Origin of the sequence: Pseudoalteromonas simplex (genome assembly GCF_015278155.1) — a bacterium.
GTDB classification, from domain to species: Bacteria; Pseudomonadota; Gammaproteobacteria; order Enterobacterales; family Alteromonadaceae; genus Pseudoalteromonas; species Pseudoalteromonas simplex.
Window position 1 is genome coordinate 113,663 of sequence record NZ_JADILN010000011.1, and the last position, 45,391, is coordinate 159,053.

At 39.5% G+C, this 45,391-nt stretch carries 34 protein-coding genes and 1 pseudogene; 5 read left to right on the forward strand and 30 right to left on the reverse strand.

The features are described from left to right. Positions 1–11: 11 nt before the first annotated feature. On the forward strand, positions 12–320 hold the full coding sequence (locus IRQ78_RS17340) for a hypothetical protein (RefSeq protein ID WP_054560743.1): 309 nt from the start codon (positions 12–14) through the stop codon (positions 318–320). An 888-nt stretch (positions 321–1,208) separates the two neighbouring features. Here IRQ78_RS17340 and IRQ78_RS17345 read toward each other — a convergent pair. The 7 genes from IRQ78_RS17345 to IRQ78_RS17375 all read right to left on the reverse strand — a co-directional run bounded on the left by IRQ78_RS17345 (position 1,209) and on the right by IRQ78_RS17375 (position 8,024). Next, positions 1,209–1,802 carry an acyl carrier protein phosphodiesterase gene (locus IRQ78_RS17345; protein WP_054551921.1) on the reverse strand — a complete coding sequence of 198 codons (594 nt, stop codon included), beginning with the start codon at positions 1,800–1,802 and terminating at the stop codon, positions 1,209–1,211. 703 nt (positions 1,803–2,505) lie between these two features. Beyond that, positions 2,506–3,228 (reverse strand): hypothetical protein, encoded by a 723-nt coding sequence (locus IRQ78_RS17350; protein WP_194442777.1) that lies wholly within the window; start codon positions 3,226–3,228, stop codon positions 2,506–2,508. Positions 3,229–3,323: 95 nt separating this feature from the next. Beyond that, on the reverse strand, positions 3,324–4,070 hold the full coding sequence (locus IRQ78_RS17355) for a CPBP family intramembrane glutamic endopeptidase (RefSeq protein WP_138599863.1): 747 nt from the start codon (positions 4,068–4,070) through the stop codon (positions 3,324–3,326). A gap of 960 nt (positions 4,071–5,030) precedes the next feature. After that, positions 5,031–6,113, reverse strand: coding sequence for a DUF4785 domain-containing protein (locus IRQ78_RS17360; protein WP_194442778.1), 1,083 nt, complete (start codon positions 6,111–6,113; stop codon positions 5,031–5,033). A 9-nt stretch (positions 6,114–6,122) separates the two neighbouring features. Then, positions 6,123–6,989, reverse strand: coding sequence for a hypothetical protein (locus tag IRQ78_RS17365; RefSeq protein WP_054560749.1), 867 nt, complete (start codon positions 6,987–6,989; stop codon positions 6,123–6,125). Between the two features lie 259 nt (positions 6,990–7,248). Continuing rightward, a complete protein-coding gene (locus IRQ78_RS17370; protein WP_187489986.1) occupies positions 7,249–7,659 on the reverse strand; it encodes a hypothetical protein in 411 nt (136 codons plus the stop codon). A 29-nt stretch (positions 7,660–7,688) separates the two neighbouring features. Beyond that, entirely contained in the window at positions 7,689–8,024 is a 336-nt protein-coding gene (locus IRQ78_RS17375) for a lysozyme family protein (RefSeq protein WP_194442779.1), read from the reverse strand. A 184-nt stretch (positions 8,025–8,208) separates the two neighbouring features. Between IRQ78_RS17375 and IRQ78_RS20875 the strand changes: the two are divergent. Next, positions 8,209–8,334 (forward strand): annotated as a pseudogene (locus tag IRQ78_RS20875) (lipase); the annotation flags it as partial. 447 nt (positions 8,335–8,781) lie between these two features. Here the strand turns inward: IRQ78_RS20875 and IRQ78_RS17380 are convergent. The 6 genes from IRQ78_RS17380 to IRQ78_RS17405 form a co-directional block, all read right to left on the reverse strand. Next, positions 8,782–10,539: a HEAT repeat domain-containing protein gene (locus IRQ78_RS17380; protein ID WP_194442780.1), complete on the reverse strand. Its 1,758-nt coding sequence runs from the start codon at positions 10,537–10,539 to the stop codon at positions 8,782–8,784. Between the two features lie 18 nt (positions 10,540–10,557). Next, positions 10,558–12,426 (reverse strand): hypothetical protein, encoded by a 1,869-nt coding sequence (locus IRQ78_RS17385; protein WP_194442781.1) that lies wholly within the window; start codon positions 12,424–12,426, stop codon positions 10,558–10,560. A gap of 760 nt (positions 12,427–13,186) precedes the next feature. Next, positions 13,187–14,191 (reverse strand): leucine-rich repeat domain-containing protein, encoded by a 1,005-nt coding sequence (locus tag IRQ78_RS17390; protein WP_194442782.1) that lies wholly within the window; start codon positions 14,189–14,191, stop codon positions 13,187–13,189. Between the two features lie 314 nt (positions 14,192–14,505). Beyond that, on the reverse strand, positions 14,506–15,315 hold the full coding sequence (locus IRQ78_RS17395; protein WP_194442783.1) for a hypothetical protein: 810 nt from the start codon (positions 15,313–15,315) through the stop codon (positions 14,506–14,508). Positions 15,316–15,322: 7 nt separating this feature from the next. Then, entirely contained in the window at positions 15,323–15,634 is a 312-nt protein-coding gene (locus tag IRQ78_RS17400; protein ID WP_194442784.1) for a hypothetical protein, read from the reverse strand. Continuing rightward, complete coding sequence (locus IRQ78_RS17405; protein ID WP_194442785.1) at positions 15,634–16,917, reverse strand: hypothetical protein; 1,284 nt, start codon at positions 16,915–16,917, stop codon at positions 15,634–15,636. Before IRQ78_RS17405 ends, IRQ78_RS17400 begins: the two co-directional genes overlap by 1 nt. Before the next feature lie 1,076 nt (positions 16,918–17,993). On the opposite strand from IRQ78_RS17405, the gene IRQ78_RS17410 reads away from it, so the two are divergent. Then, positions 17,994–18,566, forward strand: a complete 573-nt coding sequence (locus tag IRQ78_RS17410) for a hypothetical protein (protein WP_194442786.1) — start codon at positions 17,994–17,996, stop codon at positions 18,564–18,566. A 251-nt stretch (positions 18,567–18,817) separates the two neighbouring features. Here IRQ78_RS17410 and IRQ78_RS17415 read toward each other — a convergent pair whose 3' ends face one another. The 8 genes from IRQ78_RS17415 to IRQ78_RS17450 form a co-directional block, all read right to left on the reverse strand. Next, on the reverse strand, positions 18,818–19,264 hold the full coding sequence (locus tag IRQ78_RS17415; RefSeq protein WP_194442787.1) for an MbcA/ParS/Xre antitoxin family protein: 447 nt from the start codon (positions 19,262–19,264) through the stop codon (positions 18,818–18,820). Between the two features lie 77 nt (positions 19,265–19,341). Further along, positions 19,342–20,106, reverse strand: coding sequence for a hypothetical protein (locus IRQ78_RS17420; protein ID WP_194442788.1), 765 nt, complete (start codon positions 20,104–20,106; stop codon positions 19,342–19,344). Continuing rightward, a complete protein-coding gene (locus tag IRQ78_RS17425) occupies positions 20,103–20,936 on the reverse strand; it encodes a hypothetical protein (RefSeq protein ID WP_194442789.1) in 834 nt (277 codons plus the stop codon). The genes IRQ78_RS17420 and IRQ78_RS17425 overlap by 4 nt, the downstream gene beginning before the upstream one ends. 100 nt (positions 20,937–21,036) lie before the next feature. Beyond that, positions 21,037–22,446: a TnsD family Tn7-like transposition protein gene (locus tag IRQ78_RS17430; RefSeq protein ID WP_194442790.1), complete on the reverse strand. Its 1,410-nt coding sequence runs from the start codon at positions 22,444–22,446 to the stop codon at positions 21,037–21,039. 28 nt (positions 22,447–22,474) lie between these two features. Next, a complete protein-coding gene (locus IRQ78_RS17435) occupies positions 22,475–23,467 on the reverse strand; it encodes a TniQ family protein (protein WP_194442791.1) in 993 nt (330 codons plus the stop codon). Further along, on the reverse strand, positions 23,464–24,924 hold the full coding sequence (locus IRQ78_RS17440; RefSeq protein WP_194442792.1) for an ATP-binding protein: 1,461 nt from the start codon (positions 24,922–24,924) through the stop codon (positions 23,464–23,466). Before IRQ78_RS17440 ends, IRQ78_RS17435 begins: the two co-directional genes overlap by 4 nt. Before the next feature lie 37 nt (positions 24,925–24,961). After that, positions 24,962–27,166 carry a hypothetical protein gene (locus IRQ78_RS17445; RefSeq protein ID WP_194442793.1) on the reverse strand — a complete coding sequence of 735 codons (2,205 nt, stop codon included), beginning with the start codon at positions 27,164–27,166 and terminating at the stop codon, positions 24,962–24,964. Between the two features lie 14 nt (positions 27,167–27,180). Then, positions 27,181–27,975, reverse strand: a complete 795-nt coding sequence (locus IRQ78_RS17450) for a TnsA endonuclease N-terminal domain-containing protein (RefSeq protein WP_194442794.1) — start codon at positions 27,973–27,975, stop codon at positions 27,181–27,183. A 408-nt stretch (positions 27,976–28,383) separates the two neighbouring features. Between IRQ78_RS17450 and IRQ78_RS17455 the strand changes: the two genes are divergently transcribed. Further along, on the forward strand, positions 28,384–28,599 hold the full coding sequence (locus tag IRQ78_RS17455; protein WP_063529084.1) for a hypothetical protein: 216 nt from the start codon (positions 28,384–28,386) through the stop codon (positions 28,597–28,599). A 34-nt stretch (positions 28,600–28,633) separates the two neighbouring features. Here IRQ78_RS17455 and IRQ78_RS20855 read toward each other — a convergent pair whose 3' ends face one another. The 9 genes from IRQ78_RS20855 to IRQ78_RS17500 form a co-directional block, all read right to left on the reverse strand. Continuing rightward, the gene (locus IRQ78_RS20855) at positions 28,634–30,067 is read right to left on the reverse strand and encodes an HNH endonuclease (RefSeq protein WP_194442795.1); all 1,434 of its coding nucleotides are present in this window, start codon (positions 30,065–30,067) and stop codon (positions 28,634–28,636) included. Between the two features lie 20 nt (positions 30,068–30,087). After that, on the reverse strand, positions 30,088–33,360 hold the full coding sequence (locus IRQ78_RS17465) for a type I restriction endonuclease subunit R (protein ID WP_175080843.1): 3,273 nt from the start codon (positions 33,358–33,360) through the stop codon (positions 30,088–30,090). Then, positions 33,360–35,606 (reverse strand): AAA family ATPase, encoded by a 2,247-nt coding sequence (locus tag IRQ78_RS17470; protein ID WP_194442796.1) that lies wholly within the window; start codon positions 35,604–35,606, stop codon positions 33,360–33,362. The genes IRQ78_RS17465 and IRQ78_RS17470 overlap by 1 nt, the downstream gene beginning before the upstream one ends. Beyond that, entirely contained in the window at positions 35,603–36,913 is a 1,311-nt protein-coding gene (locus tag IRQ78_RS17475; RefSeq protein ID WP_194442797.1) for a restriction endonuclease subunit S, read from the reverse strand. Before IRQ78_RS17475 ends, IRQ78_RS17470 begins: the two co-directional genes overlap by 4 nt. Next, entirely contained in the window at positions 36,903–38,495 is a 1,593-nt protein-coding gene (locus IRQ78_RS17480; protein ID WP_194442798.1) for a class I SAM-dependent DNA methyltransferase, read from the reverse strand. The genes IRQ78_RS17475 and IRQ78_RS17480 overlap by 11 nt, the downstream gene beginning before the upstream one ends. A gap of 272 nt (positions 38,496–38,767) precedes the next feature. Beyond that, on the reverse strand, positions 38,768–41,659 hold the full coding sequence (gene gcvP, locus IRQ78_RS17485) for an aminomethyl-transferring glycine dehydrogenase (RefSeq protein ID WP_194442799.1): 2,892 nt from the start codon (positions 41,657–41,659) through the stop codon (positions 38,768–38,770). A gap of 199 nt (positions 41,660–41,858) precedes the next feature. After that, the gene (gene gcvH, locus IRQ78_RS17490) at positions 41,859–42,248 is read right to left on the reverse strand and encodes a glycine cleavage system protein GcvH (protein ID WP_194442800.1); all 390 of its coding nucleotides are present in this window, start codon (positions 42,246–42,248) and stop codon (positions 41,859–41,861) included. A gap of 51 nt (positions 42,249–42,299) precedes the next feature. Continuing rightward, entirely contained in the window at positions 42,300–43,382 is a 1,083-nt protein-coding gene (gene gcvT / locus IRQ78_RS17495; protein WP_194442801.1) for a glycine cleavage system aminomethyltransferase GcvT, read from the reverse strand. A gap of 180 nt (positions 43,383–43,562) precedes the next feature. Beyond that, a complete protein-coding gene (locus IRQ78_RS17500) occupies positions 43,563–44,162 on the reverse strand; it encodes a hypothetical protein (RefSeq protein ID WP_194442802.1) in 600 nt (199 codons plus the stop codon). 124 nt (positions 44,163–44,286) lie between these two features. Here IRQ78_RS17500 and IRQ78_RS17505 point away from each other — a divergent pair, with 124 nt between their 5' ends. Next, positions 44,287–45,132, forward strand: coding sequence for a LysR family transcriptional regulator (locus IRQ78_RS17505; protein ID WP_054560757.1), 846 nt, complete (start codon positions 44,287–44,289; stop codon positions 45,130–45,132). Positions 45,133–45,391 lie beyond the last annotated feature (259 nt).

The following is a 45,391-nucleotide window of genomic DNA, read 5'->3' on the forward strand; positions in this document are numbered from 1 at the left end:
TTGGTTTTTAAATGAAAAAGCTTTCTAAAGTACAATTAAAACAGCAAGCCCTTGTATTAAATGTTGCCGACGCCCTTGAAGAGCAAGGTCGCGCAGAACTTGAAGGCATGTTGCAATGCTGGTTTGATGTGGAATACCACTTATTCCCAGGCTCATTGCTTTTATGTTTTCAATTTGAAAACCAGCAAACACTCGATGCAGCGACCCCAGAGCTATTAAAATGGCAAAAACGCCTAAGTGGCGCAATGCTGAAAAAAGGCGTGATTTTAAAAGACATGCGCAGGCATTTAGTGTTTACCCTAAAAGGCCCAGACGATTAAATGGGATGAGTTGCGAGTTAGCAAGAGTGTAGCCGCTATTTTATACCGCGTAGTTCTCTTAATACTCACAAAGAGGATAATAGACGCTGCCCTTAAGAGGGATTATTAAAAACAAATTTGATGGTTTTATTGGGTTACTCATTCACTTCTCATTCTATTCTCTTTGTGCAAAAAAATATTGAACCACAAAGTACACCGAGGCACTTCGCGCTACACAGAGAAAAACAGCATTTAAAAATAATATTCACAAAGAGGATAAGAGACGCTGCGCTTTAGAGGAAAAAACAAAATACTCTTTTGGTCTATCTCATTTACTTCTCATTCTTTTCTCTTTGTGAAAAAAAATATTGAACCACAAAGTACACTGAGGCACTTCGCGCTACACAGAGAAAAACAGCATTTAAAAATAATATTCACAAAGAGGATAAGAGACGCTGCGCTTTAGAGGAAAAAACAAAACACTCTTTTGGTCTATCTCATTTACTTCTCATTCTTTTCTCTTTGTGAAAAAAATATTGAACCACAGAGAGCACCGAGGCACTTCGCGCTACACAGAGAAAAACAGCATTTACAAATAATACTCACAAAGAGGATAAGAGACGCTGCCCTTAAGAGGGATTATTAAAAACAAATTTGATGGTTTTGTTGGGTTACTCATTCACTTCTCATTCTATTCTCTTTGTGCAAAAAAATATTGAACCACAAAGCGCACCTAGACGATTCACGTTACATAGAGATAAACCGCAAATTACGCGGGGTAAACCCGTTGCTACCAGTTCGGCGTTGGAACACCTCGTATCTCGCAATTTTTCCGCTTTACTCTTTACCCTTGTAACTCGCTAACTTGTTGGGTTTCACTCCGTTCTACCCAACCTACCGGCCTATAGCTTAAAGCTTTTGCTTTTCCACACCCATTTGCTTCACATGCTCAACCAGCTCAGGGAAAAACGTTAAAAACACCGCGTCTAATTGTTGGTAGTGGCGAGCTATATCGTCAGCGGCTCCTGCAAAGTTATTAGCAAAGCGAATACGCTTGGCGATGTTATCAAGAGCAAGGCCGACCCCATCGAGTGTTTCATACTCTTTAAACCAATCATTGTTGGTCATACTAGTCACAACTTGCTGCATACGCGAAGGCATCATGGCTTGCCTAGCATTTAAAAGCCCATAACTGTGCTGTTTGAATTCAGCTAATGGTTGGTCATTAAACCGCTGCCAATGCTGAATTAGAAAGTGATCGAACGCTACATCAATGGCGACACTTGCAAAGCGTTTACGTGCTGGCGAAAAGTACTGCTTAGCCTCTTTTACAAGGGGATGTGAGTCAGTAAACCTATCAACCAGATAATGATTTTCAAGGCCATTTTTAACCGTATTGGGTAACTGCGCAGAATACCGACGCCCACCAAAGTCCCCCAGCAAATTACCAAAATGTGAATCAGCCGTCGGTTGTGCTAAATAAAGGTGAGCCAAGTAGTTCAACGCATTCTCTAAAAAAGTCATTTTATGCATTGTAAAAGAATACAGGTGAAAGGGTCTAGGGGCACGAGTTGCGGATTAGCAAGAGTGTAGCGGCGATTTTATATCGCGTAATCCACTGAATACTCACAAAGAGGAAAAGAGACGCTGCGCTTAAGAGGAATTATTAAAAAATTGATGGTTTTGTTGGGTTACTCATTCACTTCTCATTGTCTTCTCTTTGTGCAAAAAATATTGAACCACAGAGTAAACCGAGGCGCTTCGCGCTACACAGATAAAACTGTAAATTACGCGGGGTAAACCCGCTGCTACCTGTTCAGTGTTAAAACGCCTCCTGCACCTCGCATCTCGCTAACTTTTCAATCTGATAGCTGATGGCTCCAAAGTTGGGTTTCGCTCCGCTCTAACCAACCTACGAGCTAATGAATCAAGCACTGTAGGTCGTCATTTATGGCGACACATAATCGCTAACATTGACGGGCTAAAGCCCGACCTACATCTTGCTTCTGTGGTTTAGATAAGCATCGCGCGAAATAAATTTCACGCCTAACGACTGATATCTAATATCTTCTAACGCCTCCTACACCTCGCATCTCGCTAACTTTTCAATCTGATAGCTGACGGCTGAAAGCTGATGGCTCCAAACGTTGAGTTTCACCCCGCTCTAACCAACCTACCAGCTAATAGCCATACAAATAACTCACCTTTATGACTTTAAATTAAATGCCAACATGACAAGAGCCGATATGATCGCAGAAAGAGAAATTAACCGCATAATCAAAATAACTATATTACCTGCACCGCTTGAAGTTGTACTTCTGAATAGTAGCGGGTATTCGTGGAATTTTAAAAGGTACAGCACATCAAAAAGACCTACTCGCATACTGTCTAGCGTAACAACATCGCCACTTTTTTGATGAATTTCACAAGCGTGTAAATTGGCCGTTTTTTCGTTCACAATATGACCACTTCTACCGTGAAAAGTATAATTAAAAATGATTTCTTGGATATCGCCCTTAGCGATTTGCAAAACTTTTGAAGCTTTGCCCTCTATTGCTCGCCTATCTATTTCGAGTGAGTCTTTAGATATACTCATAATCCACTTACGACCAAATCCAAATTTGTTATAAATCACAATTCGCTTGATAACAAATACACAGAGATAACAACTCACACAAGTTAAAAAAGCAGGTATCGGCTGCATCGTTTCTTGAAGCACTAGGCTCATTACAGCAATAGCGATAGTCATAAAGAAAAATAAAAATTCAGCTCCGCCCGACAGCACAGCTAGGCCCGGTAGCGACTTTAGTTTTGTATTAGAGTCTGCTTGTAAAACTGTCTTTTCATAGAAAGTTGAATATCTAAACCAAACTCGGTCGTTCAGGTTTAAATCTAGGGAGTGCTTCGAAAGTGGCTGATTATAATCCATTATTTAAGTTTCCATTTTTAAAACACAATTTTGCCATTACTTTCCTATTAAGCCAACCTATGTACTTGATAGTATATTTACTTTACCTTCATGTACTAAACTAACTGCCCAACAAAGTTAACCATATTGTGCGCTACAATTGGAAAAACAAGGCTACCAGTACGCTCTCTTAACCACAGCAAAATAAATCCATAACTCCCAGTTAGTACGATTCTGAATGCAGACAAATGCCACTCACCATCTATATGCATAACCCCATGAACTAGACCAAATAATAAAACCAAAAGTAACCCTGCAATGTTTATTGGCGAGCCAAAAAAGTTAATGCGCGATGAAACAACAGCCAACGAAAAACAAAATAATAAAACTCCTCTAAACATTGGTTCTTCATCTAACCCAGGAATAAGAGCTTGATAGAGTAGCGTTTCAAAATCGAAATTTGGTCCGTTACCAAGGCTAAGCGTTACAATAATCTGCAACGCAACAAACAGGGTTAAAACAACGAGTGCAGGCTTAATAGAGCCTTCATTTTGTCTGAGAGTAAAACCAGCGTCCTTGATTTTAAAGTCACTTTTAAAAGCTGCTAATAAAGCCAATACCAAAGCCCAAAGAGTAATAGCGACAATTTTACCTGACCAATTCCATTTGAGATCTGTAAAGAGTAAATCTAAGGAAATGAACTCTTTACCTTTGAATAAAGCTAAGAAATAACAAAATAGAATTAACAGAGTAGCAAGCAGCCAAGTTAAGTTTATAGTTACTTTACTGAATGCTTTTAAAATTAAAACGAGTAATAGAACCACGCCTAAATTGGCGAGTATTCCAAAATACATATCTGGCATAACCGTCCTTGGTGAGCATAAAGCTCAAACTTTATTATTGTTTAATTTCTATGATAAACACAAAAACAACCTATTAAACAGATATTTGTTTGAGTTTAAATTCCCATTGAGCATATTTTTATTTTCAAAGTATATGAACCACAGAGAGCACCGAGGCACTTCACGCTACACAGAGAAAAACAGCATTTAAAAATAATATTCACAAAGAGGATAAGAGACGCTGCGCTTTAGAGGAAAAAACAAAATACTCTTTTGGTCTATCTCATTTATTTCTCATTCTTTTCTCTTTGTGAAAAACAAATTGAACCACAAAGTACACCGAGGCACTTCGCGCTACAGAGAAAAGCAGCATTTAAAAATAATATTCACAAAGAGGATAAGAGACGCTGCGCTTTAGAGGAAAAAACAAAATACTCTTTTGGTCTATCTCATTTATTTCTCATTCTTTTCTCTTTGTGAAAAACAAATTTAACCACAAAGTACACCGAGGCACTTCGCGCTACAGAGAAAAGCAGCATTTAAAAATAATACTCACAAAGAGGATAAGAGACGCTGCGCTTTAGAGGAAAAAACAAAATACTCTTTTGGTCTATCTCATTTACTTGTCATTCTTTTCTCTTTGTGAAAAAAATATTGAACCACAAAGTACACCGAGGCACTTCGCGCTACACAGAGAAAAACAGCATTTAAAAATAATATTCACAAAGAGGATAAGAGACGCTGCGCTTTAGAGGAAAAAACAAAATACTCTTTTGGTCTATCTCATTTATTTCTCATTCTTTTCTCTTTGTGAAAAACAAATTGAACCACAGGGTTCGGCGAAAAAACGCCTAAACTCGTATCTCGCAAACTTTTTCGTCTGATAGCTGACGGCTGAAAGCTGATGGCTCCTTCCCCTAGCAACTCGCTAACTTGTTGGGCTTCGCTTAGCTCCACCCAACATACGATAATAGCTACCCTTTACTCCCCCGCAAACTTCAACATTCGCGTTTGGTCGGTAAGTTCAATATCCACCAGCTCATATGGAGCTTTGGCTGCTTGAGTGACCACAAAAGGCATTGTGAAACTATCATAGCTATCAATCTGTTTTGCTACTTCAACCGTTGCCAGTTTGATGCGCTCACCTTTATTACCTTTGCCAGTTAAGGTTGCACGAATGGCATAGCGGCCTGAGTCGGTCACTTGCACCGGTACTTTAGCTTGGTATTTGTTATTGCCAAGCGCAGTGACTTTGGCTTTATCCATACTGATGGTTTGTGAGCTATGTACAAACGGCATTTTTATAGAGCGTTTTACCGTTTGGCCATTCACTTTAGTGTCTACACTGGCCTCAAGCTCATAGTAACCATTTATTGCTCCTAAGGTTTCAAGCGGGTAATTAAATACTGCTTCACCATTTTCGTAACGTACATCTAGTTTTTCGCCATCAGGGCTTGAAAGCGTTAACTTCACATCACTATCTTTAAAGCGCTTTTTACCCATACTAAGCTGCATAGCAACACGCTGTTGCTGATCTTTCACTTTAAATTGCGATTTAGCATGCAAAGCATTGCTCGAGCCTTTTTCAATCACGTGCAGCAAGTAGGTGTCGTTATCGTTAAGGGCTTGGCTTGTTCTTAGCATTGCTTTGCCATTTATCTGACCTACCTTGAGCCCAACACTGCCATCGCTAAATCCTGCATTTTCCATTTGCTCACGTGCAACCATGGCTTGCATTGGCATTTGTCTAAAGCTGTCATCTCGCACCGACAGTTTATCTAGCTGTAAGCCATGAGGCTTAAATACTTCGCCACTATCAAAGCGTGCTTTTGGTGCAATGCGAATAAAGTTATCAGCTTGGTTTACAAAAACAGGCACACCACGCTTAAGCTCTTTACCCGAAACTTTCTGCCAATATTCAACACTGTCTTTTTCAAGTGTTTGTAGTTGAGCGCTTGATGCTGGTTGAACTTGAGGGAATTGATAAACCGTTTGCTCATTAGCATTTGCGGCTGTGCTTACAAGCATTATTGCAGCTGCAATTGTGGTTAACTTATTAATCATAGCGGGCTCCTAAATTCGGTTTTTAAGCATATTTGGCAAGCCAAAACAGTTACGTCGACTTTGCTGATGACTTAAAGGCTCACCACCTTGGGTTCGTGATTTATCGGTAAACCACACCACCCCAGCTAACGACTGAGAACTGCAATTTAAAAAACCATCTGAACAGCTGTCTAACCAGTTTTGTGTTACTTCAAGGCCCACTTGATTTTGATAACCGCCACAATAGCTGTCGCTATCCCATACCGCTGATTCAACATCACTGCCTACTACGGTTTCGAATCGAGACGGTAAGCTTGGGCGGTTCGGTGTGCCATACAGCCACTGTGCGTTATACGATTCCATCCAAGATACTTGTTGTTGTTTTACTGCATCGCTGCCGTAGCCTAAAAGCCAGCCTAAACTTTGCTCAAACGAATTACCCGCAATAACTGCATCAGCCAACGGCGTGCCACCACTTGAAGGAGCCAAAGCAATGGTACGCGTGACTTTGCTAATGATATTTGGATAACGGCTATCCCATGTTGGGTTAGATAAAATCCAACGCACCACATTGCCACCGTTAGAGTGAGTGATCAGAGTTAAATCTGTGATGTTTTTATTATTGATAAATGTAGTGAGCTGCCCTGCTAAACAGCCAGATGCCGCGTCTGCCCACATGTATTGATCAAAGTCACAATTAATGACCGTGTAATTACTACTATTTGGTAAACCTTGACGAACCGTGTCGACAAAACTGCCTGTCCAATAGTCATTATACGCATCGCTTTGCTGGCCTGTACCGTGCACAAATGCGACTCCTTGCGCAGCAAAAGCACTGTGGCTGATACCCGCTGCCAACATTAAAGCTGGCACTAGTGAGAGTGTTTTTATTTTCATGTGTGTTCCTGTTGATTGTAATTTTATCTATCAGGTTGGAGGAGTGACCTCCGACCAAAAACATAGACCAAACAGGTACGAAAGCAAGATTTAATTTACATTAATTTAACCTTTGTGCATTTTTTAAGTACAAATTATTAGATTTTTTACTAGCAAAATGTGCTAGTTGAATATGTAGAATTGCAATACTAGGTAGATTTTAGGGCTAATCATTAGCTAGAAAAGCCCTAGATATTTTACTTTTATTTATAAATCTTTTTTAATCCATATCTCTAAATTTACACACAGGATCTTTTACTGATTTATTTATAAGGGTAATTTGGCAATCTAAGTAATAACTAAATAGATCTAAAGTCACTGTGAAAGAACTTTCAGAAAAGGCGGGGGTCAAATAGTCGACTCCAGCAACATCAGTCCTTACATCAACCGCATTCCCTTGTTGATCGGTAAAAATACATAACTGCTTTTGTTTATCCATTCTGTCCAATTTTAGTGTAATACAAGGTTGAACCTCAGTGTTATAGCGCAAATAAGTAACAGTCTCATTTTTTAACTGACCTTTGATTACCTGAATCGGCTGGATATTGTCAACCTTCTCTAAACTCGATTCCTGAGAACAAGCGAAACTGGTAAAAATAGAAAGGGATAGTGCCATTGTTTTAAAATTCATGGAGAAACCTGTATTGTCGATTGTTTTACCTATAAAGTACTTGCGAACTTGCTTCTCATAGCAAACTTCTGATAAGGCACTGAACTCCACTTAGAGCGATCACTGAATATAAGCTTCAAAGATTTAATATCTCCTTGCGCGAGTGGTTTTTGTAAGAACTTTCTTGTGGCTCCCGAATAGTCGCCTCGATAAGTTAAATCAACAAAAAGTTCCAATAAAGAACTTGGTAATTGACCCCAATCAACAGCTCCATATGCAGCGACAGTATCTGCTTTTTGGCATATTCGCAAAACAACTTTTTCTTTCTCTGCATATGCAATATTAAATAAAGATAGCTGTACATTTGGACTAATTTCATAGTCCAATAAATCGTTCCTAATTATAAAAAGCTCTGCCGCCCTTCCTTTAAGCCTTGAAGCTGAAGCTAATGAGTTTGCTTCTATTAAATTAATACCTGCTTTTACAAGTTGGGCTGAAATAAGGCTAGCAGATTTATCTCTCAGATCATAACCTCTCCCTAGTGTTAAACCCGAATTAGTGCTAGGAACAACTTGTTATGTGTACGGCATTCACAGCAGCCGATTATGGAATGAAAATGCCACCTACACCTACGTTCTCGGCCACTTTGGTTTGCAAACCGATACGTATGTAAAACAAGTGAGTTTGATTCAGTAGCTGCAAGTTAGCGAGATTTTAGCAGCGATTTTATATCGCGTAGGAATGGTGCTAGGTGCTAACAGCGTAGTGTTAGTTGCGCCTCCCCTATGACTTTTTTCGGCGTTAAAACGCCTCCTACAACTCGCATCTCGCAAACTTTCCCCTTTACTCTTTCTAACTCGCTAACTTTTCAATCTGATAGATCTTATGCTCATCGCGCGAAATAAATTTCACGCCTACGGATGAGCATTTCAATTTAACTATGCGCAGGCATAATCCAATCTAACTTCTGACGACTGGTATCTCTTTTTCGGCGTTAAAACGCCTCCTACAACTCGCATCTCGCTAACTTTTCAATCTGATAGCTGACGGCTGAAAGCTGATAGCTCCTTTACCCTTTTCCCCTTGTATCTCGCTAATTAGTTGGGTTTCGCTCCGCTCTAACCAACCTACCAACTGATAGCTCTACGAACCATACAGCGCTTTCATTAATTGACGCAGGTTCTTTTGATTAGTTTCCGTCTTAACCAGCGCTTTTAAACGGCTTTTAACCTCTGGTTTTGACTTCGCTTGTTGACTTAACGCCGATATAGCGGCACTGCGAATATCTTTCGGGTTACTAGCGTCAGCAAAGGCATAAATACTATCGACTTGTTCTGCGTCTAACTCATTATTACCCATTGCCTTTAATATCGCCCCTTGCGCTTTACTATCAGTTTCTTGATTTAGTTGATTACTCAAGTAATTCAAACTGGTTTTACTTGGCATTTTTGCCAGAGCCTCTGCCGCATTTAGGCGTAATCTTGCACTGTCGCCAGCTAAATAATCACCAATAAGCTGTTGATGATCATAGTCTCCACTATTACCTAGTGCGGTGATTAGGGCTGATGCTTTTTGCTCCGTTGCACTAGAGCTCAATGAATCAGCTAATTTTTGGGTTAACTGAGTTGAAAACTCACTGCCCTGCTGATTTTTTGCAATCGCTCCCATTACCATTAAAGCACTATGAGCCAGCTTAGAATTTTCTTCATCAAGACCATATGACATGGAATACTCAAAAATCGCCTCAACCTGCATGTCAGTTAACGGCTTTTCACTGTATTTTAGTGCCATTAAACTTCTAAAGCGCTGATTTGGTGAAAATAAACCAGGCTCAACAAATACCTCTGTCAGTAATTGTTTTGAATTAACTGAGTCATGCTTACCTAGGTACATAAACAATTTACTTTCCAAAGGATCTGCAATTGATTTAGTTGAAATAAGCTCTTTTAAGCTCAGCAAATACTGATCATTGTCATAAAGAAATTGCAAAAGCGTTTTTCGGTCTCCCTCTAGCCAATCCATACTTTTTAAAGCAGTGATAAACGCTTCAGTATTTTTTAATGGTTGAGGCGGCGCTTTAGGGTAAACCCAATCTGTGCTTAAATTTTCCCATTGATTAGGGTCTTCGGGTAATTGTAGTAACCTTGCATCATCGGGTATCGATTGATTTGAACGATTTAAACTTAGTGTTTGCAGTACTTCAATATTCATACTTCCATCACTACTACTGACTTGAATATGACTATTTCCGAGGGTTTTTGTTAACCAGCATTTATCGTTTTCAAAGATAAACTCATCACTAATAATGTTCGCCGTTTCTAACTGCATTAGCTTTTTCGCAGCGTTAGTACTTTGCCTAGTGTCAGTTGGTTCTAAATAACTGAGTTTATTTCGCTTTAGTTTATTATCAGCTAACACTGTGTAGAGTGATTTGTACTGACCGATATCATCTCGCTCTTTAACCCAATACTTATCCCCCTGTAAATTTTCAGGGGGTTTTGCACGGTGAAAGGCACGGTATAAAGCAATCAGCTTTTGTTGATCAGCCGCTTTTAATTTAGCGTTAAACCGATAATCTAAAACTTCACCTGAGTTATTGCTAACTTTCACAGCAAAAGGCACAGCATACTCATTGCTGGTACTCACTGTTTTATTCAACTTTGCTTGAGCTTGGTATAGCTCAAAACCCAACCAGTGAAATTTTTCTGCAACTAACAAAGGCCGATAAATTAACCGCCCTTGCAAGTCAAACTGGCTTTTTGAGGGGCTATTCATCGAAACAATATTCGTATCAGCTTTTGATTGAAGTTCACCCCAAACAGTACAATGAGGCACTGCATAAGCGGCCGAAGCATAGCCTAATAAAGTGCCAAATAATAAACTCAGTTTAATTAAACGCATTATACCTATGCCTTCATACTAATAATTTAAGGTTGCTGATTCGTCTAAAATTGTCCAGCTTTTATCGTACAAGGTACTAGTATCGTAGATAGTTTGAGTTTTGGTTTTTGTCTTAACCGTGCAACACCACTTGTATTTAGGGTATTTCACATAAACATAAAATTCACCGGAAATAGCCTCAATATCATTCGTTACATCAATCCCTAAGGTGATTTTAGAATCAGTGATAGCTTTAGCTAAATCTGCATAAAGTGTGGCATTAAATGTATCTGCAATAATCAAAAAGTCTATACCAACACCGCCACTTGCAATACCTAAGTTTATTTCTGCAGTGGCATACGCATCCATGCTGGCAGTAACAATATCTCCCCCTAAGTCAATTCGGCTATTGCTGTAAGCTAAACCAACCCCTAAATCCAAGCTGCCACTGACACCAGCCTCAACGGTCACCGGAACAATTACAATGGTGAACGTCGTTTCAACCACTTTTTGCTCTTCGCTCCAGCTATATCCTAAAGACTTGTCTAAGGCCGTTAACGTGTCGCCCTCGTCAATTAATGTGTCACCCAGCACACTAAAGTTTGCTGCATAAGTAATCTCACCATCACTTACATTTGCACTCGCTTCAGCACTGGCACTAACCAAACTCGCTGATTTATCAAAGAGGTAAAGATCTAAATCTGCTTCTACTAGCCCCTCGGCTGAACCACCATTACTAGAAGAAACATTCATATAGCTATAAAAAGAAGGGCTGATTGCCACAGCGTCACTGTCACCATAGGTAGCACTCCAACTGCCAACTTTGGCTAACGTTGTTGCTGATGAAGCTGTAGTCTGCATCGCTGATGCTGACGCTATTGTTGCTTGATTACTATTTAGCTCTACCGATTCTGCAGTACTCACTTCATCATGATAAAGCGCATAAGGTACTTCAACGGTAATACTATTATTTTCGCTATGAGCTTCAATTTCATCAGAGTTGTCGTGGAAGGTAAATGTCATGCTAAAACTGTTTTCACCACCATCGTGATCAAAATCATCGTGTATCGCTTTTAGCAATACGCCATTTACTGCAACATCCCAAGGAAAGTAATGAGATTGCTCATGATCAGGAAACTTAATACGCATCGTCTCCATATAAGCTTGTGCTTGCTCATTCCATAAGTGAGCATGATAAGTCGTTTCGCCGATGGTTATTGTTGCACTGATGTCAGCCTCGTTGACTGAATTACCAAATTTGGTGGCATTAATAAAACCTATTAAATCAGGTACTTTCTGTGTTGGTTCACCTGTACCTGTGGTATCTCTTTTACCCGGGCCAGGAAAAATAGCAAAGCCGTCGCCCACTTTAAGTTTATCTAAAACGAAATCATGGTAATGACCATCGCTAATGGTTACTGAGCTATAGGTGCTTTCGTCACCAGATTCAATGCCACGGGATTTATTATCTGTAACATCAACTTCACTTGAGATCACACCACTTGTGTCAACAAAAGCGGCAATGACAAATTCACCCGATACGAGATCTTCATTTGGTAAAATTAATGTTGCTGTATGATTTTGCTCGCCTTCTTGTAACTGCTCGATATAAAACTCACCCAAATCGTAGCCATCTGGCTCATCTTCAGTTTCGAGCTCAGCGACTTTATCTCTTTCAATTAAAATAAATGAAACACCAACATGTTCATTCGTTAATAAGGTTGTTTCGGTACTGAAATCAACTGTGATCTGTTGTCCTGGTTGATAAACGTCATCGGAGACTGAGGTCATAGATTTCAAAGCGACATTAGCAACAGCTTCTTGTTCGGTAGAGTCATCATCAGAACACCCAACTAGTGAAAGTAGGGATAAAGCCAACACAGCACTAATCCTTTTACACTGATTCATATTACGATTCCTAATTATTGATTGTAATTTCGACAAACTATTAATTAATAAAATGCTTACTTCTACTAACAGTCCGACAGACTTATTTTCGAAACGGATAAGCTTTAACCCACTCAAATTGGGGTACAAAAGGTTCATATTTCAAAGGGTAAATCACAATAATGGATGAATTATGGAGGGATAAAAAAATTTAATAGGTGCGAGGGACGAGGAAGGAGATAATAGATATCAGTCGTTAGAAGTCAGATTAGATTGTGCCTACGCATACTTAAATTGGAATGCTCATCCGTAGGCGTGAAATTTATTTCGCGCGATGAACATAAGAGCATCAGCTTGTAGGTTGGTTAGAGCGGAGCGAAACCCAACATTTGTAGCTATCAGATTACGAACACAAGTTTGCGAGTTAGAAAGAGTAAAGGGGAAAGAGGCGAAATTCGAGTCGTAGGAGGCGTTTTAACGYCGAAAAAAGAGTTATTAGATATCAGTSGTTAGAAGTCAGATTAGATTGTGCCTGCACATAGTTAAATTGAAGTGCTCATCCGTAGGCGTGAAATTTATTTCGCGCGAAATATATTTCACACCTACGGTATGGGGTTAGCCATAGCAAGGTACAGTCACAATCTAACCTAAACCTTATGGCTTAAAGCTCTTTTGTTTTAATCTGATAGCTGACGGCTGAAAGCTGATAGCTTCTTTCCCCTTTACGCTTTACCCTCGCTAACTTATCGAGCTTCGCAGTGCTCTACCCAACACGCTGTTATTAATACCCTTCAAACCTTGTTGCACAACCAATGCCTATGCACTCAACACGGCTGTCGAGTTCTAACAGCTCTAAATTATAGCTTTTGCTTACATCTACTTTTTTTAGTGGGTTATTAAAAAGGCTAATATCTACTAAATTTGCATGTTCACGTAAATCAATGTTTTTTAATTTGTTATTCGACAAAAAGAGCACTTGAAGCATGGGGTTTGCTGTTAAATCGATAGTGCTTAACTGGTTATTACCGGCGTAAAGTGCAGTTAACTTTTTATTATGGCTTATGTCTAAAGAGCTAAGCTGGTTGGCATCTAGGTTTAGTTCGCTGAGCATCTTGAACTTGCTTAAATCTAGGTTTTTTAACTGATTATTTGCAAGCTCAAGGTTACGAATACCACTCGGTATATTTACTTTTGTGAGCTTATTGCCCGACAGGTTAAGTTGATATAGTTCAGAATTAACAAGCGTCAATTCACCTGTCAGCTTATTATCATTAAGATCAAGCCATGTAAGTTTACTGTTAGTGCTTACATCAAGCTTTGAAAGCTTATTGCCACTCAGCATTAAAGTCTCTAACTCTTCGTTGTTACTTACATCAATACTCGCAAGGCTGTTTTGGCTTAAATCAACAAGGAAAAGCTGGCTGTTGTGGCTTATGTCGATTTCGGTCAGCTGGTTTGGCACTTTCTTATCGGCAGGTCTACTTGTAATGCCACCAATTTCACCAACTATGAAGCTATCCCCTTCATTACTGAGGACGAGTTTTGTTAAGTTACTAAAATGCTCAAGCCCTTTGGCTGAGGTAATACCGCGATCTCTGCAATGTATTTTTGTCACCTCCCCCACAGTTTTATAGCCACTTTCTTGTAAACACGTTAAGAGATTAGCATCAGCAACCACACTCTCTATTGGTGTATCGTCATTAGCCGAAGCTCCAGCAACCCCAAGATTTAACACAAGCAAACCGGCCAAAGCCCTTTTAATGCGCACAAAGTTCCCTTTTAACATTCTTTCACCTTAAATTTTCAACAACATAATCAGGTGGTTAATTAAGAGGTTTCACCACCCAACAACAAAGCATGCATAATACAGGTTATTTGATGTTTGTACCCATATAAATACAAAAATTCTTCCGAAGTTGTTTTTTAATGGGTTCGCGCGAAATAAATTTCACGCCTACAGCGCTAGGTGCTAGGTGCTAGGTGCTAGGTGCTAGGTGCTAGGTGCTAGGTGCTAGGTGCTAGGTGCTAACAGCATAGTGTTGGTTTTAGATTGGTAAAGGGGTTAGGCAAAAAGAAAGAACCTGACCCTATGGTTTTCCCTTAGGCTGAAGAGCAGGTGTTGTTATTCTTACTTAACCCTCTTTTGGAAAGTTGATTTATTGCGAAATTCATTGATTCATGTCTATATCTTTCAATAAAACGGACAAAATTAGTTTGGGCTTGTGTTATAACAACAGCTGGGTCGGAAGGAGTCGATTTAGCTTCTTCACTCTCTTCTCCATTAGTACCTCCTGATATTTTTACAAGCGTTTCATCTGTATCATTTGATAAAAGAAGACCATCTTCTAATTCCTCAAAAACTTTTGTTAGTTCTGCCTTCAAGGTTTCTGGCTCACTGACTATTTGCAATGACCCAATAAGATTCAGTGACGTTTGCAATTTAGGTAATGAATTTTGTAGCTCACTAATTACAGTATCTAGGTTATCTACATCTTGGATATCTAAAATATTAAAACATGGCTCAATAACTTTTGGTGTTACAACAGTAGAAAACCAAAACTTATCTATTTCCTCTTCAGCTCTTTCATAAGCTTTTTGTTCTTTTTCTTTTTTATGATGATTCTGTGTGTACCATATATTCCAAAGTGATAATATAACACTGAGAAAAATCACAAGCTCACGGAACCCAAAATTTGAATTGTTTTTTAGAGTTAATTCGGGATTAACTGTTACATGTGGCTGTTTTAAATGTACATCAAGCTTTTGCTGAGGGACATTCACAATTAATTCAATAGGGTGAGTATTCTGGCTTTCTTTGTCTTGTGTCAAATCAGCTGGAGGAAGATCTTTATCGCATGACAGCACCATAAATGGTGCTGTCATGAAAAATAAGAATAGGAAGAATCTCATCGAGTCACTATGGGTTGTAATTCATCGCTACGATGGCTCGGTCAACAACTTTGCTGATTTGCTCGCGGATATGAGGGTTAGCTCTAAATTCAAAATGTTCCATGAACTCTTCTTTTGAACCTGCTCGACGTATGCTTTCTCCAAACATTCCAAGAAAAAAAGAACTAGAAATGCTTCTGGCGTTATCAGGGAATATCACTTGGATGTTTGCTTCTTCACTATCTAATGCATTAACATTAAAAAATTCTCGAGCCTTGATTCCATTAGGACGACCAGCGTAAATTCGACCTGCTATATTAGTAAAATCAATTGTTGGCATTATAATACCTCCTCAAGCTCATAATCCTCCTCGCGGAGGCGATACTTTATAGTAATTATAGTTCCAGGAAAAGTAATATCATTCATTTTCTTAACAAAGTCTGAATCTGGTTGCTGCTCTGGGCAATTTTTATCATTAAAGAAAATTAAGTGTCTACCATCCTCATTAACAGTAGGAAGATATGTACCATCAAAATACATAGTAACACTACCACTAATTATAGACATTTGAACATGGTTTTCAGGGTCATTAGCACATTCATTCGCAACGTCTTCAAAAAACAATAATAAATCAGTAAACCCCTGTCCCCTGTCAGGCTGTTCATCCAGCTTTGATGAAACATTCTCTTGTAGTGCGGCTATAGTATGCAACACGTCACTATCAACATCGCCCTCATGATTATTGATATATGGCTCAACTCTCTTTTTTACAATACTTTTTGATTTGGAAGCCCTAATCGAGTCAGCTATAGATGTACCGAAATTAAATATAGAAATTTGTTGAAATATTTCTCCTTTAGTATTTTCATCAGTAAATCCATAAAATTGCCAATGAGCTTCGTCACATTCAGAATGATCTTCAGCGTTACCAATTAATTCGCCTATAATTTCAATTAATTTATTTTCAGCTCTTTCAGTTAGCTTTTTGTTTATCATTTCTAAACTATCATTCATGTGGATAATAAAATTTTCTTGAGCTGAAAGTTTTCTATCACCAGATTGAATTGAATCGCCTCTTTCTATTTTGCCTTTAGCTTTAAAAACATTAATCTTATCTACGTTTTTGTTAAGACAACGGATACTTTTCACTTGATCAATAATTCCTATGCCTTTAATCAACTTTGAAAAGTCTTCGTTCTCAGGAAATACACCTCTAAATCGTAGTGACTTATTTTTCTTAGACTTCTCAGCTCTGAGAGCCAATGCAGCTTGAGCTATTAATACCTCAGATGTAAGGTCATGCGATGACATTTTTTCCTGATCAATACAAATACTGACAATTTTTTTCAATAATCCTAATTGTGTCAATTCACCTAGTGAACCAAGTACAAACTCAGGATTAGAGAAAACAGAAAAGTCCTCACTCACAGTGAGGTTAAGCTCCTGTTTTTTGTTGTACTCTTTTGTTTTGATTCGAGGAATTATCCTTTGAAAATATTTCAAAACCTCATTTCTAATTGCATCATACTCTGAATAACTACTGTTTTTCTCAGTATTTTTCTTCTGTTTGCAACGTCTTTTCCTAACATAGAAACGATCTAATTCAATTAAAAATTTCTTCATACTAAATCAATGACTAGTGGATAAGTTATTGGCGGATAGTTATATTTTGCCATCTAATTTCCATTTAAATGTTTTTAAAGCTAAGGTGGGAAAGTTTTTATAAAAGTAGCAACTTAGTATAAAAAATAAATTAAACCAACATTTTTAGATGTTATCTTATAAATGAACATAAAACAAAAACTATAAATTTACAATTAATACCCAGGCAATTGCCCACAGCAATGTATAGGCACAATCTAATTTAAAACTTATAGCTTAAAGCTCCTTTACTCTTTCCCCTAGCAACTCGCTAACTTATTTCTTAATCTGACGGCTGAAAGCTGATAGCTCCCTTCCCCTTTACTCTCGCTAACTTTCCCCTTGCTAACTTTCCCCTTGCTAACTTTCCCCTCGCTAACTTTCTCCAAAACACAAAAAAGCCGTTACATTGCTGCAACGGCTTTTTGGCATTTGAATTTAATCATGATCAGAGTTATTTAAGTCTGGGAAAATGCAGCCTCAAAATGCCTATTTTCCGTCGCCTAATTTTAATTTATAGATTGGGAATTTTTTTTGCTAAGAATGAACTCACTATTGTTAGTCATTATTAAAGTTTGGGAATAAAGTTATTGTCTCAAATTATAATACCCTGCAAAGAAATTTACGGCGTTTTCAATAACTACCTAACCGTCATATATGTGCCAAAATCAGACCTTTTTACGTAACTCATTTCTGCCCCAAAGTGAGTTAACGTAAATACTCTATAGATCACCCTTGAGCTATCAGATACAGTGATTCACCTAATGATATTGGCGCTACTCCATAATTTGATATTCCACTAACTTTTATGTTGGTGATGACATAAATAACTGTATTAATATAAAGTTTTGTTGTTGTGCTCCCATATTCAAGAAAATGAGCGACGAGTGCATTTTCTTTTTCTGAATACCTTTAGGGTCAATAAAAATATTATAGTTGGCAATGCATTACGTTATTTGTTAATAATAGATATATTAATACATGCGCGTAACATCGGCAGAAAGATGCGCGACGCGCACACTATAAAATTGTTATAATTCAAGAGGAAGTCTTGCTATATGTTCGAAAAAGTAGTTGCCATTATTACAGTCATAATGGCCGCATGGGGTTGTGCTTTAAGTACTTATATTTACCTTGAAAACAAAGAAAGTGCAGCACCACAGTTATACTCTACCTATACTATGACACCTGAATTTGAAGAACCATCAAAAGAAGGCCCCAAAAAAGTAAGGCTTAATATTTACATTTCCAATGCAGGCAAAAACCCTGTTGAAATTCCACCTTCTTTAACTTTGATTACCGTAGACTCTAAAAGTAAAATAACTCGAGAGTTGAATGCTAACTTAACGGATGGCAAAGGAGAAGAAATGGAGTACAACATCCAAAATATGTTAGCAGTTGGCGAAGTCAGAATGTATAGCACAGCGTACTCAGACATGAGTACGGTATTTACACCACACATGAGTCATATTGTACAATTAAAATCTCAAAATTCGATCTATGCTTCAATGACTAGCCCTCCTAAGAAACCAGAAGCTCTTGAAAAGTTCTTTAGTCTTGAAGATGGTTTATTACTTAAACATTTTGGAAACCTTAAGGTCTCGCCTAGTAAAATGTATCTGCAAAATTGAATTATAACAAGCGATTAAACAGGGATTAAAAACCTGCGGGCTATTCGCTCGCTCAATTTTAGCACACAATTTTTAACCCGTTAATCGAACGTTGAAGATCTGCTTATGGCACAGAGCCGTCCTTCGGCTCTAATTTATTTATGTCCAAATACGAGTCTGTCTGGTCATCTACTTCTCACCCATAGCTGCCCGTCAAAGTTGCTGAATGAGAATAAGCATCCATTCTTCGGCACTTGAAGTTGAGTATTCTATTACGCTGTGTGGCTGTATTTTAGTTTATTAACTGTTTGCTTTATCAATTCGCGACCGCGAATAGAGTTCATATAACGACGGGGAGGCTCGCCATTAAACAGTAAAACTGGGGTATCTAGCCAGCCATTGAAGTTCTCAATATTACCGAAGTACTTAACACAAAACTGCCCAAGTCTCGCAATATCAAGGGCGTTGTCACTCAATTGCTTATTTAGCTTTTTTGACTTATGCCGTATCAACTTGCTTGATGTAGTGTTTAGGCTCTGAGCGATAGCTTCTACGCTCCAGTTCAACGAGTCAGCAAGTGAACACACACCGGCTTTTGTAACACCTGTATTCGTAAAATTTATTTCGGCAAGAGGGTTTGAAAACGTTGTTAGCTCACCTTGAGTGACGACAGATAAGAAGTCGCATTTACTTGTGTTACTAGCTTGAAACTCAGCCATATTCCGCTCACTCATTTGATGTCTACTATTAACTTTAGTGAGCCGCACTCATAACTTCAAGCCTCATCACCAGCCATTTATTCAAATCGTATAACTGACTGCTCAAAATCTAAAATTGGTAAGTGCTTACGAATAAACGTCATATCCTTTTGTCTTATATAAATTTCAGTATCTAAACCAGCCGAATACCCTTTCATTCGCACACTTTGCTGCGTTAATTGAATTTCTCCATAATAAAACCGTGAATTGATTTGGCGACTCACGTTGTAAAGCGTTGAATTACGGCCACTGAGTGCAGCCCCATAATGTATGACCGCCAACAGGTCTTCACGTGTAATTTTATCGAGATGAAGCTCTAAGCCGGGCGTTGTGTATCTTTTTAACCTAACCCTCATTTCATGAAAGAGATGCATACCAAGACCTGCATTTTCACCGCGCACTAAATCGATAGACTTTACATACCATGATGCCCTATTACGGTATGCTTTTATCTGAATACATAGCTGCGGCTGGGGAGTTGAAAAGCTCAGTACTTTAAACTCACTCTTCTTCAATTCATCCTTAAAGTGATACCCAAACTTTAAATCAGACTGATAGCTAAGCTTTAATTCAAAAGTCGTGTTACTTTCTTTGGGTATGATGTAAATCTCACCCCACCATGAAATCAAAATATTACAACCAGCAGCTTTAAACTCTTTAAATAACTGCTTTAAAACGTTTAAGCACTCAGCCCATTCTTCATTTTTAACATCGATACCTGCTCTTCCTCGTGCATGATAACTTAGAATAATGCGACGTTTTCTGGCTTTTTTAAGCTGTGATAGTAGCGTCTGAATATTCATGGTGTCGCCATTAGGCTCAGGTAAAAAGAAGCATCACGTTTACCGACCTTACCTGCTTTTGTGATACCAGCTCCTCTAAAACAGATACGCCCAGCATGGTAGTAGCATCCCTCAAACCGCAGAGTCGTCACTATGCCTTTGTCACTCTCAGCATATGAAATAAAATCACCAAAGCCGACATTAAACGCTTTATATATAATGCGCTGTAGCAACTGCTCAGTTTCAAGTTCAAGCGCTTGAACCTGCGCATCAAGTTGGTTCGACTCTTCAATAACTTTAGTCAGCGCACTATCAGCATCAAGCGACAACTTATTAATACACGCTTCGTCGAGGTTTTTTAACGGCTCCTTGACCTCTTCTAGCTTCCAATACAATTCCGATAGTTCTTCGTATCGCTCAGTTTTACTTTCAAGCTCTTTTATCAGTGAAAGAACTAACGGCAAGTATTGAGTATTACGAGAAAGCGATACAACTTCTGTGTCATCTAATATCACTTCCTCGATATCTACATACGGAGTGATAAAGTGCGCCTCGACTTGTGGCGACATAGTCCCTGCAAAAGCAATTTTCCTTGCCGTTATATGAAGGAATGAATCAACACCGTAGTGAAACCGCTCATGTAAATCATAAAACCAGTTCACTATCGTTGTTTTTACTACAACTTCTTGTAAATTATGCTCAAGTAGCAGTTGCCGATTTTTTAACACGCACTCTTTAAAAGCCTGTGTATACTCAACTAACGCATAACTCGGCAGAGTTAAACGATGAACAGGCTCACTCTCGTGCTCTTTAAACTGATTAACATCGAAGCAAATCACTTGATGACTCATCCATATACCTCCGTCAGTGCTAGTTTTAGCGTCTTTTTAAGCTTTAACGTATTCAATAAAAAGACCAACCCATCTTGATAAAATACAACAAAACCACCTCTCAACCGCTCTTAAAATAAAACTTTTTGAATGAGTTCAACCATGGCTTATCGTGCTTAAATAACCACATATACTCCTTGTCAGTACTGCGGCGTAACAATGTTATTGTAGGTGTTTTAAGTGTATACAATGTTGCAATGAGCGCGCGCCTTGCTTGTTGACGATGACGATAAAAACGAATTCTGCGTCGAAGCTCTTTAATGATTGGTTGGCCGCTCAAGACTTGCTCGACATCGCTTTTTTTTAAGTTAAATTTATTCGCAATATCAGCAACGTGTCGGCCGATTATGAGCTGAATAGTGATACCTCGGCGAATAGAGTCACTGACTTTTCGTTCTTGTTCTTTTAATGAAATGCTATGTTTTCTGGCGATATTTTTTACTGTTGCAGCACTAACGTCAGCTACCTGAATAATTTGTCGAAGCGGGAGGCCCTGCCTTAATAGCATTAGAGCGGTACTTTGCCTCAGCGCATCTATTTCAGATTGAGGTGTAATTGGCTCAGCATGAACCACTTTCAATGGCTCTTTTTGGGTATAAGCATCAATGAAATCATCAACATGCTTAAACAAAAATGTGCATATCAATAAATGCTTTAACGGATGATGATTTGCTTCATCATTGTAGAAAATGCTTGCGGGGAAAGCATACTCTGCGTCGTTTTGTAATAGCTTAAAAACGGCATCATGGCTCATGTATTCATCAAAATACATTCTCATCTGCTCACGCCACAAGCTGTGACGCACAAAGCGCGTGGTAGCCAAACCTTGATTGATTAGTCTAATCGCATACGTTTGCTTTAAGCGGACTGGGTCAAAATGATGTGCTTGACTGAAAGCGTAATTAAACGATGCGAGTTTATGTTCTAGCGTTGATATAGCAAATGTGGGCTCACAGTCTATCAACGGAAAAAGAAGCCGCTTTCGTTGCTTGGGTATAGAGACAAGCCGGCAGTGGTGCCTGTAACAAGTATTTGATAGCGGTAATTGATGCGCTCTAAGCCAGTATGCTTCACCAAGTTGCTCTTCTTGCTCTTTAGCGCACAGTGGGCAAAATTGATGAACATCGTGACATGAAATTCGATTAGCTAACAGCCCCAGGGTTTTAAATGCATCAAGACTGTTTTCTTTTAGCAACAGTGCTCTAGCTTGCGCTCTGACGCTTTCTGTTGAGAATAATGTGTAGTATTGAAATAATGAATGCTTATCAAGAAGCTCATCGTGAGAGCAGCCACTGACCAAGGATAGACGATTAATAAAAGAAGGTAAGATTGAATCTAACTGAATATTTTTATTATCAAATACATTCAGCATGGATTGAGATATCGATGATGACACATCATTCAGCACTAAGCGCGATGCGATGCTATAAACGGTTTCCTCGACGTAAATACGTGGGTATATTTGCTTCATTCGCATCATCAATCCCTGCTTTTATTAATTACGCGGCGTTATCATTTATCAAATCTTCAATCTCGAGCGGTGAAACAACCTGCGGCACCCGCTCCTTTACGTTTGGGCTTGCAAGGGAGTATTGCATTGATAAATCAAGCTCATCTTGCTTTAAAAACAGGTCTATCAGCATCAAGTAAATCATTGGATGAAAGTGTTTAGCAGGGTCTAAAAACCCCATCAGGCCAACAACAGAATTCAATGGATACAGCCCTGAAGCCAAAGCCCCCCAGCTAAAATAAGGCATAAAATGAGAACGATTAAAGCGTTTAGCTAGTCGATTTTGAACGTACTGAACTCGCTGCACGTGATACGGATCCTTTCTGTCATAAGAGAAAATACATATTTTTTGATGTATCAAATTCAACGCTCTTATCTTGCGTTCCTCTTGGGGTATTTCTTTCAGCGCATCAACCCAGCTTGATAAAGCGATATCGGTATTTTTATCATATTGGGACGCAACCACTGACTTAGATGACACTGGTGGCAGAGAAAAGTGATATGGGTCACTCTTTTCAAGCTTCACATTGTGTTTTCGACAAACTCGCTTGTAAAAGCACTGATGGGCGACATGAAAATATGTTGTACCGAACTTTTCATCGTCTTCGCGCGCGCACTCGGGACAGTAACGCCACGTCAAATCTTGCGATACATTCAGTGCGTTATGAAACTTGAATACAGATAGCTTGTTCAGCATGCTTTTGACAGAGCTATCTTTAAAAACTGATTCATCTAAAAACAAACTGTAGTCAGCGATATTTGTATACTTTTCAATGAAACGTGCGAGTGAATATTTTGACGAAAATGACTCTGCGAGCATTGAAAATGTTGGCTGCCACAGGCGCCTTGGCGAGTCTAATTTTGAGTTATATTCTGACTTCATCATCGTTTCAAATTTTGTAAATCGCGTCATTTGAAAGTAGCGATACATTATGCTCGCAGCGTGCTCGCCGGGCAGCGGCATAGGCGGCTGATAAATCATGACTCATCTCGCTTTTCATAACTTGCCACAATTGAATCAGCATCAATGACTTCGTCGCCTTCATCAATTCGCTCAACTGCACTTGCCGGCTTCAAGTGATGTGCACTGGTACGTTTTCGCCTAGGTTTTGGTGTGTATGCTTCAGCTTCATCATATAACCCATCTACATCTGTAGCCGCCGTCACATCTGCTTTATTTATATTTCTGTTTTTTGATAATGAAACATGATAGCTTTTTCGAAGATTAGAAAGTGGGCCATGCCACGTCTCCATACGCGCTTCATAAACTTGCTTAAGTAATTTTAAACAATTAACGTGCACGCCTTGTTTCGTGAGGGCGTGATAATTACGAATAAACGCACTTGAAAGCGCTGAGATTGCATCAGTCACACCTGTGCACAGAACAAGCAATTGCAACTTAAATTCATCACTGTAAACATCAGTACCTTTGAACAGGGAGGGCTGATAATAAGCTGAAAATAGTTCATTAAAATGTGGCGAGTCGATGCGCCACTGATTAACTTTAATATGTGCAACAGAGCTTAAGCGACGCACCGTTTGTAGCTTAGTCGCTTTTGTTAGTGCTTCACTTTCATTTATTTTAAATGTAGACAATGCATCATCAGTGGTCGAGATAACAATCGGCACCCCCATTTTATTAAACAAGGTTTCTATTTCAGGCAGCGTTGGTGCATCCTTAAAACTCGTCGAGGGGTTCAACACAAACTGTGCTTCATCAATATGTATTAAGCCAATATTGTAAACCACAGCGGCTACTTGCATTGCATGAAAAAGCTGATCGACTGAGTCCTTTTCTTTGATAAATGTCTTCTTAAATTTTGGGCCATCTTCAATGCCCAGAACACGGACTAATTCATTAAAAAAATTATGAGCGAGCGCTTTTCGACTTCGTGATGCTTGCATATCAAATGACATCCACACGATTTGCTTGGTGTTAAATACTTGGCCTTGGTATTCAGAGTGCTCAATAACTTGCGGAAATGTACTTAAAACACGACGAATTGATACTGTCTTGCCAATGCCAGCCTTGCCACTTACTAAGATACTAGGCGCAGTGGCAACATATTCAGCAGGTTGTTCAACATTGAATTTACCCCGCACTTTCAATCGCTCACTCACTGTATTGACAAGCCGACGCGGATCTGCGGCTAATGGGTTGCGGTTAAGATAACTTTTTCGTATTTCTGTGAATACATTTTCATATATCTGGTATGACGAAATTGTTGGAATATGCACAAGTTTCAAGTCTTTAATGCACTCTGTCGCATCAATCGCTGATAATTCATCAAAAAATGAAGGCAAGGGCTTTAGCACTCGCATTAGTTCAATAAGCTCACTTTCAGTAAGCTCGCTAGGCAGCGCCTCCACCAAGGGGTTACCCTGATATTTGGGAAGTTTTTGCTGCTGATAATTAGCTTTGACTCTTTTCACATTCATTATTAGCAATTCTCACTCTTTGTTTCTACATTACCCATTAATAAACCCCCTCATAATCATCATCGTTCAAATCTGTATACTGAGTAGTTTGCTCAGCATCTTTAAGCTGCATAAGCGCTTTTTGCTTTTCCGCTTTTTGTCTTTGTTCATCTTCAATCATGATTGCTTTGCGTTCAGCGATGCCGCTTTGTATTGTTTTTTGCGTGTTAGGCGGCGCATCTTTGAAGTCGTTTTTAAGACGATATTCTTGAACTTGCTCGATTTCATGCTCAAAGTTGACGAGTGCATTTTCTTTTTTGTACTCAAGTACTTTCCGATGACTTTTAATTTCATCGAGCCTAAACTGAGCTTGCTGCGCCGTCATTCCTCTATAAGATTCATACTCATCTTTTAGCGCCAGTGACTGAAGCTCACCGCTGTCGTCTTTGAAATAAATCTCGTCGACTGAGCCACCCAAGCTGATAACATCAACTTTAAAATGCCCCTCAACTGCTTTTGCAAACCAGCCCTGCGCTTCAGCCCATTTGCTGTGATAGCCAAGACCATTAAGTTTCACTTCAGTCCTCGCCACTGTTGCCACTTGCTTTGGCATAAGTGAGTACATCAATTCAGGCAGTCGCTTCTGTGATATTTTTGGACGACCTAAAAATTCATCATTCATTAGATGCGACCACATCGCAGAAGGGGTGGGTGTAACGTCATCCGTTGCCATCTCAACTGTTAACAAACGATCGCGAGCATGCATAGAATTATGTATAGATATTGCGCGAATGATAAATCGATGAATATCGTCAATCTGAAAAATAGCTCGTTGTGAAGAATGCGGAAGGCCAGCGTCACGGCCTTTTTCAACTGAGCCAGTCACATTTGAAATAAAGCTTTGAATAATGCGTAAAATGTTTTCAACAGTGCCTTTTGCGGCACCACGTGCAGGCGGACAATAATCGACACAAGAAATACCCAATTCATCATTTAGCACATTTAAAAATTGGTTCGGCGTATTTTCACCGCCGTTGTCGACACGAAGCCCTTCAGGAAAATGCTGGCATGGCCATTCATTGTCATCTAATTCAACATTATATTGCTCAGCATAGACTTGCTTGTTTTGCACGCAGTTTATGAGCGCCTCGGCCACGCTCATCCATTGTGGCGCGCCGAAGTTTAATGAATAACCCATAATCGATTGTGTTTTAACGCATACGACAATGCATATATAAACTTTACCAGCCGCCTGCCGTTTTTTTGTATTGAGAGGGTAAGCGACATACATTGGTAATTCTGTAGAATCGGATTCACACAGCTGCCCTGCACGCTCAATGCCCTCTGCTGCGTTGCCGGTTTTGTCTTTTCTGTTATTTTGATACGCTGACTTACCGATTTTCAACACTTGCTGCTGTTTTGAGTCAAATGCTTTATTAAACAAACGATTAAACTGCTGAGCATTGATTCTTTTTGAAACATCAATTACAAGCTCAAAGTGTGTTTCATTTCCTCTTTTAACGATTCGTTTAGTAGAGCAATACTCTTTTAAAAACAATGTATGCAAATGCTTTAGACAAAACTTACCGTCTTTCTTATCGACGCAATTTCTCAATGCAAGACGCTGAACGTTTAAAATATCATCAGAGCGCACCATTCTCGTCGCCAAATCAGGTAAGGTTTTTGGCTTTGGGCCAGTCTTCTTCATATCATCCCGCGGACCTCTATTGCCGCTTTTTGCATAATCAATCGGTAAAAGTGCATTTTTACGAAAGCCAAATGAGATATAGTAGTTAAGCGGTCGACGAATAGCTTTTCCATTCACATTCAAGTCGATTGCATGTTGTGCAATAGCCCGGCCTGACTGGCCTAAAAGATATTTCAACACAGCTTTATCTGATTGAAACGGCGCCATCAAAGACCACCTAATGTCACGCTTTTTTAACCATTTAGGGTGCTCACTCTTTAGCTGTTCATCGCTCAAACGAGAGAGCTCATCATACAAATAAAATAAAGCACAACCATCATCGTCGAGTGACTGCTTAAAATACGTATGAGCTGGGTTTCTTGTCAGCGCGAGCGGCTTTTGTGGCTCTTTCTTGCGCTTCATCAAAGATAGGTTTGTAATTATAAAATACTCAGCATACTCATCAGTTTCTTGTATAACTTTTGATACTAAAAACTCATCATCAACAGCAAACTTTGATTTATATTTTTCAACGCCCGCTTGGGTTAATTGCAGTATGTCATTTGCAGCAAACATCAGTCTTAAACCTCTTACTCAACGACAGTGCATAGATTAAGTGGCTTGTGCAGTTTAATTTTCTGCGTCAAGTCGATGGGTAAAATGTGTTTAAACATTGAGTTTGCAAACAATGTCATGCAGTGTGATGGGTTAACTTTGAGTGACGAAGAAACAGCTTTCAATGACTCTCTTAATGAGCTGTAAGGATGTTCAATAACATCATCAAGTAAAGCACTTACAAACTTTCTAAGTTCACTATCGCTAAGCTCTGCATCGTAGTAATTAATATAATTCAGTAAGTTATATGCTTTTATTTTTGAAACATCATCTCTCAAGACTTGCTCTGCTCTCACCCCAAATCGCTTCCAGTAAGCGGTCTCAATATCAAACTTTTGCATTGTGCGTGTTTTACTACGCGCATCGATACTGTGCTTAAATGAGTAAGCAACGCGATATTGAGCGCCTGATTTCTCACGGTAAGTGACGAGTAAATCAGTCGTTAAAACGGTTAGCTCACCTGTTAAATGTTTGCGTGGGTGGATGACATCAAATGCGTCAGCGATCTGTTGCGTAAGCATGTAATCAAGTGGGTATTGCTCTTTAATTTCAATCACATTTGGTTCAAATAGTTTTGTGATATAAAGATGCTTTTCACCTTGACTCATAAACGTAATAACTCGTTTTTGTACTGGACACCAAGAGATTGATCGAGTTCCAGTAGACATGAAAGTGCTTTTCACATATGGAATATGAACACCGCGCTTTTTAGCTTCGTTAAACGCTTTGATTCGTTTTACTGTTGATTCTGATACATATAAATCTTTCACTGTATTTACTCCAAATATCTCTTCTATTTTTAGTAATAACAGCAAATCAAAGTTAAGCAAGTAAATGTCAAAATTTATTTTTGTAACCAACTGTTTTTAAATATCTTTTTCTGGTTTAAATAGACAAAAACAAAACTAAACACTAACTATCTATTTATCACACAAAAAGATAAAATAGAAATAAAAATCAAACAAATTCAAAGGTTTATTTTTTTGAAATATAAAAAAGCCCTAAAATAGGCCTCTTTTTCCTGTATAAAAAACACTCTACAAATCATTAGATCAGGTTGAAAAATAAGCTGTATATCCATACATAATAAAAAGTGAGCACTGGAGGTGAAATAAAGCGTTGTACCTTTATTCTTGAGTTCACTACGACTTTTAATTTTTAATTGAGGAATAACTATTATGGCAAAAGGCAGTAGTATTAATGGAAATGGCGGCGGTCAAAATGGTGGTAATAATAGCTATACAATTACAGGGCGAGGAGAAGTATCACGCGCTCAACTTGTAAGAGAAGTTAAGCAAGGCCTACATCCTGATACACACGTTTATAAACGTGATGGTGTCGAGTATGCACGCAACAACCCAAATCACGATAAGCCTGACAATATCAATGATTAAACAACTATAGCTGAAAAGGGATTCGGCTAGTTTATTAGTTATTTCTCATAAATTGGTAAAAATGCTTTTTTAATAATGATTTAGAAACACTTACTTTACTACACCCCAGTTTTATTCCTGCAAAACTTTTGTAGTAGGTATCTCGGACTTTATCAGAAACAACAATCTCTAGAGTTTGCGGTTCAATTGATATTAAAAATCTGTCAAATAATCTATGAATATCAACTCGTAGGCATAAACCATTTTGCAAAACATTAGACTGCTGACCTTTATAAGGAATAATATGCGCAGCTTCAAGTAGAGCCTGTTCCTCACTGCCAGAAATCGCACATTTCAAATAGAAATTATCCAGAATAAGTGCCCTAAATCCTTGTTGACCAACCCTAGTTACTTGACTTCTGGTAACTCTACTTCTGTTATCTTCAGATAACGCATCTAAATCCAACTGCTCTTTTTGAGCAGATTTGTTTAAACTTTCATGTTCATAAAGCTCATCATCTATCTCGTCAAAATCGAAATCCAAGTCAAGAATTTGAGGGTGTTCTAGAAAAGCTTTCCAGTGCTTCTTTTGGTTATCAATTTTATTGGCATAACGAATAATTGCTAAAGCTTCACACGCTGCCGAAACTGAATTAAAGGAGTAATCCCTGTCTTCCCATAAGCTTATAATTCGCCTAAGAGGTAACTGAACTAGTTGCGAGCGACTATATTTTTTTCTATCAAATGGATTAATAGTTTTAATCGATTTTAAGCTTTCTTTGTTATCTTCATGAACAAAGTTATTACCTTTCAACTTACTTTCTAAATCAACAATAGATTCATGATTTAAGTAACTTTTCCACCCTTTATAACTATCAACATTACCATCATTAACATCCATCAGAGCAAGTACTTCTGCTGCGGCTTCTTTTGTGCCACATAATTGATGCCTGTGTAGCCAAACTTGTGAAATTTCATCGAGACTAAGTTCACTTACATCCTCTGGGTCAAAAACAAACAGATGAAGTGGTAACTCATCTCTTTGACTACTTGAGTCGGGATCTTTTTTCTGAAGCTTATCTACCTCGTAAGTGTATGTATGCGATGTTATAAGCGAAGCATCACTGTCTATTTCGAATGAACTACTCAGATATGAATCAAAGCTATCCTTAGCTAGAAGATACCGCTCTACATTAAACTTAGGACCATAACTTTTCGTTTCAAGCTTTTTGCTAGCTAACTTTCTATTACTTTTTTTCTTACTTATTTCATAGTTATTTTTAGCGCGTTCAAAGTCTAATGAACTTAAAAATTCAGTCATAGAGTCAATGGCATATGTATTTTCATAAGCTATACGAAATGCTTTCTTTTCAGCTTTACTTAGCTTAATTTTGCTCTTAGCAAAACACTGAAAGGCCTCATTGATTGCTTTACCTTTTGAATGGAGCGTTAAAACTTCCTGTTTTATTTTTAAAGAAAAATGATCCACTTTTTACCTTCAACTTAGCTCTAAGCCGCTCGATTCTTTTTAAAGTTCTCAGCTTGTTCGAATATCTCTTTATAAACTTCATCACGATCAACAGGTGGGTAGCCAAATTTAGCTAACAACATTATCAGGTCTACTTTTAGTTCAGCTTTTATATCGTCACGTTGGCTCCAGTCAGTGTACTTTGCTTTGTCATCAACAACATCTTTAACTGCTTTAGCTAAGTCTAGAAGTTTGTCTTCTGGGTATTGGAAATCATATTTAATCGCCAATGCCATTAAAATATCGTAAAAAGCTTTTTCTTCTAGGTTTATACCCATATCGGCAAACGACCCCATTTCAGACTTGAGATCTTGATACATATTGATAATCTCATCAGAAAAGTCTTCAAGCACTTCACTGACTAATACATCCTCTTCTTTGCGCTCGTTATATCTATCAACTAATGATTTAAAGCGAGCAGAAAAATCGACAGCTTTAAGCTTGTTTACTTGCTTAAACTCGCCAATTGCCTTTGCCAACATCTGCTGAAGTAGCTTGATTTTGGTATTGGGAAGCTTAATTTTTTCAATTTTTGCCAAATAATCATCATCGAAGATATCAACGCCATCTTCGCCTTGCCCTAGCTTGAAAATCTCTTCTACTCCGTCACTTTTGAGTGCGTCAGAAATCATTTCTCGTACCTTAGCATTCATTTGTGCAGTATCAGGCGCATTACCTTTTGTGAGCTTGTAAACAATAGAACGAACAGCTAAGTAAAAGTGAATGTAATCACGCTCTTCCTGCGATAGTTTTTCACTACCACAGCACACGTCATAAGCGGTTTTCAATCGCTTTACTAATGCCATAAAACGGTGTTCAAGTTTTTGCGTTTGTAACACAAACTCAGCGGCATTATTGAGGCAATTAAGTTGAGCAACAGAGTGCCCAGTGAAGTATGGCGACTCATCAAAGTGATGCATGAGTTTGCCCAATAAATCTAAATGGTCTTTAACAACAATAATTGACTGAGCAATGTCCTCAAAATTGGTTTCATCCGTTTTTGAATACATGGCCAACGCTTTATTCATTTGCGTTTTGATGCCGATATAGTCAACAACCAGACCTTTATCTTTCCCTTCAAACTTACGATTAACACGCGATATAGTTTGAATTAAGTTGTGACGTTGGATTGGTTTGTCGATATAAATAGTATCGAGGAATGGCACATCAAAGCCTGTTAGCCACATATCGACAACAATGGCGATTTTGAAGTTAGACTTTTCATTTTTGAATTGGCGATCTAACTCTTTACGGTACTCTTTAGTACCTAGCAAATCCCACAATTCTTTAGGGTCATCCTTGCCACGAGTCATCACCATTTTGACTCGTTCCATTGGTTTAATTTTTTTGCGTTCTTGCTCTGTTAGCTCTGCGCCAGCTTCGCATTCAAGTACTTCAAACCAATCTGGGCGGAGACCTTTTAATTCTTGATAAAATGAATAAGCAACCTCTCGCGCAGAGCTTACAAACATTGCTTTACCTTTTATGGTAGAGCCTTCTTCAATACGAGATTCATAATGGGCAACAAAATCTTTGGCCAACGCGCTAATACGATCTGGATCGCCCAAAATAGCAGTCATATTAGCGGAAGCTTTTTTACTTTCTTCAATCTGATGCTCATTACTTCCTTCATCAGCACACTGCTGATAATAAGCTTCTATTTCTTCTAATTTCGCGTTATCTAAAATGACCTTGGCCGCTCGACCTTCATAAACGATTCTAACAGTGATCTCATCTTTCACTGATTCTGTCATGGTATAAGCATCTACAACTTGACCAAACACATCAAGCGTGGCATCAACAGGCGTTCCAGTGAAACCTACAAATGTCGCATTAGGTAATGAGTCATGGAGGTATTTGGCAAAACCGTAAGTTTTCTTAACACCCTTTTCCGTCACTCTCACTTTCTGATCTAGGTTAGTTTGACTACGGTGCGCTTCATCAGAGATACAAATAACATTGCTTCTATCGGTTAGCAATTTGGTATCTTCTGTGAATTTATGAATAGTCGTTAAGAACACACCACCACTATTACGGCCTTGAAGCAGTTCGCGTAAGTGATCTCTGCTTTCAACGGCTACGACCGTTTGATCACCAATATATGATTTTGCATTAGAGAATTGTTGTGATAGCTGATCATCCAAGTCAGTACGGTCGGTAATTAACACAATAGTTGGGCTCTCAAACTCAACGCTTTTCATCAACAGTCTTGATAAGAACTGCATGGTAAAACTCTTACCACAACCAGTTGCGCCAAAGTATGTACCACCTTTCCCATCACCTTCAGGCTTTCTAGCAAGCTTAATATTGTGGTGAAGCTTTCTAGCCGCATAATACTGCGGGTAGCGGCAAACAATTTTTACTTCAGCCTTTGACGAATCAGGAAAATAAATGAAGTTGCAAATAACATCGCGCAGGCGAGCTTTATTAAATAATCCCTGCAACATAGTGTGCAGCGAATTAATTCCATCTTTTTCTATCGATTCATTGCCCGTTACCTTGCGCCATGCATAAAAAAACTCATAAGGTGCATAAAGGCCACCCATTTTATTGTTTACGCCATCACTGATAACACAAAAGGCGTTGTAAACGAATAAGGCAGGAATATCTCTGCGATAGCGAGTATTTAACTGAACATAAGCATCATGAATAGAGGCTTCTTCTTCACGAATAGCGCTCTTAAATTCAAACACTACTAATGGCAAACCATTGATATACATAATGCTATCTGGAATACGCTTTTCGCCATCAACGCCTTCAATCTCAAGCTGGTTAACTATCTTGTATATATTGGTGTCATTGAATTTAGCAGGCTGCTTTTCATATTCCGCTGAAGGCTCTGCTACTTTCGGTAGTTCTGGTACGCTTTCTTTTATTAAGTCAGGTAACAGACTTTGAACAACATTGGAGTAATCGACTAATTGGATATAGAGATCTTTTTGAGTATGCGGCTCTCCACTCACTGAAGGCTCTCGCTTTAACAAAAAGCCATCACTTAGCCATTTACAGAAGGTTTTATTACTGTCGTACAAATCACTAGCTGGTAAAGACTCAATTTGCTTGATGATTGAATCAATCTCACCAGCAGTAATATTGTCAGCATTGTATTTATCAGCTAAAAACTGGCGTAAATCATCTTTAATCAAAACATCAGTATTGCTACGAGTAAGCTCATAACCGGGCACGTAAGGAAAACCTTGCTCTCCCAGTAATTCAATAATTGCCGCTTCTAGCTGAGCTTCTGTAAACTTCATTAAGCAGCCACTCCTTGCTCTTTTGAAGATTTATCTGATTCGCCCTCAACTCCTGTCATCATCTTATAATGAGCGCCATGATCAGACGCTTCAAAAATTTTCTTGAAAACTTTTCTGTAGGTATCAATAACCCCAATATCTTGAGTTACGTACAAATCGTCAATGGCATGGTGAGAGCCATCGTTAACCCACGAAAACAATGACTGACAAATCAGCCTTTCTTCCCCTTCGAAAAGCTCAATCATGTCATCTTTTTTGATATTCCCTAAGAACGTAAAATAGTTCTCTAAAATCTTTCTCATTGTATTTTGAATAGTTAGCGAACAAGGTTCTGTCGCTTTTATCTCCTGCCAGAGTAATTCATACGATGATTTTATTGGGTTTGAGTTATGCCCAACAATTTTAGAAGTACCATCAACTTTCCGCACAATCCAAAATGTTTCATCCCTCATTTTATCTTGCCCTGACCGTTTTTTATTAAATGTAACTTCCTTAAAAAAGTAAGTGTTATGGGTCAAGATGAATAATTGCTTCATTAAGCTAGAATCATTTCTAGCATCGGACATTAGCCCTTTAATCAAGGTACTAACAATAAATAAGATATCGCTATCTAAGCTAGAAACTGGGTCATCGATAACCACAACCCGGTCAGTTGTTATGCCAACTTCGCTGAAGCTACCTTTCAGTAAATGGTAAAAATATAAAAAAGATATAAAGGTTTTCTCTCCTTCGCTTAAGGTCTCTTTTGCGCATGAACCATCCCTCCTAACAATTGAATAGCAACGGTCTTTCGTAGATTTTCCGATAGTGAAACTAGTAAACCCAAATGACTTTAATAAGCCGTTTATCGCATCAATTGTTGGCTGAATTGAAGTAGTATCCTTTTCTAACTCTTTTATTTCAGCATCCTTAGCTATCTTATCTGCCTTTTTAGTATTTATACCGACAGTTAAACCCTGAATTGCTTTTTGCAAACTTGAGGAGTCTTTTGTGTATTGCTGAATTTCAGCTTTTAGCTCCTCCTCCAACACATATTTCCAAACCTGATTGCTTAACAATTCTTTTTCGTTTTTAAAGTTGGATACAATTAAATTATGCTGATTTATTGAGTTGTTGGCGTTTTCCACTATCGTTCTAATCTCATCAATTATTTGATGAGTAGCTTTTAATGTAACAGTAGAAGCAGGCTCTGATACTTTATTACCAAGCAACTGCATATTCTCACTGATTATTGCTTTTAATGTGTCAAACTTGGCTTTTAATAATTCGTTGTCAATATCTGCATGATTATTAGCTACAAGATTTTCGAGATGTGAAATTAATTGTTGTGATGAACTAGAATATGACGCCACTGTAGCCTTTAGAGATTCAATGTTTTGAGTGAAGGTTTCATCAAAATAATTAGCTAACTGCTCTTCAAAGCCAGTCAGCAGTGATTGTTGACAAAATGGGCACTCACCTTCCGATTGAGGTAAGTAGTTCATACCATGTCTAACCCAGTCGCTGTTATTAAGCTTATTAATTACTCCAGCTATATCGACATCGCTTTTACCAATTATTCTGTCTTTTAAAATTTGATGCTGTTCCAATTCCTTTAATTTTGATGAGTCAACAGTTAGTGAAATCAAAGGTTTTGATTCAGGTGTATCACCAAATAATGTTTTTGCCTTTTCAATTAAATATTCTTTTGATTTTAAATCAGCAGTATTACTAGCGCTCTCACTAACAACTCGTTCTTTAAACTTAGATTTACTGTTACGTACACCTTGAAAAGCGTCTTTAAATAACTCATCTAATTTATCTTTTACTAACCAACACTTGTCTGTGAAATTATTGTCGATAACTTCAAGCTCTTTTATTTTACCCTTGTTGTTCTCGTCACCATTTAAAATTAACTCTTTGGATTTGATTTCTTCAACTATCTTATCTAATTCACTTTTTCCTTGTGCGATCCTATCAATAATTGCTTGATCAGCTTCCCCCAAGGTAAATACACCGGGCAGATCTTTTTGAGGATTGAAATTTTTCTCTACAAAATCTCGATTATAAACAAATGTTTCTATGGGTGAACCAGACCACTTAACGGCACAGTTTGCGTACCTTGTTGAATCCTCTATCAATCTAGAAATTGTTGTTTTACCAGCACCATTTGCACCAAAGAAGAAATTAAACTTTTCTAGTGGTGACACCTGTTGAGGGGTTAATCCATATGTTGCTGCGTTAGCAATCTCTAGAGAATTAATCATGCGACATCCTTGTTTGGTAATGTAATTTCACCTGAAATTAGTTTGGGTAATAAAGTATCTCTTAACTGCTCAAGTTGATTAGTACTTGCTTGATTAGCTTGGATCTTTGAAAAATACAGGTCCATAATCTCGTCAAACTTAGCCAATACGCTTTCACTAGGACAAACTACAGGCAATGCATTTAGTACTTTTGTGGTCATACTTGGTACAGCAGAACCTACGTTCATATTGTCAAAGTTCAACCTTTTAAGAAGGTAAAATGTAAACTTAGCAACATTTGGCAATTTAGGTATAGTAAAAAACATAGTGTCTACTGACCAAAATGTTTCGTTTACGTACATGATATTGGAAAGCGTTCCTTTTCTTGGAATAAGAACCGATTCCCCCTCATATAAAAACTTATCCACTCTTCGCATTAAACCACCAGAGCCATAGACAGGATACTCTCCTTCATCTAGCTTTTTGTGATCTTTTCCATATTTAACATCCAACAAATCACTAAGGTATATGGATGACCAACCTTTAGGTATCCAGCCTGCGATGCCGATACTTGGATCATCTGTTTGTTCAAATTCGCTTGGGAATAATGCGCGGATATCATCGGGCAATGGTTTGAAGTCTGGTAGCTGTTGTGCTTGCAGGCGCTGTTCAGCTTTGTGTTGCAGTGCTTCAGGAATGTTGTTGCCAGCAGCAAGGGCGTTGTCGATAACAGGATCAAAATCAACAAACCAGCTTTTGAATAATGCTTGTGCCATTTGCTCTAAGGTTTGGTTGGTTTTGCGATTTAGCGATATTTTGCTATCAACTGATTCAAGGTTTAAAACTATGTTTTCTCTATCTCTCCTTGAGGGCCAAATTACATCTAAGTTTTCAATAGCGTAAAGCGGTAATTTAGCCTGCACAGCACCAACGGTTCCCTTAAATATTTCCGCCTTACCCATTGGAGAGTTTAGATAATAAAACAGGTACTGCGCATCAACTTCATCTAAGCCAGATAGCTTGGCGCAATTCTCTGTTTGAGAAGCAAGGTGAAAGCGGCTGTCAATTAAACTAACTAACCCTATTGTCCCTACGATAGAAATAATTACGTCATTTTCATGAACAATATAGTTTTTGATATTAGGAAAAACATCATCAGGAACATATTCAAGCCCCACATCAGGGATATACTTCTCACCCATATCTCTTACTCTAATATATGGGTGTGAGTTCTTTGTGGTTTGTAGCTGTTTACCTTTTGGTAATCTTTTACCGCCTTTTATTTTAACTAAACTTCCTAGTTTAACTATTGGAAAGTTAATCGCCATAACCCAACACCTCTAAGTTTTGACGAATTGCTTTATCTAGCTCTTCAGCCTGATCCATTTGGCTATACAGGGTTTGGCTAAGCTCTTGCATTTTTACCTCAAAAGGGATGCCATCATCTTTCAACTCAGCAGCACCAACATAGCGACCCGGTGTTAACACAAAGTCATTATTTTTTATCTCTTCTAAAGTAGCCGATTTACAATACCCTGCAATATCTTGGTATTTACCGTCTTTTTTCTCACCTCGCCATGCGTGATAAGTTCTGGCAATTTCTGCGATATCGTCTGTAGTTAGTTCTTTATGAACACGGCTAACCATAGTGCCCATTTCACGGGCATCGATAAATAAAGTTTCACCTTGGCGATTACGGAAAGGTTCACGGGCATCATTAAAGTGCTGCTCAGTTTTATTTTTGGTAATGAACCACAAGCAGACAGGAATTTGCGTGGTGTAGAAAAGCTGTCCCGGTAGCGCAATCATGCAATCCACTAAGTCGTTTTCAATTATCTTTTGACGAATTTTACCTTCACCACCAGTGTTCGAACTCATTGAACCATTAGCAAGAACAAACCCAGCCGTCCCATACTCACTAAGCTTTGAGATCATGTGCATGATCCACGCATAATTTGCATTACCGGTTGGTGGTACATCAAAACCGGCCCAACGTGGGTCATCAACTAACTCGTTATCTGCACGCCACTGCTTTTGATTGAATGGCGGATTCGCCATAATGAAGTCTGCTTTTAAGTCAGGGTGCTGATCTTTAAAAAAGCTATCTCCTGCCACATCACCTAAGTTGCCGTTGATACCACGTACTGCAAGGTTCATTTTGGCTAGCTTATGGGTGGTACTGGTGTACTCTTGACCGTAAATTGAGATGTCTTTTTTATTACCGTTGTGACTATCAATAAACTTGAGCGATTGCACAAACATACCGCCACTGCCACAACATGGATCGTAGATCTTACCTTTGAATGGCTCAATCATTTCTGCGATTAGAGATACAACCGACTTAGGCGTATAGAACTCTCCACCACCTTTGCCCTCATTTGCGGCAAACTTACCTAAAAAGTATTCATACACACGACCAACTAAATCTTCTTCTGTCATATGACATTCGTTAGCGATGGTCTCTATGTTATTTATGGTATCGACTAATGCTGCAAGCTTACTTACATCGAGTCCTAATCGGGAAAAGTAGTTATCAGGCAATGCACCTTTAAGGGAAGCATTATTTTTCTCAACTGTATGTAAAGCAGTATCAATTTTTACTGCAATGTCATCTTGTTTAGCTTGTTTTTGAATAAACGACCAGCGAGCATCCTCAGGTAAGTAAAAAACATTGTCTTTGGTGTAAAAGTCCACCATGTCGACATAATCACCCATACCCTCTGCGACTAATTTTTCACGCTGCTTTTCAAATTTATCGCTAATAAATTTTAGGAAGATAAGGCTGAGTACAATATGCTTGTATTCTGAAGATTCGACACTACCACGAAGTTTATTAGCTGCATCCCAAAGTGCTTCTTCAAAGCCTTTTGTGTTTTTTATGTCTTTTTTGTTATTAGTTGCTTTAGCCACGATAAATCCTTGTTTTTATAAAAGCGTCCGCTTTTTAATATAACGCTAATAGTATCGGATTTTAAAGCGAAATGTCAGTAAAGCTAAACACTCATAATATTGAATAATTGGATCAAACCTTATTTAAGATGGGGCACACAAATAAAAAAGGTGAACATTTCTGCTCACCTTTTCTAGAGTTATAGTTTGGGAAAAGAATTCCCAATCTTTAATGACTTTCCCAATCTATAATAATCATTCCCAAACTATAATAACTCTGATCAAATCAAACCTTAGTCACGGTATGTCTCAACCGCTGGGCATGAACAAACTAGGTTACGGTCGCCGTATACGTCATCGATACGGGTTACTGTAGGCCAGAATTTGTCTTTTGCTACGCTTGGTACTGGGAATGCTGCGTAGAAACGGTCGTATGCACGGTCCCACTCATTGCCTAGTACGTCTGCTTGTGTGTGCGGTGCAAACACTAGCGGGTTGTTTTCAATTGACCATTCGCCAGATGCGATACGGTCGATTTCTGACTTGATTGACACCATTGCTTCGATGAAACGGTCGATCTCAACTTTAGACTCAGACTCAGTAGGCTCAATCATTAGTGTGCCAGCTACTGGGAATGACATAGTTGGTGAATGGAAGCCGTAATCTTGTAGACGTTTAGCTACGTCCATTTCTGTTACGCCTGTTTGCTCTTTGATTGGGCGTAGGTCAACAATACACTCGTGCGCAACGCGGTTGTTACGGCCACGGTATAAAATTGGGTAGTGCTCGCTTAGCTTCTCAGATAAGTAGTTAGCGTTCACGATAGCCATTTCTGTTGCTTGTTTTAAGCCTTCAGAGCCCATCATAGCAATGTATGCCCACGAGATTGGTAAAATAGCTGCTGAGCCGTAAGGAGCAGCAGAAACCGCACCGTTACCGATGTTTGTGCCAGCAACATTAATTACGCTGTGGTTAGGCATAAATGGCGCTAGGTGAGATTTAACACCGATAGGGCCAACACCTGGACCACCACCACCGTGTGGAATACAGAATGTTTTGTGTAGGTTAAGGTGCGATACGTCAGAACCGATTGAACCTGGGCTTGTAACACCTACTTGCGCGTTCATGTTTGCGCCGTCCATGTACACTTGACCGCCGTGCTCATGCACGATGTCACAGATTTCACGAATTGTTTCTTCGTAAACACCGTGTGTAGATGGGTAAGTGATCATGATACAAGATAGGTTTTCAGATACCTCTTCGGCTTTCGCTTTAAGGTCTGCCATATCAACGTTACCGTTTTTATCACAGTCAACAACCACGATTTTCATGCTTGCCATTTGTGCAGACGCAGGGTTTGTACCGTGCGCTGAACTTGGGATCAAACATACGTTACGGTGACCTTCACCGCGTGACTCGTGGTATTTACGAATCGCGATTAAGCCTGCGTATTCACCTTGCGCACCTGAGTTAGGTTGTAGTGAAACTGCATCGTAACCTGTGATGTTTACTAACCAATCATGTAGCTCAGTCATCATGATTTGGTAACCCGCTGCCTGATCAAGTGGGCAGAATGGGTGTAAATTTGCAAACTCAGGCCAAGTGATTGGGATCATCTCAGCTGTCGCATTAAGTTTCATTGTACATGAACCTAATGAGATCATAGAGTGGTTAAGCGCTAAGTCTTTATTCTCTAGGCGCTTGATGTAACGCAACATTTCAGTCTCGCTGTGGTACGAGTTGAAGTTAGGGTGCGTTAAAATTTCGTCATCGCGTACTAGGCTTGCAGGAATAGAGTTGCTGCCGTTTACTTCGATTTCGTTTGCTAGCGCATCAACGCTTAGGCCGTGATCTTCACCTAGAATGATGTCGAATAACTCAGCTACGTCTGCACGAGTTGTTGTTTCTGATACAGAAATTGAGTATTCACCTGCGCGGTTAGACGCAAAGTTAACGCCGTTTGCTACTGCACGTGCAACGATTTCGTCTTTGTTATCTGCAACAACAGTCAGTGTATCGAACCATGTGTCGTGCTTAAGGTTTACACCTTTCGCTTTTAAGCCTGCCGCTAAGATGTCAGCAAAACGGTGGATACGCTCAGCGATAGTTTTAAGGCCTTGTGGACCGTGGTATACCGCGTAGAACGCTGCCATGTTCGCTAGTAGTACTTGCGCAGTACAGATGTTTGAATTGGCTTTTTCACGTCGAATGTGTTGTTCACGTGTTTGCATTGCCATACGTAGTGCGTCGTTACCTAAACGGTCTTTAGAAACACCGATAATACGACCTGGTAGTGAACGCTTATACTTGTCGCGTGTTGCGAAGAATGCAGCGTGTGGACCACCGTAACCCATAGGTACACCAAAACGCTGTGCTGAACCAAGTACTACGTCTGCACCTAGTTTACCTGGTGCTTTAAGCATTAATAAGCTCATGATGTCTGCAGCAACACAGGCAATCGCTTTTTTGTCTTGTACTTGTGCGATTAGGTCAGTTACGTCAGTGATTTCACCGGTTGTTGATGGGTATTGGAATAATGCACCAAAAATCTCATGGTTAGCCGCTTCGCTTGCAGGACCAACAACGACGTCAAAACCGAACTGGTCTGCACGTGTAGCAACAACGTCGATAGTTTGCGTGTGTACGTCATCAGCAATGAAGAAGATGTTAGCTTTTTTAGCTTTAGCAACACGCTTTGCAAGGCCCATTGCTTCTGCAGCAGCCGTTGACTCGTCAAGTAATGACGCGCTTGCTAAATCAAGACCAGTTAGGTCTAGGGTCATAGTCTGGAAGTTTAATAATGATTCTAAACGACCTTGTGCAATCTCTGGTTGGTATGGTGTATACGCAGTGTACCAGCCTGGGTTCTCAAGTACGTTACGTAAAATTACGTGTGGTACGTGAGTTGGGTGGTAGCCTTGACCGATGTATGATTTGAACACTTTATTTTTGCTTGCTACTGATTTTAAGTAGCTTAGTGTTTCAACTTCAGTGCGGCTTTCGCCAATTGATAAACCTTGCTCTAAGCGAATGCTTGCAGGTACCGTTTGACCGATCAGCTCTTCAACACTCGATACTCCAAGAGCGCTTAGCATGTCGCTTACTTGCGCTGGGCTTGGCCCAATGTGACGGCGAATAAAATCTTGCTTTTGCTCTAATTGTTCAAGAGATTTGGCGTTTGACATTTGTCCAGATTCCTATGATCCAAAAAAAAGTGGTTACTGCCAATGGGTAACTGGCAATAACTTAAAAACAGGTTGATTCAGTAACTTACAACGTATGGAAAAGTAAGCTATAAAATCATAAAAGCCCCAGTGAAACCCAAGCTACGCATTTAATTAGCTGGGGATCTAGACGGGGCTTTTAGTCGGCGTGACTAATTAATTAGTCTTCGTCGATTGTGTCAGCGTAGCCTTCAGCGTCTAACAGGTTATCAAGCTCTGATGTGTCAGATGCTTTGATACGGAATAACCAACCGTCAGTGTACGGGTCGTTATTTACTGTTTCAGGCGAATCTTCAAGCTCTTCGTTGATTGCAACGATTTCACCGCCGATTGGTGCGTAGATGTCTGATGCTGCTTTTACAGACTCAGCTACTGCGCAGTCTTCACCCGCGTCAACTTCATCACCAACTTCTGGTAATTCAACGAATACCATGTCGCCAAGAAGTTCTTGTGCGTGCTCAGTGATACCTACAGTAAACGTACCGTCACCTTCGTCGCGAACCCACTCGTGTGAAGTAGCATATTTTAATTCGCTTGGGATATTGCTCATCTTTTTGTTCCTTTGGTTTATATTGGGTGATAACACCAAATTTTTTATAGTTTAGATAACTGATTTGCCGTTACGTACAAAGCAAGGTTTAACAACCTTAACGTTAACCAGTTTTTTACGCATCTCTACTTGGGCTGTTTCGCCAGTTGAACGCGGAACGCGTGCTAGCGCAACACTGTGACCAAGGGTTGGTGAGAATGTACCAGAGGTAATCACCCCTTCACCACCTTCTACGATGACTTTTAAACCGCTACGCAATACGCCTTTTTCTTCAAGCACTAAACCAACTAGTTTATCTGTACTCTTGTCAGCGCGTTGCTGCTCTAATACTTCACGACCGATAAACTTACGATCTTCTGGCTCCCATGCGATTGTCCACGCCATGTTTGCAGCAAGTGGAGAAACACTTTCGTCCATATCTAGGCCGTAAAGGTTCATACCAGCTTCAAGACGTAACGTATCACGCGCACCTAGACCCGCTGGCGCTACGCCTGCGTCTAGAAGTTGTTGCCAAAAATCAGCAGCTTGATCGTTAGGTACTACGATTTCATAACCATCTTCGCCAGTATAGCCTGTTGTCGCAATAAATAAATCACCTGCTTGCACACCAAAGAAAGGCTTCATACCTTCAACAGCAGCTTGTTGCTCTGCATTAAGTACTGTTGCTGTTTTAGCACGTGCGTTAGGGCCTTGAACGGCAATCATTGCAAACTCAGGACGCTCAGTAACCGTTACGGCGAAATCAGCCGAAACTTTAGCTAAATGCGCTAAATCTTTTTCACGTGTTGCTGAGTTAACTACTAAACGGTAGTTCGTTTCTGAGAAGAAGTAGATGATTAGGTCGTCGATTACGCCGCCTTCTTCGTTAAGCATACCTGTGTAAAGTGCTTTACCTGGTACAGTTAACTTAGCAACGTCGTTTGCAACTAGCTTACGTAAGAACGCTTGTGCTTGCTCGCCTTGAATATCGACAATAGTCATGTGAGATACGTCAAACATACCTGCATCTGTGCGAACCGCATTATGCTCTTCGATTTGTGAGCCGTAGTTGATTGGCATTTCCCAGCCGTGGAAATCAACCATTTTTGCGCCAGCTTCAAGGTGCTTAGCATGTAAAACTGTTTTAGAAGTCATAATATTCCTTCACTTTTAAATTAACCCACAAGTTGTGGGGCGTGGCCTCAATTTAATGAGGGGGAATAACATGGGCGGCGATTATACATTAGTTGCACAGTTGTCACACCCAAATTGCGATTTTGTAACTAAAAAACAGCTAAACACCCAAGTGCGTAGCTGTTTTAAAAATTTTATCTTTTAAGCAACGTTGGCTAAGGCTAAATCAAAGCCGAGCTGCTGTAAGTGCGTTTGCCATTTATCAAGCTCTGCTCGGCGCGCCACCAGCTGAAATTGCTGTGTTGCTTGGTTATCTATGGCGGTAATAAATACCTCACCGCTTTGTGCACCATAGCAGCTGCGCATGTCTGATAAACGCAGCCCCGGCGTTAGCTTAAAGCTATCGACCAAGGCATCAAACGCTTGCTCACCACTTAGGGTTAGTGCGCTTAAATCGTCACGCATTACGTAATCAATGTCGTAACGTAGTTGTTGCTCATTAATAAGCGACTGTAATTGCACGCTGGCATCTTTACCTAATACAAAACGAAATGCAGTTTCGTTAAAGTAATACAGGGCATAAGCGTAGCTGCTTGTTAGGTCATCGTCTAATGAACTACGTAAGCCTAAACCGCTGGCGGTTAGCTTATTAATATCAAGACCTAAAATAGCCGTTAAAAATGGGATTGCTTCAGTGCCACTAAAATCCATAATGGCAGTATCGCTATTTGCTTGCAGCACGTTGTCTGCAGGGGTCTCAGCTTGGCTGTGGCGAGCAAACATTATTGGCGTAAAAGTCATATGTGACACCTATCAATCGTTAATGATTGAAGTATATTGCGCCGTGCTGGCAACAACAAATTGTAATTATTTATCAATTGATAAATAATGCTTATATACATAGCCCTATAAATAGAATTTTTTAATGAAAAACATTTCTACCGATAGTTTACGTACTTTAGTCACTGTTGTTGAAGTTGGAGGATTTGCCAAAGCAGGTGAATTATTGGGGCTATCGCAACCGGCTGTGAGCTTACAAATAAAGCGCCTAGAAGACATGCTGGGCCATAAGCTATTTAAAAAGCAAGGCCAGCGCCAAGTGCTTAATCAATATGGCGAACTGCTCATGCCATTAGCTAAGCAAATGCTGCAACAAAACGATGCCATTTTGCAGCAGTTCACCAGCGAAAACGTGACCGGTAAAGTGCGCTTGGGGATCCCCAGTGAATTTGCCGCACGTATTTTACCGTCGATCATTGGTGACTTCGTGGCCCTCTACCCTGACGTATCGCTCGAAGTGCGCTCTCGTTTGAGTAAACATTTGTTGTCGGTCTCGCGCCAAGATCAATTCGATTTAGTACTGGCATTAAACGAAGAGCTAGAATCTGCCAAGTTCCCTATTTTTATGCAAGACCAACTAGTATGGGTGGGCGATTTAAACCTTGCACAGAACGATGTGGTCACGCTTGTAACCGCCCCAGAGGGATGTATATATCGTCGCCGCGCAATCGAGGCACTACAAAGTGCGGGTATTAAATACCGCATTGCCTACAGTAATGCCGACTTAACCGGCCTAACTGCAGCGTTAAAAGAAGGCTTAGGCATTACGGTACTCGCAAAAAGCACCGTACCGAATGAGCTTAACTACCAACTGCAAACCAAAGACCTCCCCGAGCTTGGTCAAATCGGTATTAGTTTAATTAAACGTACCGACGACCCTGGCACCGCCGTAGACAAACTCGCCGAATTTATCGCCTTGCGTTTGACGTAGGCTTGAGTTGCAAGATTGTAGCCGTGATTTTATATCGCGTAGGAATGGTGCTAGGGGCTAGGGGCTAACAGAATATTTTTTTGGGGTTGGAATACCTTCCCCTTTACTTTTTTCGGCGTTAAAACGCCTTATATGGACTCCTCCTATTGCACAATACCCTTCGTTAATTTTGTCAGACTGCGTGCTTATATGCGGGCTCATAATGAGGAGCTACCTCGGCCCTTTGATGTATTCGCGCCCTTGTGCCTCTTCTCCTACT

Bases quoted from the DNA above. Each gene is read 5' to 3' on its own strand.
- IRQ78_RS17340 (WP_054560743.1), top strand. From the start codon at position 12: ATGAAAAAGCTTTCTAAAGTACAATTAAAACAGCAAGCCCTTGTATTA.
- IRQ78_RS17350 (WP_194442777.1), bottom strand. From the start codon at position 3,228: ATGGATTATAATCAGCCACTTTCGAAGCACTCCCTAGATTTAAACCTG.
- IRQ78_RS17355 (WP_138599863.1), bottom strand. From the start codon at position 4,070: ATGCCAGATATGTATTTTGGAATACTCGCCAATTTAGGCGTGGTTCTA.
- IRQ78_RS17360 (WP_194442778.1), bottom strand. From the start codon at position 6,113: ATGATTAATAAGTTAACCACAATTGCAGCTGCAATAATGCTTGTAAGC.
- IRQ78_RS17365 (WP_054560749.1), bottom strand. From the start codon at position 6,989: ATGAAAATAAAAACACTCTCACTAGTGCCAGCTTTAATGTTGGCAGCG.
- IRQ78_RS17370 (WP_187489986.1), bottom strand. From the start codon at position 7,659: ATGAATTTTAAAACAATGGCACTATCCCTTTCTATTTTTACCAGTTTC.
- IRQ78_RS17380 (WP_194442780.1), bottom strand. From the start codon at position 10,539: ATGCGTTTAATTAAACTGAGTTTATTATTTGGCACTTTATTAGGCTAT.
- IRQ78_RS17385 (WP_194442781.1), bottom strand. From the start codon at position 12,426: ATGAATCAGTGTAAAAGGATTAGTGCTGTGTTGGCTTTATCCCTACTT.
- IRQ78_RS17390 (WP_194442782.1), bottom strand. From the start codon at position 14,191: ATGTTAAAAGGGAACTTTGTGCGCATTAAAAGGGCTTTGGCCGGTTTG.
- IRQ78_RS17395 (WP_194442783.1), bottom strand. From the start codon at position 15,315: ATGAGATTCTTCCTATTCTTATTTTTCATGACAGCACCATTTATGGTG.
- IRQ78_RS17400 (WP_194442784.1), bottom strand. From the start codon at position 15,634: ATGCCAACAATTGATTTTACTAATATAGCAGGTCGAATTTACGCTGGT.
- IRQ78_RS17405 (WP_194442785.1), bottom strand. From the start codon at position 16,917: ATGAAGAAATTTTTAATTGAATTAGATCGTTTCTATGTTAGGAAAAGA.
- IRQ78_RS17410 (WP_194442786.1), top strand. From the start codon at position 17,994: ATGTTCGAAAAAGTAGTTGCCATTATTACAGTCATAATGGCCGCATGG.
- IRQ78_RS17415 (WP_194442787.1), bottom strand. From the start codon at position 19,264: ATGGCTGAGTTTCAAGCTAGTAACACAAGTAAATGCGACTTCTTATCT.
- IRQ78_RS17420 (WP_194442788.1), bottom strand. From the start codon at position 20,106: ATGAATATTCAGACGCTACTATCACAGCTTAAAAAAGCCAGAAAACGT.
- IRQ78_RS17425 (WP_194442789.1), bottom strand. From the start codon at position 20,936: ATGAGTCATCAAGTGATTTGCTTCGATGTTAATCAGTTTAAAGAGCAC.
- IRQ78_RS17430 (WP_194442790.1), bottom strand. From the start codon at position 22,446: ATGAAGCAAATATACCCACGTATTTACGTCGAGGAAACCGTTTATAGC.
- IRQ78_RS17435 (WP_194442791.1), bottom strand. From the start codon at position 23,467: ATGATTTATCAGCCGCCTATGCCGCTGCCCGGCGAGCACGCTGCGAGC.
- IRQ78_RS17440 (WP_194442792.1), bottom strand. From the start codon at position 24,924: ATGAATGTGAAAAGAGTCAAAGCTAATTATCAGCAGCAAAAACTTCCC.
- IRQ78_RS17445 (WP_194442793.1), bottom strand. From the start codon at position 27,166: ATGTTTGCTGCAAATGACATACTGCAATTAACCCAAGCGGGCGTTGAA.
- IRQ78_RS17455 (WP_063529084.1), top strand. From the start codon at position 28,384: ATGGCAAAAGGCAGTAGTATTAATGGAAATGGCGGCGGTCAAAATGGT.
- IRQ78_RS17465 (WP_175080843.1), bottom strand. From the start codon at position 33,360: ATGAAGTTTACAGAAGCTCAGCTAGAAGCGGCAATTATTGAATTACTG.
- IRQ78_RS17470 (WP_194442796.1), bottom strand. From the start codon at position 35,606: ATGATTAATTCTCTAGAGATTGCTAACGCAGCAACATATGGATTAACC.
- IRQ78_RS17475 (WP_194442797.1), bottom strand. From the start codon at position 36,913: ATGGCGATTAACTTTCCAATAGTTAAACTAGGAAGTTTAGTTAAAATA.
- gcvP (WP_194442799.1), bottom strand. From the start codon at position 41,659: ATGTCAAACGCCAAATCTCTTGAACAATTAGAGCAAAAGCAAGATTTT.
- gcvH (WP_194442800.1), bottom strand. From the start codon at position 42,248: ATGAGCAATATCCCAAGCGAATTAAAATATGCTACTTCACACGAGTGG.
- gcvT (WP_194442801.1), bottom strand. From the start codon at position 43,382: ATGACTTCTAAAACAGTTTTACATGCTAAGCACCTTGAAGCTGGCGCA.
- IRQ78_RS17500 (WP_194442802.1), bottom strand. From the start codon at position 44,162: ATGACTTTTACGCCAATAATGTTTGCTCGCCACAGCCAAGCTGAGACC.
- IRQ78_RS17505 (WP_054560757.1), top strand. From the start codon at position 44,287: ATGAAAAACATTTCTACCGATAGTTTACGTACTTTAGTCACTGTTGTT.